The 57,671-nt window shown below is 46.4% G+C and carries 61 protein-coding genes and 2 tRNA genes (2 of these 63 running past the window's edge); 14 read left to right on the top strand and 49 right to left on the bottom strand.

What is annotated here, in order from left to right:
- The 4 genes in view from tilS to cysS are tightly spaced (at most 9 nt apart) and all read right to left on the bottom strand, a layout consistent with a single transcriptional unit that may run on beyond the window.
- Positions 1–964, bottom strand: partial view of a tRNA lysidine(34) synthetase TilS gene (gene tilS, locus AOC07_RS04155; protein ID WP_215358274.1) — the 5' portion only. The gene continues 329 nt to the left of window position 1, outside the view; 964 of the gene's 1,293 nt are visible here — the first part of the coding sequence; the start codon lies at positions 962–964; its stop codon lies off the left edge, out of view.
- On the bottom strand, positions 930–1,901 hold the full coding sequence (locus tag AOC07_RS04150) for an acetyl-CoA carboxylase carboxyltransferase subunit alpha (protein WP_215358453.1): 972 nt from the start codon (positions 1,899–1,901) through the stop codon (positions 930–932). The genes tilS and AOC07_RS04150 overlap by 35 nt, the downstream gene beginning before the upstream one ends.
- 9 nt (positions 1,902–1,910) lie before the next feature.
- Complete coding sequence (locus AOC07_RS04145; RefSeq protein ID WP_215358272.1) at positions 1,911–2,582, bottom strand: DNA-3-methyladenine glycosylase; 672 nt, start codon at positions 2,580–2,582, stop codon at positions 1,911–1,913.
- Positions 2,567–3,985, bottom strand: coding sequence for a cysteine--tRNA ligase (gene cysS, locus AOC07_RS04140; RefSeq protein WP_215358270.1), 1,419 nt, complete (start codon positions 3,983–3,985; stop codon positions 2,567–2,569). Before cysS ends, AOC07_RS04145 begins: the two co-directional genes overlap by 16 nt.
- Before the next feature lie 60 nt (positions 3,986–4,045).
- Between cysS and AOC07_RS04135 the strand changes: the two genes are divergently transcribed.
- Genes AOC07_RS04135 through AOC07_RS04125 form a run of 3 tightly spaced genes read left to right on the top strand, consistent with a single transcriptional unit; the run spans position 4,046 to position 6,164 of the window.
- Entirely contained in the window at positions 4,046–4,876 is an 831-nt protein-coding gene (locus AOC07_RS04135; RefSeq protein ID WP_251369696.1) for a M48 family metallopeptidase, read from the top strand.
- Positions 4,876–5,379 (top strand): peptidylprolyl isomerase, encoded by a 504-nt coding sequence (locus tag AOC07_RS04130; RefSeq protein WP_215294120.1) that lies wholly within the window; start codon positions 4,876–4,878, stop codon positions 5,377–5,379. Before AOC07_RS04135 ends, AOC07_RS04130 begins: the two co-directional genes overlap by 1 nt.
- Entirely contained in the window at positions 5,376–6,164 is a 789-nt protein-coding gene (locus tag AOC07_RS04125) for a UDP-2,3-diacylglucosamine diphosphatase (RefSeq protein WP_215358268.1), read from the top strand. The genes AOC07_RS04130 and AOC07_RS04125 overlap by 4 nt, the downstream gene beginning before the upstream one ends.
- Before the next feature lie 20 nt (positions 6,165–6,184).
- On the opposite strand, the gene AOC07_RS04120 is transcribed toward AOC07_RS04125, so the two are convergent.
- Positions 6,185–6,973 (bottom strand): inositol monophosphatase family protein, encoded by a 789-nt coding sequence (locus AOC07_RS04120; protein ID WP_215294118.1) that lies wholly within the window; start codon positions 6,971–6,973, stop codon positions 6,185–6,187.
- 129 nt (positions 6,974–7,102) lie between these two features.
- Between AOC07_RS04120 and AOC07_RS04115 the strand changes: the two genes are divergently transcribed.
- Positions 7,103–7,852 carry an RNA methyltransferase gene (locus AOC07_RS04115; protein WP_215358266.1) on the top strand — a complete coding sequence of 250 codons (750 nt, stop codon included), beginning with the start codon at positions 7,103–7,105 and terminating at the stop codon, positions 7,850–7,852.
- Between the two features lie 23 nt (positions 7,853–7,875).
- Positions 7,876–8,634 (top strand): serine O-acetyltransferase, encoded by a 759-nt coding sequence (cysE, locus tag AOC07_RS04110; RefSeq protein WP_215294301.1) that lies wholly within the window; start codon positions 7,876–7,878, stop codon positions 8,632–8,634.
- 6 nt (positions 8,635–8,640) lie between these two features.
- Here the strand turns inward: cysE and AOC07_RS04105 are convergent, their stop codons facing one another.
- Positions 8,641–9,249, bottom strand: coding sequence for a peptidylprolyl isomerase (locus tag AOC07_RS04105; RefSeq protein ID WP_251371729.1), 609 nt, complete (start codon positions 9,247–9,249; stop codon positions 8,641–8,643).
- Between the two features lie 249 nt (positions 9,250–9,498).
- On the opposite strand from AOC07_RS04105, the gene AOC07_RS04100 reads away from it, so the two are divergent.
- Both AOC07_RS04100 and AOC07_RS04095 read left to right on the top strand, forming a co-directional pair.
- Positions 9,499–10,536, top strand: a complete 1,038-nt coding sequence (locus tag AOC07_RS04100; RefSeq protein WP_371816727.1) for a cupin domain-containing protein — start codon at positions 9,499–9,501, stop codon at positions 10,534–10,536.
- Positions 10,537–10,645: 109 nt separating this feature from the next.
- Complete coding sequence (locus AOC07_RS04095; protein ID WP_215294114.1) at positions 10,646–10,831, top strand: hypothetical protein; 186 nt, start codon at positions 10,646–10,648, stop codon at positions 10,829–10,831.
- A gap of 72 nt (positions 10,832–10,903) precedes the next feature.
- On the opposite strand, the gene bamC is transcribed toward AOC07_RS04095, so the two are convergent.
- The 9 genes from bamC to AOC07_RS04050 all read right to left on the bottom strand — a co-directional run bounded on the left by bamC (position 10,904) and on the right by AOC07_RS04050 (position 22,317).
- The gene (bamC, locus tag AOC07_RS04090; protein WP_215358260.1) at positions 10,904–12,055 is read right to left on the bottom strand and encodes an outer membrane protein assembly factor BamC; all 1,152 of its coding nucleotides are present in this window, start codon (positions 12,053–12,055) and stop codon (positions 10,904–10,906) included.
- Positions 12,052–12,924, bottom strand: a complete 873-nt coding sequence (dapA, locus tag AOC07_RS04085; RefSeq protein WP_215358451.1) for a 4-hydroxy-tetrahydrodipicolinate synthase — start codon at positions 12,922–12,924, stop codon at positions 12,052–12,054. The genes bamC and dapA overlap by 4 nt, the downstream gene beginning before the upstream one ends.
- A 76-nt stretch (positions 12,925–13,000) precedes the next feature.
- On the bottom strand, positions 13,001–13,564 hold the full coding sequence (locus tag AOC07_RS04080; RefSeq protein WP_251371728.1) for a bifunctional 2-polyprenyl-6-hydroxyphenol methylase/3-demethylubiquinol 3-O-methyltransferase UbiG: 564 nt from the start codon (positions 13,562–13,564) through the stop codon (positions 13,001–13,003).
- A gap of 8 nt (positions 13,565–13,572) precedes the next feature.
- Positions 13,573–14,775 (bottom strand): tryptophan--tRNA ligase, encoded by a 1,203-nt coding sequence (locus tag AOC07_RS04075; RefSeq protein ID WP_215358259.1) that lies wholly within the window; start codon positions 14,773–14,775, stop codon positions 13,573–13,575.
- Positions 14,776–14,804: 29 nt separating this feature from the next.
- Positions 14,805–15,656, bottom strand: a complete 852-nt coding sequence (locus AOC07_RS04070; RefSeq protein WP_215294109.1) for a 3',5'-nucleoside bisphosphate phosphatase — start codon at positions 15,654–15,656, stop codon at positions 14,805–14,807.
- A 9-nt stretch (positions 15,657–15,665) separates the two neighbouring features.
- Entirely contained in the window at positions 15,666–16,769 is a 1,104-nt protein-coding gene (gene zapE / locus AOC07_RS04065; protein WP_215294108.1) for a cell division protein ZapE, read from the bottom strand.
- Entirely contained in the window at positions 16,770–18,206 is a 1,437-nt protein-coding gene (gene lpdA / locus AOC07_RS04060) for a dihydrolipoyl dehydrogenase (RefSeq protein WP_215358258.1), read from the bottom strand. It abuts the gene before it with no gap.
- A 12-nt stretch (positions 18,207–18,218) separates the two neighbouring features.
- Complete coding sequence (odhB, locus tag AOC07_RS04055; protein WP_215358257.1) at positions 18,219–19,421, bottom strand: 2-oxoglutarate dehydrogenase complex dihydrolipoyllysine-residue succinyltransferase; 1,203 nt, start codon at positions 19,419–19,421, stop codon at positions 18,219–18,221.
- 40 nt (positions 19,422–19,461) lie between these two features.
- The gene (locus tag AOC07_RS04050; RefSeq protein WP_215358256.1) at positions 19,462–22,317 is read right to left on the bottom strand and encodes a 2-oxoglutarate dehydrogenase E1 component; all 2,856 of its coding nucleotides are present in this window, start codon (positions 22,315–22,317) and stop codon (positions 19,462–19,464) included.
- Between the two features lie 357 nt (positions 22,318–22,674).
- Here AOC07_RS04050 and AOC07_RS04045 point away from each other — a divergent pair, with 357 nt between their 5' ends.
- Entirely contained in the window at positions 22,675–23,316 is a 642-nt protein-coding gene (locus AOC07_RS04045) for a DNA-binding protein (RefSeq protein ID WP_251371727.1), read from the top strand.
- Between the two features lie 65 nt (positions 23,317–23,381).
- Here the strand turns inward: AOC07_RS04045 and AOC07_RS04040 are convergent, their stop codons facing one another.
- The 16 genes from AOC07_RS04040 to AOC07_RS03965 all read right to left on the bottom strand — a co-directional run bounded on the left by AOC07_RS04040 (position 23,382) and on the right by AOC07_RS03965 (position 37,456).
- Positions 23,382–23,666, bottom strand: coding sequence for an H-NS family nucleoid-associated regulatory protein (locus tag AOC07_RS04040; RefSeq protein WP_215294103.1), 285 nt, complete (start codon positions 23,664–23,666; stop codon positions 23,382–23,384).
- Positions 23,667–23,868: 202 nt separating this feature from the next.
- Entirely contained in the window at positions 23,869–24,288 is a 420-nt protein-coding gene (locus AOC07_RS04035) for a PaaI family thioesterase (RefSeq protein ID WP_215358253.1), read from the bottom strand.
- Positions 24,289–24,317: 29 nt separating this feature from the next.
- Positions 24,318–24,394 (bottom strand) — tRNA-Pro (locus AOC07_RS04030).
- A gap of 25 nt (positions 24,395–24,419) precedes the next feature.
- Positions 24,420–24,770, bottom strand: a complete 351-nt coding sequence (locus AOC07_RS04025) for a MerR family transcriptional regulator (protein ID WP_215294101.1) — start codon at positions 24,768–24,770, stop codon at positions 24,420–24,422.
- Positions 24,748–25,071, bottom strand: coding sequence for an integration host factor subunit alpha (locus AOC07_RS04020; RefSeq protein WP_215294100.1), 324 nt, complete (start codon positions 25,069–25,071; stop codon positions 24,748–24,750). Before AOC07_RS04020 ends, AOC07_RS04025 begins: the two co-directional genes overlap by 23 nt.
- Positions 25,072–25,116: 45 nt before the next feature.
- Complete coding sequence (pheT, locus tag AOC07_RS04015; RefSeq protein WP_215358252.1) at positions 25,117–27,573, bottom strand: phenylalanine--tRNA ligase subunit beta; 2,457 nt, start codon at positions 27,571–27,573, stop codon at positions 25,117–25,119.
- 33 nt (positions 27,574–27,606) lie between these two features.
- Positions 27,607–28,653, bottom strand: coding sequence for a phenylalanine--tRNA ligase subunit alpha (gene pheS, locus AOC07_RS04010; RefSeq protein ID WP_215358251.1), 1,047 nt, complete (start codon positions 28,651–28,653; stop codon positions 27,607–27,609).
- A 25-nt stretch (positions 28,654–28,678) separates the two neighbouring features.
- Positions 28,679–29,044: a 50S ribosomal protein L20 gene (rplT, locus tag AOC07_RS04005; RefSeq protein WP_215294097.1), complete on the bottom strand. Its 366-nt coding sequence runs from the start codon at positions 29,042–29,044 to the stop codon at positions 28,679–28,681.
- Positions 29,045–29,069: 25 nt separating this feature from the next.
- Positions 29,070–29,267, bottom strand: coding sequence for a 50S ribosomal protein L35 (rpmI, locus tag AOC07_RS04000; protein ID WP_011902674.1), 198 nt, complete (start codon positions 29,265–29,267; stop codon positions 29,070–29,072).
- Positions 29,268–29,417: 150 nt separating this feature from the next.
- Positions 29,418–29,942: a translation initiation factor IF-3 gene (gene infC / locus AOC07_RS03995; protein ID WP_201721516.1), complete on the bottom strand. Its 525-nt coding sequence runs from the start codon at positions 29,940–29,942 to the stop codon at positions 29,418–29,420.
- Between the two features lie 42 nt (positions 29,943–29,984).
- Entirely contained in the window at positions 29,985–31,907 is a 1,923-nt protein-coding gene (gene thrS / locus AOC07_RS03990; RefSeq protein ID WP_215358250.1) for a threonine--tRNA ligase, read from the bottom strand.
- A 111-nt stretch (positions 31,908–32,018) separates the two neighbouring features.
- A tRNA-Val gene (locus AOC07_RS03985) sits at positions 32,019–32,095 on the bottom strand.
- An 18-nt stretch (positions 32,096–32,113) separates the two neighbouring features.
- Entirely contained in the window at positions 32,114–34,138 is a 2,025-nt protein-coding gene (locus AOC07_RS03980; RefSeq protein WP_215358249.1) for a bifunctional (p)ppGpp synthetase/guanosine-3',5'-bis(diphosphate) 3'-pyrophosphohydrolase, read from the bottom strand.
- 13 nt (positions 34,139–34,151) lie between these two features.
- Complete coding sequence (locus AOC07_RS09460; RefSeq protein WP_215358247.1) at positions 34,152–35,975, bottom strand: alpha/beta fold hydrolase; 1,824 nt, start codon at positions 35,973–35,975, stop codon at positions 34,152–34,154.
- An 80-nt stretch (positions 35,976–36,055) separates the two neighbouring features.
- Entirely contained in the window at positions 36,056–36,706 is a 651-nt protein-coding gene (locus AOC07_RS03970) for a CoA transferase subunit B (protein WP_215294093.1), read from the bottom strand.
- A gap of 48 nt (positions 36,707–36,754) precedes the next feature.
- Complete coding sequence (locus AOC07_RS03965; RefSeq protein ID WP_215294092.1) at positions 36,755–37,456, bottom strand: CoA transferase subunit A; 702 nt, start codon at positions 37,454–37,456, stop codon at positions 36,755–36,757.
- A 157-nt stretch (positions 37,457–37,613) separates the two neighbouring features.
- Here AOC07_RS03965 and AOC07_RS03960 point away from each other — a divergent pair, with 157 nt between their 5' ends.
- Genes AOC07_RS03960 through AOC07_RS03945 form a run of 4 tightly spaced genes read left to right on the top strand, consistent with a single transcriptional unit; the run spans position 37,614 to position 41,108 of the window.
- Positions 37,614–39,284 (top strand): electron transfer flavoprotein-ubiquinone oxidoreductase, encoded by a 1,671-nt coding sequence (locus AOC07_RS03960; RefSeq protein WP_215358245.1) that lies wholly within the window; start codon positions 37,614–37,616, stop codon positions 39,282–39,284.
- 2 nt (positions 39,285–39,286) lie between these two features.
- A complete protein-coding gene (gloA, locus tag AOC07_RS03955) occupies positions 39,287–39,673 on the top strand; it encodes a lactoylglutathione lyase (RefSeq protein ID WP_215294090.1) in 387 nt (128 codons plus the stop codon).
- A gap of 2 nt (positions 39,674–39,675) precedes the next feature.
- Complete coding sequence (locus AOC07_RS03950) at positions 39,676–40,848, top strand: GNAT family N-acetyltransferase (protein WP_215358243.1); 1,173 nt, start codon at positions 39,676–39,678, stop codon at positions 40,846–40,848.
- Positions 40,845–41,108: a DUF1289 domain-containing protein gene (locus AOC07_RS03945; RefSeq protein ID WP_215358241.1), complete on the top strand. Its 264-nt coding sequence runs from the start codon at positions 40,845–40,847 to the stop codon at positions 41,106–41,108. Before AOC07_RS03950 ends, AOC07_RS03945 begins: the two co-directional genes overlap by 4 nt.
- 39 nt (positions 41,109–41,147) lie before the next feature.
- Here the strand turns inward: AOC07_RS03945 and AOC07_RS03940 are convergent, their stop codons facing one another.
- Positions 41,148–42,755, bottom strand: a complete 1,608-nt coding sequence (locus AOC07_RS03940; protein ID WP_215294087.1) for an ABC-F family ATPase — start codon at positions 42,753–42,755, stop codon at positions 41,148–41,150.
- Positions 42,756–42,853: 98 nt separating this feature from the next.
- Complete coding sequence (locus AOC07_RS03935; protein WP_215358239.1) at positions 42,854–43,564, bottom strand: queuosine precursor transporter; 711 nt, start codon at positions 43,562–43,564, stop codon at positions 42,854–42,856.
- 93 nt (positions 43,565–43,657) lie between these two features.
- Here AOC07_RS03935 and AOC07_RS03930 point away from each other — a divergent pair, with 93 nt between their 5' ends.
- On the top strand, positions 43,658–44,836 hold the full coding sequence (locus tag AOC07_RS03930) for an acyl-CoA dehydrogenase (RefSeq protein WP_215294085.1): 1,179 nt from the start codon (positions 43,658–43,660) through the stop codon (positions 44,834–44,836).
- 4 nt (positions 44,837–44,840) lie between these two features.
- On the opposite strand, the gene mnmH is transcribed toward AOC07_RS03930, so the two are convergent.
- From mnmH to AOC07_RS03850, 16 genes are all read right to left on the bottom strand, one after another.
- On the bottom strand, positions 44,841–45,914 hold the full coding sequence (gene mnmH, locus AOC07_RS03925; RefSeq protein WP_215358237.1) for a tRNA 2-selenouridine(34) synthase MnmH: 1,074 nt from the start codon (positions 45,912–45,914) through the stop codon (positions 44,841–44,843).
- Between the two features lie 31 nt (positions 45,915–45,945).
- Positions 45,946–46,290: a TIGR01244 family sulfur transferase gene (locus AOC07_RS03920; protein ID WP_215294083.1), complete on the bottom strand. Its 345-nt coding sequence runs from the start codon at positions 46,288–46,290 to the stop codon at positions 45,946–45,948.
- Positions 46,291–46,342: 52 nt separating this feature from the next.
- Entirely contained in the window at positions 46,343–46,786 is a 444-nt protein-coding gene (locus tag AOC07_RS03915; protein WP_215358235.1) for a YeeE/YedE family protein, read from the bottom strand.
- 1 nt (position 46,787) lies between these two features.
- Positions 46,788–47,225: a YeeE/YedE family protein gene (locus AOC07_RS03910; protein WP_215294081.1), complete on the bottom strand. Its 438-nt coding sequence runs from the start codon at positions 47,223–47,225 to the stop codon at positions 46,788–46,790.
- 24 nt (positions 47,226–47,249) lie between these two features.
- Positions 47,250–48,371: a YeeE/YedE family protein gene (locus AOC07_RS03905; protein WP_215358232.1), complete on the bottom strand. Its 1,122-nt coding sequence runs from the start codon at positions 48,369–48,371 to the stop codon at positions 47,250–47,252.
- 19 nt (positions 48,372–48,390) lie between these two features.
- A complete protein-coding gene (locus tag AOC07_RS03900; RefSeq protein WP_251369693.1) occupies positions 48,391–48,702 on the bottom strand; it encodes a hypothetical protein in 312 nt (103 codons plus the stop codon).
- A 64-nt stretch (positions 48,703–48,766) separates the two neighbouring features.
- Positions 48,767–49,705: an MBL fold metallo-hydrolase gene (locus AOC07_RS03895; protein WP_251371726.1), complete on the bottom strand. Its 939-nt coding sequence runs from the start codon at positions 49,703–49,705 to the stop codon at positions 48,767–48,769.
- Positions 49,706–49,755: 50 nt separating this feature from the next.
- Positions 49,756–50,193 carry a DsrE family protein gene (locus AOC07_RS03890; RefSeq protein ID WP_215294299.1) on the bottom strand — a complete coding sequence of 146 codons (438 nt, stop codon included), beginning with the start codon at positions 50,191–50,193 and terminating at the stop codon, positions 49,756–49,758.
- A 20-nt stretch (positions 50,194–50,213) separates the two neighbouring features.
- Positions 50,214–51,944, bottom strand: coding sequence for a thiosulfohydrolase SoxB (soxB, locus tag AOC07_RS03885; protein ID WP_215358228.1), 1,731 nt, complete (start codon positions 51,942–51,944; stop codon positions 50,214–50,216).
- Positions 51,945–52,002: 58 nt separating this feature from the next.
- Complete coding sequence (gene soxX, locus AOC07_RS03880) at positions 52,003–52,641, bottom strand: sulfur oxidation c-type cytochrome SoxX (RefSeq protein WP_215294077.1); 639 nt, start codon at positions 52,639–52,641, stop codon at positions 52,003–52,005.
- A 19-nt stretch (positions 52,642–52,660) separates the two neighbouring features.
- Positions 52,661–53,473 carry a sulfur oxidation c-type cytochrome SoxA gene (gene soxA / locus AOC07_RS03875; RefSeq protein ID WP_215358226.1) on the bottom strand — a complete coding sequence of 271 codons (813 nt, stop codon included), beginning with the start codon at positions 53,471–53,473 and terminating at the stop codon, positions 52,661–52,663.
- Between the two features lie 44 nt (positions 53,474–53,517).
- Positions 53,518–53,826 carry a thiosulfate oxidation carrier complex protein SoxZ gene (gene soxZ, locus AOC07_RS03870; RefSeq protein ID WP_215294075.1) on the bottom strand — a complete coding sequence of 103 codons (309 nt, stop codon included), beginning with the start codon at positions 53,824–53,826 and terminating at the stop codon, positions 53,518–53,520.
- Positions 53,827–53,882: 56 nt separating this feature from the next.
- A complete protein-coding gene (gene soxY / locus AOC07_RS03865; protein WP_215358224.1) occupies positions 53,883–54,335 on the bottom strand; it encodes a thiosulfate oxidation carrier protein SoxY in 453 nt (150 codons plus the stop codon).
- Between the two features lie 67 nt (positions 54,336–54,402).
- Entirely contained in the window at positions 54,403–55,491 is a 1,089-nt protein-coding gene (locus AOC07_RS03860; protein ID WP_215358223.1) for a c-type cytochrome, read from the bottom strand.
- A complete protein-coding gene (soxC, locus tag AOC07_RS03855) occupies positions 55,475–56,875 on the bottom strand; it encodes a sulfite dehydrogenase (RefSeq protein ID WP_215358222.1) in 1,401 nt (466 codons plus the stop codon). Before soxC ends, AOC07_RS03860 begins: the two co-directional genes overlap by 17 nt.
- A 28-nt stretch (positions 56,876–56,903) precedes the next feature.
- Entirely contained in the window at positions 56,904–57,239 is a 336-nt protein-coding gene (locus AOC07_RS03850; protein ID WP_215294071.1) for a helix-turn-helix transcriptional regulator, read from the bottom strand.
- A gap of 105 nt (positions 57,240–57,344) precedes the next feature.
- Between AOC07_RS03850 and modB the strand changes: the two genes are divergently transcribed.
- A protein-coding gene (gene modB / locus AOC07_RS03845; RefSeq protein WP_215358221.1) for a molybdate ABC transporter permease subunit crosses the window boundary here: on the top strand, positions 57,345–57,671 show its beginning. Its footprint extends 327 nt past the window's final position; 327 of the gene's 654 nt are visible here — the first part of the coding sequence; the start codon lies at positions 57,345–57,347; its stop codon lies beyond the right edge, outside the window.

Raw genomic sequence — 57,671 nt, 5'->3', positions numbered from 1 at the left:
CGTCTACGACTTGCAAAGTCCCTCGCCAAAGCCGAATGACTCTCTCATCATGCACCCACTCTAGCTGAGCATCAGCCTTTACTGCCTCAAGATCGCGCCACCATCCAGCAAGGCGCTCTTGCGAAGGCATCGTCAGCCCGCTTGCCTTCAACCAATATCTCAAAACATTATTGGCAGCAGGTAAATCCTTTTTTGCTAATTCAAGTACTTGCTTTAGCTGAACCCCATTCTTCAGAAGAATAGTTTTACCGTCTTGGGTTGCTAATCGGTCAAGCAAACCCTGCGCTTCACCAAGCAATGCTGCGCTACGCGCCAGATTAGCAATGGCTTCGGGCTGAATTTTTTCTAGTGCTGTAATGACTGTTTTACGAATGGCATTGCGACGGTATTTAGAATCTTGATTGCTCGGATCTTCAACCCACTTGAGCTTATGTTTTTTGGCATAAGCCTCAAGTTGTTTTTTACTTTGATCCAGTAAAGGGCGCCAGAGTGTAATCTTGCCATCTGTAGTCTTGAGTTTACGGCTGGCGGGCATGGCTGCCAGGCCTGCAACACCAGCACCACGCAGCAGCTGCAACAGCACTGTTTCTGCCTGATCATTTTGGTGATGCGCCAAGAAAATGTCGTTAATGTCATATTCCGCGCAGAGATCTTCAAGGGCTTCATAGCGCCCCGCTCTTGCATTCGCTTCGATATTACCCTCTTCTTTACTGAAGTGGAGTAAGCGAAAATCAAAATGGATTTGATATTTTTTGGCGAGCTTCTCGCAAAAGATCAACCAGTCATCAGCCTGTTTTTGTAAACCGTGATGAATATGAAAAGCATAGATTTCAGCAGATTTGCTTTTTGCGTGCGCTTTGCAAACGGTATCGAGCAGCACAACCGAATCGAGGCCGCCACTCAAGGCAACCGCAATTCGATTACCCGGCTTAAGGCTTGGCTGTGATTTCCTTGAACTTGCCATAACTCATTAGGCGTTCATGACGACGTTCAAGCAATGACTCTACTTCCATGCCATCAAAGGTCTTCATCGACTCACTAAGAGATTTACGCATATTGACCATCATGGTGTCATAGTCACGATGAGCGCCGCCCACAGGTTCAGCTACGATCTTATCGATTAGACCTAAGGCTTTTAATCTTTGGGCAGTCAAGCCTAGTTGTTCTGCAGCCTCGGGAGCTTTATCCGCAGTTTTCCACAGAATCGAAGCACATCCCTCTGGGGAGATCACCGAATAGGTAGAGTTTTGCAGCATCAGCACCACATCACCCATGGCAATTGCTAGAGCACCACCCGAGCCACCTTCGCCAATAATCGTAGCGATGATTGGCACTTCTAATTCGGCCTGAACATAGAGATTGCGACCAATCGCCTCAGATTGATTACGCTCTTCTGCATCAATACCAGGAAATGCTCCCGGTGTATCCACAAACGTAAAAACAGGAATGCCAAACTTTTCCGCAAGACGCATGAGGCGCATCGCTTTACGATATCCCTCAGGGCGACTCATGCCGAAGTTGCGCAGTGCACGCTCTTTGGTATCGCGGCCTTTTTGATGGCCAATCACCATACACGGCTGGTTATCAAGACGCGCCAAACCGCCAATGATGGATTGATCATCAGCAAATGTACGATCGCCATGCAGTTCATGAAAATCAGTGAATAGTGCGTTGACGTAATCCAAGGTGTAAGGACGCTGAGGATGACGAGCTACTTGGGATACCTGCCATGGTGTTAGTGCAGCATAGACATCTTTGGTGAGTTGCTGACTTTTTTCGGAAAGCGTTTTGATCTCATCGGAAATATCCACCGATGACTCATCTTGTACAAAACGCAGCTCTTCGATCTTTGTTTCTAATTCGGCGATTTGCTGCTCAAAATCCAGGAAAGTCGTTTTCATCATCTGATTTTAATATTCAACGGGGATGGGGTCGATACTTCTCCACATATACCAAGTGGCAACCGTACGCCACGGGGCCCAATTGGCTGCAACTTTCCTGGCCTCATGGCGGCTGACAGGCTCACCGCTGAAGTAATTCAGGGAAATAGCCTTAATTAAGCCAACATCATCTAGGGGCAGGATATTTGGGCGAACCATGTTAAAAATCAAGAACATTTCCGCTGTCCAACGGCCGATTCCCCGAATGGCGCTCAATTCTTTAATGACGCTCTCATCGTCCATCTCTTTCCATTGATTGGCATGCAGGCGCCCTGAGTCGAAGTGATCGGCCAAATCACGGATGTACTCAACTTTACGCCCCGATAAACCTGCTGCCCGCAATTCTTCTACGGTGAGTGCCAAAATATTTTTGGGGTTCACTTTCTTCTTGCTGGCAATCACCACTCTGTCCCAAACAGCTTGCGCAGCAGCTACCGAAATTTGTTGTCCTACGATTGCTCTAGCTAGAGTTGTGAATGCATCACCGCGAGTAACTAAAAAACCAGATCCATATTTGGGAATGAGTTTTTTGAGAATGCGATCCTGTTTCATGAGCTCGCGACAAGCTTGCTCCCAATACTCTGGAGCAACTTCTTGCAAAATGGATTTTTCTTTTACTGCAGTCACTAAGCTCTTCGCCATTCTGTCAAGCCGCCTGGCTTGTCTTCTAGAACTACGCCTTGATCTAATAGCGTCTTACGAATCAAATCTGCTTTAGCAAAATCTTTTGCTTGCTTGGATGCAACTCGCTCAGCAATTTTTTCTTGAATCTGAGCAGCGCTCAAGCCACCCTCTTGTTTTGAGTCTGCCTGCAAAAATGCCGTTGGGTCACGTTGCAAGAAATTGAGTGAAGCACCAAGCGACTTTAAGGTGCCAGCCAGCATTTGCTTCTCAGCGCCCTGTGCACGATTGACCTCAGTGGCCAAATCAAACAACACGGCAATCGCCTCGGGGGTATTGAAGTCATCATTCATCGCTTGCGCAAAGCGCTGTACCCATGAATTCTGCGGATCAAGGGTACTAGTTTGAGTTTCTGCTTGTGCCAATGCCGTATACAGCCTGCCCAAGCCAGCACGAGCCTCTTCGAGTTGAGCATCGCTGTAATTGATTGGGCTGCGGTAATGGGCCTTGAGCATAAAAAAACGCAATACTTCGGGGTCAAAGCTTTTGAGAACATCCCGAATCAAGAAAAAATTGCCTAATGACTTTGACATCTTCTCTTCGTTTACCCGAATATGGCCGTTATGCATCCAATAATTGACGAAGGGGGCATCGTCATCTTTGCGATTTTTTCCATACAAGGCCCCTTCACTCTGGGCAATTTCATTCTCATGATGAGGAAACTGCAAGTCAGCGCCACCGCCATGAATATCAAAATGTTCGCCAAGCAAGTCACAAGACATGGCAGAACACTCAATGTGCCAACCTGGGCGGCCCTCACCCCATGGAGATGCCCAGCGAGTATCTGCAGGCTCTTCGGCTTTCGTACTTTTCCAAAGGACAAAATCTAATGGATCCCGTTTACCGCCCACAATCGCAACACGTTCACCGGCATTCAGATCATCCAAGGATTTACCAGAGAGCTGACCGTATCTGGGAAGCAAGCGCACTGCAAAATTCACATCGCCATCATCTACCGAATATGCCAATTCATTTTCAATGAGCTTGCCAATCATGCCCTGCATCTGCTCAATGTAATCGGTTGCTCGTGGCTCTTGATCGGGGTGCATGAGGCCCAACTCATCAGAGTCAGCATGCATAGCATCGATAAAACGATTGGTGAGGGCGGCTATGGGCTCGCCGTTTTCAATCGCACGATTAATAATCTTGTCATCAATGTCGGTGATGTTGCGGACATACTGAACTTCATAGCCGCTGGCCCGCAACCAGCGAACCACCATATCAAACACAATCATGACTCTGGCGTGGCCAATATGGCAAAAGTCATAAACCGTCATGCCGCAGACATACATCTTCACCTTGCCCGGCACAATGGGCTTAAATACCTCTTTTGAACGACTAAGGGTGTTATAGATTTGCAGCATAGGGCTATAAAGGTGGGGCAAGTAGCGCCAATTTGTTAGACTGAGCGCTGAGTATATCGAATGAGCCAGTTTCACACCCTTTCCCCTATGCCCTTAACCATCCAAGCACCATACCCTGTTCTGATAAAGATCCTTGCTGCCATATTTACTGCTGCGTTGATCGCGGGCTGTAGCACCCCCGCCCAACAGCTTGCAGATACAGAAATGAAGGCAGCAAGCACCCAAGAATTGAAATGTGGGCCCAATACCCCCTATTTGGGCGGATACAGCCCCAATGATCCCCCCAGGACATCGGTAGATACACCTTACGACCCGCTCAATCCAGAGCTATCTGAGACTGTGGCATTGCCATTCTTATCATTCCTGATCATTGAGCCAGATCCTGTAAGTAAAAATGCAGTGCCCTCAGATATTGAAAAGTTAGTCAAAGCACGCCAATTTCCGGAGGCCATCAAACTGATTGATGCGTATTTAAAAAAATCGCCAAAAAATGTGCAGCTACGTTTTTTAAGAGCCCGCCTGCAACTTGAAATGCGCGAGCTTGAGCAAGCAAAAAAAACTTTGATTCAAATAACCCAACAATTCCCAGAGTTGCCTGAGCCCTACAACAATCTGGCGGCCATAGCAGCAAGTCAAGACAAATGGATTGAGGCAAGAGACTATTTAGAACTTGCCCTCAAATTGCGGCCAAGTTACGCGATCGCCTCGGCCAACTTAGGTGAACTCTATGTGCGACTTGGCGCGCAAGCCTATGAAGAGGCCGCCTTATCAGCACAACTCAATCAACGCCAATACTCCAATCGGGCTAAAGCATTAATGAAGCTCATTAGTCAGCCCAATAAAGCAACAACAATTCCATCCACTAACCCCCCAGAAAGTCGATCTAAATAATGTCTAAAGTACTGTTAAAAACGAATCAGGGTGACATCACCCTCAGCCTTGACTCTGCCAAGGCACCGAAGAGTGTTGCCAATTTTTTGGAATACGTGAAGAGCGGTCACTACGATGGCACCATCTTTCACCGCGTGATTAATAACTTCATGATTCAAGGCGGCGGCATGACTGCTGGCATGAAAGAGAAGTCCTCTGGCAAACAAATTGAAAATGAAGCGAACAATGGTCTGAAGAATGATCGCTACACCGTAGCGATGGCACGCACCAGCGATCCACACTCTGCTACAGCACAATTCTTTATCAACGTTAATGACAATGATTTTTTAAATCACACTGCACAGAATGCCCAAGGCTGGGGCTATGCTGTCTTTGGCAAAGTCACCGATGGCATGGATGTCGTTGATACTATTCGTAAAGTAAAGACCGCAAGCTCTGGCTTTCATCAAGATGTTCCAACTGAAGATGTGGTGATTGAAAAGGCAACCGTTCTCGAGGAATGATCCCGCAATACTCGAGTGCACTGCTCATCTCCGATATACACCTGACGCCGTCAATGCCCTTGACGGCGCAGCGTTTTTTTGACTTCTGTGAAAAAGATGCTCCCAAGGCACAGGCTGTGTTTATTCTGGGTGATTTATTTGAGTATTGGGTGGGTGATGACACTTCCCCAAGCTCACCCTTCCAGCAAGAGGTTCAACGCGCCCTTGCCAATTTATCCACCAAAACCAAAACCTATTATGTTCACGGCAATCGTGATTTCTTAATAGGGCCCGCCTTCCTGAAAAAGACAGGAATGTCCTTACTAACAGATCCTTCTTGCATTGAAATCGCCCATGAGCAATATGTTGTGTGTCACGGCGACTCACTCTGTACAGCAGATGTTGGCTATCAAATGTTTCGCAAGCTAGTGAGAAAGCCGTGGATGCAAAGAGTATTCTTGAACATGCCGCTTCACTGGCGACGCTCCATTGCCAATCGCCTTCGTAGCAATAGCTACAGTCAATACCAACGCGGAGCGAGGAAGTCATCCCAACAAAATAATGCGAGAACCAATGTCACCTTGGAGGCTTGTGCTGCATTGGCGCGGGATCGATTTGTGGATAAATTAATCCACGGCCACACTCATTTACCAGCCCATCACCAAGAGCAATTAGGTGAGCAAACCTGGCAACGTTGGGTACTTTCTGACTGGGATTTAGATCACCCTGAAAGCACTGCTCCAAGGGCTAGCGCACTATCGATCGATAGTCAGGGTGTGCGCTATCTTGATCTAGTAAAAACCTAAATAGCCGGTTTCTTGCCCTTTTACTGATGAGAGTATTTAGATAAACATTGCACCATCTGTGCAAAGATTCTTGGATTAGCAGCCATGACTTCACCGCTCTTCAGGAAACCTTCTTCCCCACGATAGTTACCAATCAAGCCACCTGACTCCGTAATCAATAAGGCGCCTGCCGCCATATCCCAAGGCTTGAGATCACTTTCAAAGAAGCCATCGTAACGACCAGCAGCAACATAAGCTAAGTCCAAAGACGCAGCACCTGGGCGACGCAAACCAGCGCACTGACGTGTCATCTCCGCAAAGATTTTGAGATATTTTTCAAGATCTTGGTCTTCACGATAGGGAAAGCCCGTGCCAAGCAAAGAATTTGCCAGGCGATCTTGAGTGGCCACGCGCAAGCGGCGGCGATCTAAATACGCGCCCGCTCCACGGGTTGCGGTAAATAGCTCATCACGCGTTGGGTCATAGACAACCGCTTGTTGTGTTGTGCCATTGACGGCCAATGCGATAGATACCGCATATTGCGGAAAGCCATGAATAAAATTGGTAGTGCCATCTAATGGATCGATGATCCAGACGTTCTCAGCATCGATATTATGTTCGCCAGTTTCTTCAGCCAAAAATCCATGTGTTGGATAGGCTTCACTCAGCGTTTCGATGATGGCCGCTTCTGCGGCCTTGTCCACCTCGGTTACGAAATCATTATGTTGTTTACGATCAACCTGCAAGCGCTCTAGATTCAGAGAAGCTCGGTTAATCACGGTTCCAGCACGACGGGCAGCTTTAACGGCCACATTTAACATGGGATGCATAAGTATTGATGGACAAATTAAATAAGAACGAGCCTGTAATATTGCCTAAACTGCAGGACAATACGAAGCTAATACCTTGATTCTAAACGATTAGCGCTTTGCACCTTCCTGGACCCTTCTAAACCCCCCATGAATACCGAGAAATACCAATTGCTACGCTGGGTTCTGGTGGAAACTAGCCACCCAGGAAATGTAGGCTCAGCGGCCCGCGCGCTCAAAACAATGGGGTTTAGTGATCTGCGCCTGATAAATCCTAAGACCAAGGATATTGCCAAAGAATCAGAGGCTATTGCCTTAGCCAGTGGTGCACTCAATGTCTTAGAGTCCTCCCAGGAATCAGAATCTTTAGCATCGACAGTTCAGGGTTGCTCGCTTGTCCTTGGCCTAACCAGTCGGGATCGAGAATTTGGTCCGCCAGCCCTAGACTGGGTAGCAGCCCGCGCGCTCATTCGCAATACAACAGCCCAGCATGGGCGGGTTGCCATGGTCTTTGGGCCCGAAAGAACGGGTCTTGATAACGAACATCTGGCCTTATGTACCCATAGGGTCTGGCTTGACGCCAATCCTGACTACCCATCACTTAATCTAGCCCAAGCACTCATGGTCTGCGCCTACACACTGAGAGAGAGCTTCGCGGAGGCTGGTGACCTAGAGATGATGGTGAATCGCGAGGAGTTAGCCGAGTTGGCCGATCCAGCAGCCATTGCGGCCATGTTGGATCATTGGCGCAAAGGTCTTGAGGCCATTGGCTACCTAGACCCCAGCAATCCCAAAAAGCTCATGCCTCGCTTACAAGCCTTATTCGCTCGGAGCAGCTTGCATAAGGAAGAAATTGATCTCTTACGTGGCATCGCCAAACAGATGCTCCTGAGAAAATAGGCGTATCCCGTTAAAATCAAATGATGTTTAATTCATTATTCGACCAAGTCGACTCCATCATTGCAAGAGACCCTGCAGCCAGAAATCGCCTTGAGGTCATTACGTGCTACCAGGGCTTGCATGCGGTTTTCTTTCACCGTGTCTCCCATTTTTTATGGAATCTTGGACTCAAGTGGATAGCCCGGGTGCTATCGATGTTTGCCCGTTTTTTTACTGGTATTGAAATACATCCTGGCGCCAAGATTGGTCGCAGAGTATTTTTAGATCACGGTCTGGGCATCGTCATTGGTGAAACCACAGAAATCGGCGATGACTGCACGATCTATCAGGGCGTTACTTTGGGTGGCACTTCACTATACAAAGGCGTTAAACGTCATCCCACTCTTGGCAAAGGCGTGGTTGTCAGCGCAGGCGCAAAAGTACTAGGTGGTTTTACGGTTGGCGATGGCGCACGCATTGGCTCAAACGCAGTTGTTCTCAAAGAAATCCCAGCAGGTGCTACTGCCGTTGGTATACCGGCACGCATCTTGCATCCAGATTTACCGCAAAGCGCGGACAGTAAAACAAAAGAATATTTTTCTGCTTATGGCGTTACACCCAATGTAGATGATCCTGTATCCATGGCGCTCAAGGGTTTAATTGATGCAACGATTGAGCAAGAAGCCAAAATTGCTGCACTAGAAAAGGCGCTAGCTAAACTGGGTAATACGCCAACTGATGCTCCAGGCTCAAGCGATACCAAGCGAGACCTAGATGCCATTAAAGAATGGCTTAAAGAGTAGCGCTGTTTAGTGAAGCGTGCGCGGGTTCGAAGTGCGCAAGCCCAAAGTACTACTCAGGAACTCTTCCTCTTCAGCATCTTCCCCATCGTCGTTTGGCATTCCAAAGGTAAAGCTCTCGCCACCTTCTGGATGGCGGTTTTGAATTTCATCTTCTGTAGCTGCACGCACATCTTCCACTTGAACCCAGAAACGCAATGCCATGCCTGCTAGGGGATGGTTGCCATCTAATACCACCTGACTATCTGCAACATCAGTCACTGTGTAGATGAGTGGCTCGTCATCTGAATCTGATTCATCGGCTACTTCCAATTCTTCATCAGCATCAGGCACACCTTCAAATTGCATCCCAATTTCAAGCGGCTCTGGAAAACGAGTACGGGGCTCAATCTTTAAAAGTTCAGGGTCATATTCCCCGAAAGCCTCGCTAGGTTCCAACTGAACCGTTGTCTCGTAGCCAATATCTTGACCATCCAAGAGACTTTCAATTTTTGGGAAAGTGCCCTCGTAACCACCATGCAGGTATACCATCGGAGAATCTGGTTCTTCGATAACATTATTTTGCGCATCGGTTAACTTGTAGCGAAGGGATACGATGGTATTTTTTTCAATCTTCATGCGAAATCTATCGAACATTTGTTTTTAATGAGTTTTTGCTAAGCTTTTTACTTTATGACTCCATTTTACTTGAGCAAACCCTATCAGCCGCCCCAGGCACCGCAAAACCTGCCTCTAAATGAGTCCTGGGCCTTATTTGGGGGGATTAGCCCAGATTTATTCATGAAGCGGTATTGGCATAAAAAGCCCTTACTAGTCCGCGGGGCCATCCCTGCATTTGCGCTAGCATCACAAGATCAGGAAAGCCTGGTGAGCCCTATTTCAGCTGATGAATTAGTCGAATTTGCAGCTCAAGATACCGTTGAATCTCGACTCATTAAAGCTGGGCCATGGAGCTTTAATACCGGTCCGTTTTCAAAAAAAATGATTCCAGCATTCAGTAAACCCAATTGGACACTTCTACTTCAAGGCATGGAAGCACACCACCCTGCTGCTGCAAAAATTCTTTCTTGGTTTCGTTTTATTCCAGACGCTCGTCTCGATGACTTAATGATCAGCGTTGCCGGGATTGGTGGCGGCGTTGGACCTCATTTTGATTCCTATGATGTCTTTTTAATCCAAATGTCTGGTCGTAGACGCTGGCAGATTTCAGAGCAGGAAGATTTAAGTCTGACCCCAAATTTACCGCTCAAGATTTTGCAACACTTTAAGCCTGAGCAGGAATGGGTATTGGAGCCAGGGGATATGCTTTACTTACCGCCCCACGTTGCTCACGATGGCATCGCTCTGGATGCAGGCTGTCAAACTTGGTCGGTTGGCTTTCGCTCTCCTAGCTTCAAAGAGTTATTACAAGAAGGACTGTGGCGACTCGCTGAATCATTGGAAGATATTCCAGAGCTTGAGAAAAAATTTGCTGACCCGAAACAAAAGGCAGCCACTCATGCGGAACAGCTGCCCGAAGAGCTGATTGAGCAAATTACACAAAAACTGCGTCATCTGAAATTGGATCGTGTTGACCGTTTTTTACCTGGAATTACAGCCTACTTATCCGAACCCAAACAACAGGCATTTTTTGATAGCCCAATAAATCCATTAAATCCCACCCTGTTTACCAAGAATCTTGCTACTAAAAGACTGCTTCTCAACCCCCAAACACGCATCCTTAGTCTGGGTAAAGCAGTTTTTTGTAACGGGGAGAATATGAGCCAGGGGCAGACAAAGGATATTGCCCAAGCTTGGCGATCCCTAGCTGCCAAGAAAAGCCTTTTATCCAAAAAACTTCCAGTGAGCGGCCAGAGCAGTCTTTATGAGGCCTACCTCGCTGGCTGGCTGGTTTTTGAGGTCTAAATTCAAGGATGGATATAATAAATACTGGAAATCACCTAGGGATAATCCCTTGGAATTTTCAACACAATTACCGGTAATTGTTGTTACATTTTTTAAGAGGAAATTACAAATGAAGAAGTCACTCGTATTCGTTGCAATGTTAGCTATCGCTTTGGCCGCTTGCGGTAAAAAAGAAGAAGCAAAACCTGCTGAAGCTCCTGCTGCCGCTCCTGCTGCTCCTGCTGCTGAAGCTCCTGCTGCTGCTCCTGCCGCTCCAGCTGCACCTGCTGCTCCTGCTGCTGATGCTAAGAAGTAATCTTCTTCATGAAGAAAAAAAGCCGCTGAAGAGCGGCTTTTTTATTGCTTAAAGTTACTCTAACTTTCTAGCTTATTTGGTTAACTGATCAGTTAGCAAAGTGAGCAGTTGAATACCAGCTGGGCTGTTCTCCGGCTTACCCTCAGCATCCTGCACATAGACATTCGCTGAATTTTCACCAGTGCTCTTCACAATCACTTGATATTTCTTAGCCTGCAACTTTGAATCATCTTTGCTACTAAAAAGGTTGGTGAAGAAACCTTTTTTCTCGCCGACATCCTTAGCGTTGATGTAACGCACGTAGTAAACACCGTTAGAACGATTACGATCCTCAACAGTAAAGTTAGAGCGATCTAGAGCCAATCCAATATCGCGCCATGATCGATCAAAGCCAGCGCTCAACTCGATATAACCCTGATTGTTAGCCTCTTGCACTAATTTTGCCTTAGGGGTCTTTGGGCCCAAAGGTACGGCAACCATTGCCTTGGCTTGCTCTTGAGTCATGCCAAGACGCTCCATTAAGCGCGCCAAGAATACCGCCTCTAATTCTGGGTCATTCGGGCGGCTTGTCCAAATAGTATAAAGACAAGCATCACCAGCCGTATCGGTTACGCATTTTTCAAGTGCGCCCTTTTGAGTAATATAAATCTCAGTCTCATCAGGTTTAGGTGCCTCCAAGCGGGTTTTGTACTTATCACGTTCACCGGTATCGTAAACTGAATTGAGAACGCTACCGAGTGCTGAGCGGATAAAGTCTTGCGGAATCTTGCCGCGGTTTTCTGCCCAATCCGTTTCCATAATGCCAGTTGAAGGTGAATCAATGGTCAATAAGAAGCCATTCTCTTGCCAGAAATCTTTTACTTGTGGATATAACTCAGTAGCAGGTTTTTCAACTACTAACCAACGACGCTCACCATCACGTGCAATACGCATACCCGGAATGCCAGTCATCACGTTGTTACGCATCTGCACTGATTTTTTCATGGCTGCGTTGTATTCAGACATGGTTGCAGTACCGTCTTGCACAATGTAGCGACGATCCGCTTGAGCAGTAATCAAATCAGGGGGATAAGACAAATTAGGACCACGCACTGCCCCGGTCGCTTTGTAATCTACCGTATCGCTACTGGTAACAGATTTACACGCTGTTAGTCCGGAGACCAATGTAATAACCAAACCCAAAATTGCGATGTAGCGGCGAAGTATTTGCATCAAATTCATCATATCAAGTTAGCCTGTTTTAATGCTGCCTTTAAGGGCTCACGTAAGGAAGCGCTTAAAGGGGTTAACGGCAAGCGAATGCCCGCAGTGATCTTACCCATTTCATGGAGGGCCCATTTCACTGGGATTGGGTTTGCCTCTGTAAACATTGCTTTATGTACCGCTAGTAATTGGTATTGAATCTCACGGGTTTTTTTCACATCATCTGACATCGCTGCAACACACAGCTCATGCATTAAGCGTGGTGCAACATTCGCTGTTACAGAAATATTCCCTTTGCCACCCATGAGCATCAACATTGCTGCAGTTAAATCATCGCCAGAGAAGACTGAGAAATTGCCATGACCCGTACGCTTCAAATCAGCCATTAATAATGTGCCACGCTCTAAGCTACCAGTGGCATCTTTAATCGCGATGATTCCAGGTACACCTGCAAGACGCACCACGGTATCGCCCGCTAAATCAGCCACAGTGCGGCCCGGAACGTTATACAAAATGACCGGTAGATCAACAGACTCTGCAATTTTTTTGAAGTGGGCATACATACCCTCTTGCGTTGGCTTGTTGTAATAAGGAACTACCTGCAAACTGGCATCTGCACCAACTTTTTTAGCAAACTCAGTTAATTCAATTGCCTCAATTGTGGAGTTACCACCAGTACCGGCAATTACAGGAATGCGGCCAGCGATGTGCTCTACCGCTACACGAATGAGTTCACAGTGCTCTTGGACAGAGACCGTAGGAGACTCGCCGCTTGTACCCACAATCACGATGCCATCAGAGCCTTCGGCTACATGCCAATCTAATAAAGATCGTAGGCTGGCGTAGTCCAAACTACCATCTTCATGCATTGGCGTAACAATAGCTGGCATGCTGCCAGAAATGGTCTTTTTGCCGCCTGTAGATTGAGCTGTATTTGTCACCGAATATGTACCGATATTGACTGTCTTAACCTTGAAATTGTAACGGAATGCGGCTTTTTAACGCGTCTTTTACAGCGCAAAGGCGCTGAACCATAGCTGGTTTGGGCTGATCCACATAAATATCCTCGTACGCCACTACTTGGAGGCCATGACGGGCTGCAAAAGCCAACAATTCCCCAGGATTTAAAAGGAAATTGGGGTTGGATGGTTTCCCAAACTCCGCATTTCCCTGGGCGAAAGTTTCATAGATCAAAATCCCCTGTTTTTTTAGAAGCTCAGGCAAACGATCAAGATGAGGACGAAACAGGTAATTAGTCACTACGATGCCGTCAAAGCAAGTCCCGAGCAAAGGCCAAACATCTTGTTCAAGATTGAGGCATTTTGGGGTGATGGCGGGAGAGTTTAACTGCTCTACTCCTGAGATATCTCGGTCAACTGCCAAAACAGAGTGCCCCAGATTAGCTAATAACTGAGCATGACGGCCCGACCCACAGGCCAGATCCAGAACTGCCCCACCCTGAGGAATGAGTGGCGCAAAGCGCCTCACCCAAGGGGACGCACTCACAATCACATCATGCGCACTAGACAAGTTTTGACTCAGTCGTAAGCAAGGCCCATTGCTTCACGGACCTCGCGCATCGTTTCTTGCGCAACCTTACGAGCCTGATCGCAACCATCAGCAATAATCGAACGCAACAAACTGGGATCATCTAAATATTTCTGAGCACGCTCGAACATAGGTTGCTGCTCTGCCAGAATGGCATCAATCACCGGCTGCTTACACTCAAGGCAGCCAATACCTGCAGATTTACAAGCTTTATCAACCCACTGCTTCGTCTCTTCGCTAGAGTACACGGTATGCAATTGCCATACTGGGCAACGCGCGGGATCGCCGGGATCTGTTCTGCGGACGCGAGCCGGATCCGTTGGCATCGTCCTAATTTTCTTGATCACCTCTTCGGGTTGCTCACGAATGCTAATGGTGTTGCCATAAGACTTCGACATTTTTTGACCATCAATCCCCGGCATACGTGACGCAGCGGTTAATAACGCCTGCGGCTCCGGAAGAATAATTTTGCGAGAACCCTCTAAGAAACCAAATAACCGCTCACGATCAGCCATCGATAAACTTTGCGCTTCCTGTAACAATGCCTTGGCTTGCTCTAATGCTTCATCATCACCGCGCTCCTGAAATGCCACGCGTAGCTCCGCATACATCTTGGCGCGTTTGCTGCCAAGCTTCTTGACCGCCTCCAACGCCTTTTCCTCAAAGCCAGGTTCACGACCATACAAATAATTAAAGCGACGCGCTACTTCACGCGTCATCTCTACGTGAGGTACTTGATCTTCACCAACGGGCACAAACTGTGCGCGGTAAATCAAAATATCAGCAGCCTGAAGTAATGGGTAACCTAAGAAGCCATAGGTTTGTAGATCTTTTTCTTTTAACTTTTCAATCTGGTCTTTATAGGTTGGCACTCGCTCAAGCCAGCCCAATGGAGTTCCCATGGACAACAGCAAGAAAAGTTCTGCGTGCTCGGGTACCTTGCTCTGAATAAACAAGGTTGCTTGATTTGGGTCGACACCTGCTGCCAACCAATCAATCACCATATCCCAAACGGATTGTTCAATCACATCGGGAGTTTCATAATGAGTGGTTAAAGCGTGCCAGTCAGCCACAAAGAAAAAGCATGGATACTCAGACTGCAAGCGCACCCAATTCTTCAGGACGCCATGGTAGTGGCCAAGATGCAAGTTACCCGTAGGTCGCATACCAGAGAGAACGCGTTCAGCAAACATCTTTATTCTTTATCTTTGTCGTTAATGAATCAATGAAATACAGACCATACTGGTGTGAGGTGGTCCGGTAAATGTGGCAAGTTCCCTAAGTCAATATGGCTCTCCCTAGGATCATGAAAATCTGATCCACGTGAGGCCAAGAAACCATATTGTTGCGCAATTTTTCCAAAGGTTTGGTACTGATCTGGGCTATGACTTCCCGTAATCACTTCAATCGCCAAGCCGCCAATATCTTTGAAGTGCTTATAGAGCTCATCCATCTGCATCGCATTCAGTCTGCTGTAGCGCCCTGGATGGGCAATCACAGCCACTCCGCCAGCCGCCTTGATCCAGGAAACCGCATCATCCAAGGTTGCCCACATATGTGGAACAAAGCCGGGCTTATCTTCCACTAAGTAATTTTTGAATACATGCTCAGTATCTCGACAAACTCCCTGCTCTACTAAAAAGCGTGCAAAGTGTGTGCGCGAAATCAACTCATGATTACCGGCGTAATGTAAGGCGCCTTCATAGGCCCCCGGAATACCTACTTTAGTCAATTGTTCCGCCATGAGCTGCGCTCGATTACTACGACCATCACGCGTGCGTCTTAGGCCCTCTAAAATTCCAACGTGGTCAGCATCAATACCAAGCCCAACGATATGAATGGTTTGCCCCATCCAAGTCACCGAAATCTCAACACCGGCGAGGTAATCCATCTTTAAGGCACTAGCTGCATCTTTTGCACGCTGCTGCCCACCCAGCTCATCATGATCAGTTAATGCCCATAAATGCACGCCGTTAGCCTTCGCCCGCTCTGCCAGTGCTTCAGGCGTCAAAGTGCCATCAGAAACTACTGAATGACAATGTAAGTCGGCGTTAATGGGGGAAAGGCTGCTCATGACCCTATTTTAGGTCAAGCTTGTGTCAATTACCCGGCGTGGCGCATCCAGGTAGTCACGGGACTGCATCTCAATCAGGCGGGACACGGTTCTGGAGAATTCCGCGGTAATTTGACCCTCGGTATACAGATCTGGGGCTGGAACATCAGCCGAGATGATTAATTTGATCTTATGGTCGTATAAAACGTCTATGAGCCAGATAAACCGACGGGCTTCATTCGTCATTCTTGGAGGCATATACGGCACTCCAGAAAGAATCACTGTATGAAACTGCTTGGCAATCTCTAAGTAGTCATTTTGAGAGCGCGGGCCACAACACAGCGTTTGAAAATCAAACCAAACTACTCCCTCAGCCATGTGCAAGGGACGCAGTTCGCGAGACTCGATATATAAGACCGGCATTTGCGTCTCTTTTTTCTTACCAATCAAAGTCTGAAACATTTGGCCAAGTTTGACTTGGGTTTCTGCATTAGCCGGAGATAGGTAAGCCTCTACTTGAGCCATTTGCACACGACGATAGTCGTTACCTGCATCGACATTCAGAACATCTAACTTTTCTTCAAGTAATTTGATGGCTGGCAATAAGCGATCGCGATGCAGGCCATTGGGGTACAGCTGATCCGGGCGATAGTTTGATGTCATCACAAATTGCACGCGATCCTCAAATAGCGCACTTAATAGGCGATACAGCATCATGGCATCAGCAATGTCATTAATATGGAACTCATCAAAGCAAATCAGGCGATAGCGCTTTGATATCCTCTTAGCAAGCTCATCTAGCGGATCTGACATGCCTGAAAGCTCATGCAATTCGCGGTGTACTTCCCGCATGAACTCATGAAAATGAATGCGAATCTTTTTTTCTAATGGTGAAGCTGCATAAAAGCAATCCATCAAAAAGGATTTACCACGACCTACCCCGCCCCATAAATACAAACCGCGGGGGAGTGCCGGCTTAAAGAGCGCCTTCTTGAGATTGTTGCTACGGATTTCTTTATAGGCAATCCACTCGTCTTCGCACTGCTGTAGACGCTCTACAGCACGAAGCTGCGCGGGGTCACTTTGATACCCGCGCGTCTTTAACTCTTGCTGGTAAAACTCAATGGTTTTCAATTACATATTTAATGCGCGTTGATCCGTCGCTAATGCTGCTTCGCGCATCACTTCTGACAAGCTGGGATGCGGATGACAGATGCGTGCAATATCTTCAGCTGCTGCCTTAAATTCCATCGCTACAGCTGCTTCTGCAATTAAATCAGATGCATTTGGTCCAATGATGTGAACTCCCAGGATTTCATCAGTCTTGGCATCGGCCAAGATTTTGACAAAACCATCAGCGCGACCCATACCCAATGCGCGACCGTTAGCTCCAAATGGAAATTGACCTGCCTTGTATGCAATTCCAGCCTCTTTGAGTGCTTGCTCAGTCTTACCAACCCAAGCAATTTCAGGATCGGTATAGATCACCCAAGGAATGCAGTTGTAATCAATGTGTGGTTTTTGACCAGCGATTACTTCCGCCGCGAGAACGCCTTCGTCTTCTGCTTTATGGGCCAACATGGGGCCGCGCACTACGTCACCAACCGCATAAACACCAGGAGCAGCAGTTGCGCAAGTATGGTCATCAATTGGAATAAAGCCACGCTCGTCTACCTTAAGGCCAATCTTGTCTAAGCCTAACTGATCAGTATTGGGTACACGCCCAACAGATACTATCAGGCGATCGCATTCCAACTTAGCAGCTTTACCAGCACTATCGGTGTAATTCACAACAACACCTTTTTTATCTGCCTTCACTTCACCAATCTTCACACCCATATTGATGTTCAAGCCCTGCTTCACAAAAAGCTTGTGAGCTTCTTTGGCGATACCGATATCACAAGCCGCCAAAAATGTAGGTAGCGCCTCGAGCACAGTCACCTCAGAACCCAGGCGACGCCATACGGAACCGAGCTCCAAACCAATCACGCCGGCGCCAATCACGCCAAGCTTCTTGGGCACTGAATCAAACTTTAAGGCACCCTCGTTATCGCAGATCAAAACGTTATCTACTGGCAAACCAGGCAAATGACGTGCTTTTGAACCGGTTGCAATAATCACATTCTTGGCACTTACAGTTTCTTTGTCTTTACCGTCAATCTTGACTTGATAGCCATCAGCACCCTTAGCTTCAAAAGAGGCATGTCCCTTTAGCAAAGTGATCTTGTTCTTGCGGAACAAATATTGAATACCACCAGTCATCTTCGTAACGATGTCATCTTTACGAGCAACCATCTTTTTGGAATCAATGCTGACAGCGCCAACTTTAATGCCATGATCAGCAGCATGATGCCCAATCTTCTCAAATTCCTCAGAAGAAGCCAATAAAGCCTTGGATGGAATACAGCCGACGTTTAAGCAAGTACCACCTAAGCGTGGTTCACCTTTAGGATCATCATAAGAACTAGATTCAGCACAGGCAACTTTAAAACCAAGTTGCGCAGCACGAATGGCGGCGATGTAGCCACCAGGGCCACCACCAATTACGAGTACATCAAAAGCTTGGCTCATGATCTTCCCTTCTTACAAATCAAGGAGAAGACGTGATGGATCTTCTAAAGCATCCTTCATCGCAACTAAACCAAGCACCGCCTCGCGGCCGTCAATAATGCGGTGATCATATGACAAAGCCAAATAATTGATTGGGCGAACGACTACTTGACCGTTTTCAACAACAGCACGGTCCTTAGTGGCATGGATGCCCAAAATTGCAGATTGTGGTGGGTTAATGATTGGGGTTGAAAGCATGGAACCAAATACTCCACCATTAGAGATGGAGAATGTACCGCCAGTGAGCTCTTCAATCGACAGCTTGCCTTCACGCGCTTTAACACCAAACTCAGCAATCTTCTTCTCAATATCAGCCAAATTCATTTGGTCAACATCACGCAGAATTGGAACAACCAAACCACGTGGCGAGCTTACAGCGATACCGATATCAAAGTAGCCGTGGTAAACGATATCGTTTCCATCAACCGAGGCATTGAGCAATGGAAATTTTTTCAAGGCGTGTGTGGCTGCTTTCACGAAAAAGGACATAAAGCCCAACTTCACACCATGAACTTTTTCAAATTGATCTTTGTACTTGTTACGCATTGCAATCACTGGAGCCATATTGACTTCATTGAACGTGGTCAAAATTGCATTATTTGCTTGTGACTCAAGTAAGCGCTCTGCAATACGGGCACGCAAGCGGCTCATTGGAACGCGCTCTTCTGGGCGATCGCCCATCGGCATTGGTGCACTTGGAATAGCGGCAGATTTTGCACCACCAGCAGCAGCACTTAATGCATCCCCCTTAGTGATGCGGCCATCACGACCAGAGCCAGCAACTTGGCCAGCGTTGATATTGTTTTCAGCAAGAATCTTCGCGGCCGAAGGAGCAGCAGCTGCGCCGGCTTTGGCAGCAGGAGCTACTGCTTTTGCAGGCGCTGGAGCGGCGACTGGGGCAGGTGCGGCAGCTGCAGGAGCCGCAGTAGCTACTGCAGTGCTGTCAATCTTAGCAATCAACTGCTCTGCAATAACAGTGCCACCATCGGCAACCACGATTTCAGTTAAAACACCAGCAGACGGGGCTGGTACCTCAAGAACAACCTTATCAGTTTCGATTTCAATCAAGATCTCGTCTTGACCAACGGCATCGCCGACTTTCTTTTTCCATTGCAACAATGTTGCTTCAGCAACTGATTCAGAGAGTTGTGGAACTTTAACTTCAAAAATAGCCATGATTAATCCTAGTTATATGTATGTTGAGTTGTGACGACGGTTATTTCGTAATCACGTAACCTTTTAGTTTGGCAAATGCCGCATTCAGTAAAGACTTCTGCTGTTCTTGATGGAGATGTGCATAACCGCAAGCAGGCGAAGCAGATGCGGGACGACCTGCATAAGCCAACTTCATACCATCAGACATGTTTTCCAAAATGTTGTGTTGGACAAAGAACCAAGCACCTTGGTTTTGTGGTTCATCCTGACACCAAATCACCTCTTCTAGTTTTGGATATTTCTTGAGTTCAGCGGTCAATGCTTTATGTGGAAACGGATAGAGCTGCTCTAGACGAATGATGGCGACATCAGCAATCTTATTCTCAGTACGCTGCTTCACCAAATCGTAATAAACCTTACCCGAACACATAATCAAACGCGTGACCTGTTTAGCATCGATCGCGTCATCGCGCTCGCCAATAATGGTCTGAAATCCACCCTTTGTAAATTCTGACAAAGGAGAGGCAGCCTCTTTATTACGAAGTAATGATTTTGGCGTCATCAAGATCAGCGGCTTGCGGAACTGACGAATCATTTGACGGCGCAATACGTGGAAGATCTGTGATGCAGTAGTCGGTTGAATCACCTGCATATTTGTATCGGCGCATAATTGCATGAAGCGCTCTAAACGTGCGGATGAATGCTCTGGACCTTGACCTTCGTAACCATGAGGCAGCATCATGACAAGGCCATTAGCACGACCCCACTTCACCTCACCAGAAGCGATGAACTGGTCAATCACCACTTGTGCACCGTTAGCAAAGTCGCCGAACTGGGCTTCCCAAATGGTTAGGGTGTTCGGTTCTGCTGCTGCATAACCATATTCAAAGCCGAGAACCGCCTCCTCAGAAAGAATCGAGTCAATCACCACAAACGGCGCCTGATCTTTAGCAACGTGTTGAAGAGCAATATGCGTGCCGGTATCCCACTTTTCACGATCCTGTTCATGCAATACCGCATGACGATGTGTAAAGGTACCGCGACCGCTATCTTCTCCGGATAAACGCACTGGGTAGCCACTGGCAACCAAGGAGGCAAAAGCCATATGTTCACCCATACCCCAGTCAACATTTACCTCACCTCGCCCCATTGCTGCGCGATCGTTATAGACCTTCGCAACTAATGGATGGGCTTTGAAATTTTGAGGAATGGTCGAAATCTTCTCAGCCAAACGCTTCCATTCTGTCAATGGAATGGCGGTGTCAGATTCATCGGTCCATTTCTTATTCAAGAAAGGAATCCAATCGACTGCGAACTTACCTTTGAAGTTGCTCAATACCGGATCAGAAGTCTGTTTACCTTCGTCCATTGCAGCACGGTACTCTTTCACCATCAAATCGCCGGTACCGACTGGCAAGACGCCTTGGGCTTCTAGCTTATCGGCATACACCTTACGCGTACCAGGGTGAGCAGCAATAATTTTGTACATCAAGGGCTGCGTCATTGCTGGTGTATCTTGCTCGTTGTGACCAAGCTTACGGAAGCATACGATATCAATCGCTACATCCTTGTGAAACTTCATGCGGAACTCGAGTGCTAATTTGGTAGCCAAAACTACCGCCTCAGGATCATCACCATTCACATGTAATACAGGTGCATCCACAATCTTCATGATGTCGGTGCAATACAAGCTTGAACGCAAGTCACGTGGATCAGACGTTGTAAAGCCAATTTGATTGTTGATCACAATGTGGACTGTGCCGCCCGTGGAATAACCTCGAACCTCTGACATTGCCAAAGTCTCTTGCATCACGCCCTGCCCTGCAATCGCAGCATCGCCGTGCACCAAGACTGGCATCACTTGTTCACCCAACATATCGCCACGACGCTCCATACGAGCACGTGCAGAACCTTCAACTACCGGGTTCACGATTTCCAAATGGGATGGGTTAAAGGCTAAGGATAAGTGAACTGGACCTCCTGGCGTGGAGATGTCGCTTGAGAAACCTTGGTGGTACTTCACATCACCCGCAGGCAATGTTTCTGGACCCTTGTGTTCAAACTCCGCAAACAATTCTTTTGGCATCTTGCCCAAAGTGTTGATCAGAACATTAAGACGGCCACGGTGAGCCATGCCAATCACAATCTCTTGAACACCTTTAGAGCCGGCATCACGAATAAGTTCGTCCATACAGGCGATGAAGCTTTCTCCACCCTCAAGGGAGAAGCGCTTTTGACCAACATATTTAGCCTGCAGATAACGCTCCAAGCCTTCTGCCGCTGTTACGCGATCCAGAATTTGGCGCATCTCATCCACATTAAATTGGGGGGTTGAGCGAATAGACTCTAACTTCTCTTGCCACCACTTCTTAATCTTTTGATCGGCAATATACATAAACTCGGCACCGATCGTGCCGCAGTAGGTTTCCCGCAATGCTTGCAATAAATCACGCAAGGACATATCGGATTTGCCGAAGAAGGTATTGCTTGTGTTGAAGACGATATCCATATCGCCATCAGTGAATCCATAAAAAGCGGGATCTAATTCAGGAATGTCTTGGCGCTCAGTGCGCTTCAATGGGTCAATATTCGCCCAGCGGTTACCCACGTTACGATACGCGGCAATTAATTGCTGAACGGCAACGCGTTTACGTCCGAGCTCAGAGTCAGCCGAATCAGAAATCGTTCTGATAGGCCCTTGCTTAGCGCGCTCTGCAAAAGAGGCAACGATAGGCGCATGTGCAATGTCGGTTCGAGATGAACCATCGACCGCAGGGACTTGTTTCACGTTATCAAAATAAGCTCGCCAATGATCAGCAACAGAAGCCGGATCGTGCAAGTAAGATTCGTAGAGTTCCTCTACGTAGGGTGCGTTACCGCCAAAGAGATAAGAGTTATCTCTTGATTCCTGCATCATGATGCTCACCTTTCATCGGGTTTCCCGATTAAAAACTGTGGTTATAACCATCCGTTACGCGGCTGTACCGTCTCACGAATTGATCTGTGCAAATACTGTTACTACCTTAGTAATTTAACACGATTGACCATTGCTAGATAAAGGGCTTTCCCTGATTGATCCGGGTTTTGGGGTATTTCCCCATGTAAAGCGAATTAATAAGAACTTTCCTACTTGGCTTTCAAGATTGACTGACAGATTCCCTGGAGTTTGATTTTTATTCTCTAAATCTTCAAATGAATTAATGAAATTAAGGGAAATATGAAAACCGTTACTCCGGATATGGAATATCTCAGTACCAGACAAAGCGCCAAGATTTTGCAGGTATCGCTTGGAACCGTTCAAAAAATGGTGGAATTAGGTGAATTAATTGCCTGGAAGACGCGCGGGGGGCACAGAAGAATATTGGCTAGCTCACTAGAGCAGCAACTCCAACGTAGAAAAAGAGCTATGCGACAAAAGACCAGTCAAAACTGTATTGCCATGGGCATATTTCGTAGGGCTGAAAATAGCCAAACCCTCCTCGAATCAATTAGAGATTGGCAATTAAAGGTAGAGATGGAGGTGGCTATTGATAGCTTGGAAGGCTTAATGAAGGCAGTATCCATTGCGCCTGATTTGATCTTTTTAGATGCATTAATACCACCAGTTGAACAGGTCCATCTAATCCATTATCTGAGTAAAAACAAGGACACACAGGGGATTCCTATACTTGTAGATGAAGGTTTTATCAAGCTGCACCCGGGCGTCCTAGCCCTTGCAGATGAAAACAATAGTAATCGAGCCCAATTCACAGAAAATATCCAACAAGAGCTCGAAAATGGTCTCATTGACCATAATCCGCTTATTTTTGGCTACCCTGCAACCAATATCGAGGTGGATCAATCATGGCCCCAAGGCAGCCGGCATGAATTATTGGAGCCCATTTTTATAGAGGCACTGGCCAAGAAATGCGCCTAATAGGCTATTGACCTTAAAAAGGCCGCATGAGCGGCCTTTTTAGATGTAGCAGTTAAATCATGGAATTAAATCAGGTAGTTAGCACGATCTTTGCCATCAATCCACTTCGGAGCCTTGCCACGACCGGTCCAGGTTTCGCCTGTTGATGGGTTGCGGTATTTAGGGGCCACCTTGCCGCCAGCACTCTTTGTGCCCGCTTTACGACTAAATAAGTCCGAAGCATTAAGTCCATATTGCTCAATAATCACTTTAGCCTTAGCAATTCCATCGGCTTTTTCTAGAGCGATTGCCTCTTTAATCTGTTTATCCAACTGCTCACGCTGAGCTAATAAGTCTTTATAAGAAGACATGTATATTTTTCTCCAAATAGGGTGATTTTGAATAGCTAAATTAAAATCTATTAAGCTATTTATGGATTAATTATATATGAATTAATCATTTAAGCAATATGTTAATAACCTAAAATTTGAAGGTTAATAAAATCAACTATTATATTAATCAATATAATAGTTATAAATATTATTATCGATTATAAAGAATCTACTAGAGATGCTACTTTCTCAATATGAATGTACCGCTCGCCTTCGCAGTGATCTCACCGGCATCATTTAATACCACCGCTTCACAATAATTCACGGTCTTACCAGCCTTTAATACACTCCCCTCCACCACGATACTGCCAACGCTCGGTCGCAAGAAGCTAGTCGTCATATCAATAGTGATAACCCCCAAAGGATGTTTAGCGGCACTTCGCGCGGCAGCCGCCATCGCAAAATCGAGCAAAGTCATGACTAGGCCTCCATGAGCAACTTGAAAGCTATTGGTAAATTCGGGTTTGAGCACAAGGCTAATCCGTGACTTGCCATTCTCCGCATATTCGGGAACAACGCCCAAATGGTCAAGAAAAGGAATATCTAAGCCAAAGAAGCTAGTTCTATCTTGTATTTTTGGAGTGGGGTTTGATGAGCTCATTTGGGGTCAATAAAAAGGCTAGAGATAGGTGGTCGGGGCGAGAGGATTTGAACCTCCGACCACATGCACCCCATGCATGTACGCTACCAGGCTGCGCTACGCCCCGACAAGAGACAAAATTGTATCAGTAACTATTTGGACAGAATTTGCAAAACCGCCTGCAACTCATCGCGGAGGCGTAGTTCGCCGCGCACTTCATCCAGGCGATTTCTGGCGCCACTAATAGTAAAACCTTCTTCATAAAGCAGTGCTCTGATTTTACGAATCAACACTACTTCATGGTGCTGGTAATAGCGGCGATTGCCCCGTCGTTTCTGTGGGCTTAGCTGTGAGAACTCCTGCTCCCAATAACGCAATACGTGGGAGCGGACGCCGCACAATTCTGCAACTTCACCAATAGTGAAATATCGCTTGGCCGGGATCGGGGGAAGTTGAGAGCTCGGTAACGCCGAGCTAGCATCAAACTCGGATTTCTCGAGCATGTGACTCCACTACATCTTTAAGCTTTTGACTTGCATGAAAAGTAACTACACGTCTTGCCGCTATCGGAATCATTTGTCCTGTCTTTGGGTTTCGGCCAGGACGAGCCGATTTATTGCGCAACTGGAAATTACCAAAGCCGGAGATCTTCACTTCAACGCCAGACTCAAGAGATTGACCAATGCGATCAAAAAAAGCGTCAATCATATCTTTTGCTTCACGCTTATTGAGACCAACCTGATCGAAGAGTGCTTCGGATAGTTCGTTCTTGGTAACGGTGTCGTTGATATTGATTTCACTCATTGCTAGTCTCTTCAAAAGCTTTTTGATATTTACCTAATACTAAACCTAGCGCAGACGAGCCGCGCACTTTTTTTCTACGGCATCCAATAAAGCTGCCATAACTGCATCAATTTGGGGATCCTGTAATGTTTCCTGCGTATTTAGAAGGGTTACGCGGAAAGCTAAACTCTTTTCATCATCAGCCATACTGCTGGATCCTGACTTTGGCTTGAACTCATCAAACAGCTCAATGGTACGTACGAATTTCTGCTTACTGGCTGCCATTGCATCCAGTAAAGATTGCGCAGAAACATTTTGTTTAACTACCAAAGCCAAATCACGTTGCACTGCTGGGAACTTGCTGAGCTCCTCTGGCTGAGGCAAGCCTAAGTCTCTAATGAGGTCCAAATCTAACTCAAATAGAACTGGTGCTTGCGGCAACTCATAGCTTTGCTGTAAACCGGGGTGTAATTCACCAATCCAACCAACTACAGTCTTTCCTGAGATTGTTTTTAAGAATATCTGTGCTGAGCGGCCCGGATGCAAAGCGGGGTGTTGGCCGGCCTCAGTTACAAACTGCAGAGGATCTAAAGCCCTCTCAAGATCGCCCTTCACATCAAAGAAATCCACAACTCGATTAGCGCTTGCCCACTGCTCTGGCACGAAAGAGCCATAAGCCAAGCCGCCCACCTTCTGTGGCTGATTAAAGCCGGCCACCTTACCAGGCTCCTCTTGGACGCTAGAATCACGCATAAATACCCGGCCAGCCTCGAACAAGCGCACACGACCTGCACCACGGTTCAAATTGGCTTTGAGGTTATTTAACAATCCACCCCATAGGGTGCTACGCATTACCCCATATTGGCTGGCAATTGGATTGAGAACGGCAATGACATCTTTCTGGGCAACACCAGTCAGTCGTTTTTCACTTTCAAGATCAGTAAATCCAAAATTCACAGCTTCTTGATAGCCTTGCAAAGCAAAACGCTGGCGCAATAAATGAATCCCGCGCTTTGCCTCTGCCTTAGCACTCATTTTCAAAGAGGCAACTGGAGGAATATCAGGAATATTTTCAAAGCCGTACATACGTGCGACTTCTTCAATCAAATCTTCTTCGATTTCAATATCAAACCGATAGCTTGGAGGCATGACTACAAATGCATCGCTATCTTGCTTAAAATCGAAACCTAAACGCTGAAAGACATCGCCAACAATTGTATTTGTGAGCGGAATGCCGATCACTTTTTGAGCGCGGGCCAGCCGCATTTTCACAGCTTTACGCTCTGGTAGGTTTAAAACCTGGTCATCTACTGGGCCCGCTTGGCCACCGCACACCTCTAAAATTAAAGAGGAAAGATATTCAAGGCAATTGACAGTATTTTGCGGGTCTACGCCACGCTCAAAGCGATGAGCAGCATCGGTACTAAAATTAAAGCGACGCGCGCGTCCCTGAATAGCCGAAGGAAGCCAATAGGCTGCTTCTACATAGATATTCTTGGTGACATCAGATACAGCGCAATGATTACCGCCCATGATCCCTGCAAGAGCCACTGGACCCGATTGGTCAGCAACTACACCAGCATCCTGCATCTTGCCTGCAGAGTCTGGGCCTTGTAAAGTCACCGTCTGACCATTTAATAGTTCAAGAATTTCCCCTGCTTTAGCCCAACGCACTGTGATATCGCCATTCAATTTATCAATATCAAATACATGTGTAGGCTGACCCATTTCTAACATCACATAGTTAGATAGATCCACTAATGCAGAAATACTTCTTTGGCCGGCACGTACAAGACGTTGCACAATCCAATCCGGTGTTTTTGCCTGTGGGTTCACGCCGCGAATTACTCGACCTGCAAAACGTCCGCAGAGTTCTTTATTTTCTACTATGACCTTACGCTTCTCATCGAATGATACTGCTGGCACATTCCATTTAGGAGCACAAAGTGCTGCACCAGTAATTGCAGATACTTCTCGCGCTATTCCCATAAGAGAAAGGCAATCCGCCTTATTGGGCGTTAACTTAATCACAAAAATTTGATCATCTAGATCTAGGTACTCGCGAATGTCTTTACCAATCGGTGCATCTGCCGGTAACTCTAAGATACCTTCATGATCATCACCTAGACCAAGCTCGCGACCAGAGCACAACATGCCCTGACTTTCTACACCACGTAACTTACCTACTTTGATCATGAATGGCTTTCCGCCTACTTCTGCCGGAGGAAGTTCAGCGCCAACCATGGCAGAAGGAATCTTGATACCAGCGCGGGCATTGGGTGCACCGCAAACAATTTGTAATTCTTGACCAGTCCCAGCATCGACTTTACAGACACGCAAACGGTCTGCGTCGGGATGCTGCTCAGCAGACAAAATCTGCGCAATCACGATTTTGGTAAATACAGGCGCAACCGAATGTTGCTCTTCCACCTCTAAACCGGCCATTGTCATTGCATGACCCAATGCATCACTATCGAGTGAGGGGTTCACATACTGACGGAGCCAAGATTCAGAAAATTGCATAGCGCGATCTAAGATTTCTTAATGAATAATTTGTTATGCAGGGAACTGCGCCAAGAAACGGAGATCGTTTTCGAAGAAGAGGCGCAAATCATCTACTCCGTAACGCAACATCGTTAAGCGCTCCAAGCCAGACCCAAATGCAAAACCGGTGTAACGCTCTGGATCAATACCCATATTGCGTAATACATTGGGATGAACCTGCCCTGCTCCAGAGATTTCCAACCAGCGACCAGCAAGTTTTCCATTGCCAAAAGCCATATCAATTTCAGCAGAAGGTTCTGTAAAAGGAAAATAGGATGGACGGAAGCGCACTTGTAATTCGTTTGTTTCAAAGAAGGTTCTCAAGAAGTCGGTATAGACGCCCTTGAGATCTGCAAAGGAAACATTCTCTGCTATCCACAAACCCTCAACCTGATGAAACATTGGTGAATGGGTGGCATCACTATCCACACGGTAGGTTCTTCCGGGGGCGATTACTTTAATTGGAGGCATCACATTTGCATGGGCATATTTCTTCACATGCTCACTGGCATAACGAACTTGGATTGGGCTGGTATGGGTACGCAACAACAAAGGTTTTCCACTGCTATCTTTGCCGTCAATATAAAAAGTATCCTGCATTGAACGGGCAGGATGATTCTCAGGACTATTTAAGGCGGTGAAATTAAACCAATCGGTTTCAATCTCAGGGCCATCAGCTACATCAAAACCAATTGAGCGAAAGATCTCTTCAACACGTTCCCAGGTACGCATCACAGGATGCAAGCTACCAACTGCTTGGCCACGACCAGGCATGGAAACATCAATAGACTCCGCAGCTAGGCGTTGCATCAACACTGCATCAGCCAACGCTTGGCGACGCTCTTGCAATGCAGCTTCTACCTGGGTTTTGATTTGATTAATGTGGGCGCCAGCACTCTTACGCTCCTCAGGCGACATTCCACCAAGCGCTTTTAGACGCTCAGTGAGAACACCTGATTTACCGAGATACTTGGCTTTCGCGTCCTCAAGAGCTGCCGCATCGGCAGCTCCGAGGAAATCACGTTTAGCATCCTCGACAATGTGGTCGAGAGAAACCATTGCAGCTTAGTTTAAAAAACTAAGATTAAGCTGCAGCGTTTACTACGGATTTGATCCGAGTAACCAAAGCAGCAAAAGCCGCTTTGTCAGCAATGGCCATATCAGAAAGCACTTTACGATCGAGATCGATTGACGCTTTCTTCATACCATTCATGAATACGCTATAGGTCATGTCATGCTGACGAACTGCCGCGTTGATACGAGCAATCCACAAAGCGCGGAATACACGTTTCTTGTTGCGACGGTCACGATATGCATATTGACCAGCACGCATAACCGCTTGCTTAGCAATACGGAATACGTTTTTACGACGACCGCGATAACCTGTTGCGGCATCAGTGATTTTTTTATGACGGGCTCTTGCTGTAACCCCACGTTTGACTCTTGGCATTTAATTCTCCTAATCTAGTCTGAGGTTAAGCGTAAGGAAGCATGGAGCGAATTGACTTAACGTCAGCTTTCGCAACTTCGGTGGAACCACGCAAATGACGCTTATTCTTTGTGGTCTTCTTGGTGAGGATATGGCGTTTGAAAGCCTGACCTCGTTTAATCGTTCCGCCTGCGCGAACCGTGAAGCGCTTTTTAGCGCTACTCTTGCTCTTCATCTTGGGCATAAAGCACCCCTTCATTCACTTGTGCAACATAGGTGGTAACCGACGGTTACTCTTCCTGTACCCAGAAGCACTTCAAACTGCCAGCATCTTAGTTATTCACTAAGAATGCCTCCCTACATAAGAAAAAGAGAACTCCTAAGAATTTTCTTTTTACTTAGCCTTACGAATGGGGGCCAGTACCATCACCATCTGACGGCCTTCCATTTTTGGAAACTGTTCAACTTGGCCATGCTCTTGCAGATCCAACTTCAAACGTTCCAACATTCTTGCTCCGATTTCTTGGTGGGCCATTTCGCGACCCCGAAACCGCAGCGTAATCTTTGTCTTATCGCCATCTTCCAAAAAGCGGATTAGATTGCGTAGCTTCACACCATAATCACCATCATCTGTGCCAGGACGGAATTTAACTTCCTTCACTTGAATCACCTTTTGCTTCAGCTTTGCTTCATGCTGACGCTTGGCTTCTTGGTACTTGAATTTGCCGAAGTCCATAATCCGGACTACAGGTGGTTCGGCTGTCGGAGCAATTTCAACCAAATCGGTCTCTTTCTCTTCTGCTGCCGCCAAGGCTTCACTCAACTTAACTACACCGATGGGCTCTCCATCAATTCCAATCAAACGCACTTCAGGAGCAGTAATTTCCCGGTTAATGCGCTGCAATTTTTCAGTAGCGATCTTCTTAATTCCTTTAAAAAAACAATAAAAACCGTTCTAACCCTAGCTAGGCTCGGGTCCGACTTTCTGGGATATATCCTGCTGGAGTCGGGCAACGAAGGCATCAAGAGGCATTACACCTAAATCCACTCCGCCACGGGCACGAACGGCCACCGTATTACTTTCAGACTCTTTATCCCCTACAACCAGCAAAAATGGGGTCTTCTGTAATGCGTGCTCGCGTATTTTATACGTAATTTTCTCATTCCGCAAATCCGATTCGACTCTAAACCCTTGTTTTTTCAGCAATTGCTGCACTTGTTGTGCATATGCAGCAGAATTTCCGGAGATATTCAGGACTACCGCCTGGGTCGGAGCAAGCCAAACTGGCATGTTTCCTGCGTGGTTTTCAATCAATATACCGATAAAACGCTCCAAAGAGCCCACAATTGCTCTATGAAGCATTACTGGGGTCTTGCGACTATTGTCTTCAGCCACATATTCAGCTCCTAAACGGGCTGGCATTGAAAAATCTACCTGAATCGTGCCACACTGCCAAGTACGCCCAATTGAGTCCTTGAGGTGATATTCGATCTTCGGGCCGTAAAAAGCACCCTCGCCTGGTAACTCTTCCCATTCTTGGCCAGAAGCCTTTAAGGCGCCACGCAGGGCCTCTTCCGCTTTATCCCAAATAGCATCATCACCAACGCGCTTTGCCGGACGCAAAGCCAGCTTCACAGCAACTTCAGTAAAGCCAAAATCTTGGTAAACAGCGCGCACCGCTTTGTCAAACTGGGCAACCTCTGACTGAATCTGATCTTCGGTACAGAAAATATGGCCATCATCTTGAGTAAAACCGCGAACGCGCATCAAACCATGCAATGCACCGGATGGTTCATTGCGGTGACACTGACCAAACTCACCAAAACGAAGTGGCAACTCACGATAGCTATGCAAGCCAGAGTTATAAATCTGTACATGGCCAGGGCAGTTCATCGGCTTTAATGCATAAGCGCGATTTTCCGACTCAGTAGTGAACATGTTTTCTTTATAGTTTTCCCAGTGCCCAGATTTTTCCCAAAGACCACGATCCAGAATCTGCGGCGCCTTTACTTCCTGATAGCCTTCTTGCTGATACACACGTCGCATGTATTGCTCAACTTCTTGCCAAATTGACCAACCTTTTGGATGCCAGAAAATGAGTCCGGGAGCTTCCGATTGAAAATGAAAGAGGTCAAGTAACTTGCCAAGACGTCGGTGATCACGCTTCTCAGCTTCTTCTAACATATGCAAGTAAGCATCTTGATCTTCTTTGTGCAGCCAGGCAGTACCATAAATACGCTGCAACATCTCATTCTTGCTATCACCACGCCAGTAAGCGCCAGCAACGCTTTGCAGCTTAAATACTTTTAGTTTACCGGTCGATGGCACATGAGGTCCTCGACATAGATCGGTGAACTTACCTTCGGCATACAAGGAAACATCCTCGCCTTGCGGAATAGCGGCAATCAATTCTGCCTTGTAATTCTCACCTTGATCTTTGAAAAACTTTACCGCATCGTCGCGCGGCATCACCGTGCGAATGACTGGTTCATCTTTTTTAGCGAGCTCAGTCATTTTTTTCTCAAGCGCAACCAAATCATCTGGAGTAAACGGGCGATGATAAGAGAAGTCGTAATAGAAACCATTCTCTATCACTGGACCAATGGTCACTTGCGCTTCTGGAAATAATTCTTTAACAGCGTATGCCAATAAGTGAGCGGTTGAGTGACGAACAATCTCAAGTGCTTCAGGACTCTTGTCGGTGATGATGGCGAGCTGACTATCTTTATCGATTACAAAACTGGTATCAACCATCTTGCCATCAACAATGCCGCCAAGGGCTGCTTTTGCAAGACCGCTACCAATGCTTTGAGCAACATCCGCTACGCGGACTGGGTCCTCAAACTCACGTTTTGATCCATCGGGCAGAGTAACTACAAGCATGACGACTCCATCTTATTGACTGAACTTCTGTTTTACTACTATGACCTAAAAATAAAGCGCGGCAGCTTATGGGCATCCGCGCCTTGGGTTTCCCCTTTGGGTCTTATTCGTTGGTAGGCTCGATTGGACTCGAACCAACGACCCCCACCATGTCAAGGTGGTGCTCTAACCAGCTGAGCTACGAGCCTATACAGCCATAGAGTTTATCACCGGCGACGCACTTGGGTGACCCCTTTAACCTCCTCTAGGCTATTTTGAACTGAGCGTAGTACCTCAGAATCCTTTACCTCTAGCGTTAAAAGGATCTGGGCGAGGCCTTTTTTAGCAGATTTGCGCAAATCAATCACATGGACACCTTGCCGAGTCAGAATTTCAAAGAGCTCGCGCATCAAATCTTGGCGATCCAAACCAGTTACTACTAAATCAGCCGGGAACACCCTCTTTTGATCATTCTCCGCAGTTTTGTTGGTAGCGGCAGTCCAGGCAGTTTGAATAACCCGCTCTGGTGCTCGCTCCAAAAGCCCTCTAAAGGTTTTGCAAGAGCGCCGATGAATCGAGACCCCTCGACCCTGAGTCACAAAACCTGCAATTGCATCTGGAGGCACTGGCCTGCAGCAACGCGCTAATTGCGTCAGCAAAGAATCCACGCCGACAACTAAGACATCGCCGCTTTGTCCAGCTTTGCGAGTGCTATTGCGCAAAATAATTTCTGGTGTAGGCGTCTTTTCTTCTGCGCTAACTTCAACTTTATTTTCTGGAGGTTTTGTTGAAAGGCCTGCTTCCTCATCATCAAGGGCATTAAACCAAGCGCGTACTCTAGAGCGTGCTCTATGCGAGCGTAAATAGTGCTTATCTGGGCTAATCCAATCTCGTGATGGACCCCCATGCTTGACTGCAACGATCTCAATAGTTTGACCATTTTGCAATGCCGTCTCCAGGGGAACCATTGCACCATCTACTCGCGCACCTCTACAACGATGCCCCAGGCTGGTATGTACTGCATAAGCAAAATCAACTGGCGTAGATCCTTTCTCCAGAGAAATCACTTTACCTAAAGGGGTTAGCACATAAATATGATGATCTATCTCATGATGCTTGAGTTGCTCCCATGCATCTTCTTTCCAGGAGATAAGCTGTCTCGCCCAGGCGATTTGTCTTTCATAAGCCACCTCTGCGCTATGAGTACCCTGCTGATGGTTGATGCTGGGTTTATTTGCCTTCCCTGAATTGGGCGGCGTAGCCATTCCAATGTAGGCACCTTCTTTGTAGCGCCAATGGGCTGCTAAACCATACTCTGCCTGCTGATGCATTTCTTGGGTGCGCACCTGAATCTCAAAGGCAGTGCCATCTTCATTCATCACCACTGTGTGTAGAGATTGATATCCATTCGGCTTGGGCCTTGCAATGTAATCATCAAACTCACGAGGTACTGGCTGCCATACGTTATGCACAATACCTAATACTGTGTAGCAAGATTTCACATCCGCAACCAAGACACGAAATGCTCTGACATCATAAAGATCAGCAAAGTCGAGTGACTTACCTTGCATCTTTTTCCAGATGCTGTAGATGTGTTTTGGCCTACCTAACACCTCACCATCAATCTGTGCCAACTTTAATTCATCTTGAAGCTGCAAAACAATGCGATCGATAAAGGTTTGACGTTCAATTCTTTTGGCATCGAGCATCTTGGCAATATCGCGATAAATATCTGGCGACATGACTCTAAATGCCAAGTCCTCCATCTCCCACTTCATTTGCCAGATACCCAATCGATTAGCCAGCGAAGCATCGATATTGAGAATCTCTTGTGCCCAAGCTGCAGGCATAGACATTTTTTCTTGCGCAACCCAGCGCAGAGTCTGTAAGCGTGAGGCCAAATAAATCAGGACAACACGAAGATCATCGCCAAATGCTAGAAGCATCTTCCGCAGCATCTCCTCTTGACCTGTGACACTGAGACCACCATCATCACGAACTAACTTTGCTTGAGCCTGGCGTAAGCCGCGATAACCAATCAATAACTTTGCCGGCTCTTCACCAATCAGTTTGATGAGGGCATCTTTGCCATGCGTACGCGCAATGTTGCTAGCTGCAGTTAATGTAGCCTCATCTAGGTTGAGGGCTTGCAGTATTTGGGTTACGCCAGTGGTATGAGATTCTGCTGGCTCGCCATACCAAGCATCGGTAAATATGCTTACTTTTTCTGATTTACTAGAGGCGTTTGCCATTGGCAACCAAAGCTTAACTAAAGAATTCTTTTGCTAGCGCAATTTGTTCTTTTTTCACAAATGCTGGTGCATGACCCACGTTCGGAATCTCAATGCTACGAGCGTATGGATTGACTTTGCACATCTGGGAAACTGTAGCTGCCGAAAGTAAGTCAGAATCAGCACCACGCACGATCAACATCGGAATATGAATTTGCTTAAAGGCATGCCACATTGCCATCTCACCTGCCTTGGCCATAATGGGGTTCACAGAAGCAAACGGCACGGAAATATCAGGATCGTAGTGCATGATCCATAAGCCATTACGCTCGATCAGCATTGGGCCGTTGTAGGTTTCCCACTCATCAGGAGTGTGCTCACCAAATGTAGCGCAAATTTCGTTCAGCCGATTTAAAGCATCAGTACGGTTAGCAAATGAAAATGGCTGACCAACATACGAACCTAGGCGTTTGATCGCTTCAGCTTCAATTTTTGGCCCGACATCATTGATTAACATTCTACGAATTGGGGAGTTTGGCATTGCTGCATAAACCATGCCAATTAGGCCGCCCATCGAAGTTCCAATCCAATCGACTTGGGATACCCCCAGTGTTTTAACGAGTTGGGCAATATCGGCAACATACTGGGGAACAGCATATTGCATTGGGTTACTGAGACGATCTGAGTCTCCCCTGCCAACAACATCTGGGCAGACTACGTAATAATCGCGGCACATTGCCTCAGCTAGAGTCTTAAAATCGCTACCGCGTCTTGTTAAGCCGTGAACGCAGAGCAAGACTCTTGGATTTCTCGGATTGCCCCAAGCGTGATAGGCCATGCGATGATTGCTGTCGCCATCCATGCACTGCACATAAAAGGTGTCGCCCTGGTGAATCACTGGGGCTGAATACGCTTCATCCTGAGCGCTCTCATCTGGAACATACTCATCGGTTCCGCCAAATACTTCGGGCTGCAAGGTCACATGGTCAATACCATGCTTGTCAAGCAGCATTGCATTGATGCGCGACATAATTTCCGGCCACTCTTGCATTTCAGCGATTTCAATATGGCCAATTAATGCAGGAAAGCTTGGTGTCATCTCCCAAACATGAAGATCATGAACAGCCAATACGCCGGGCACACCCCTCAAGTCTTTGCCCACCTGCAAATAATCAATATGCAGAGGAACACCCTCCATTAGGAAGTGATATGACTCACCCAAAATAGAAATCGTTGATTTGAGAATTAAAAGGGAAACCAGGATTGAGAGGATGGCATCAATTGGCATCCAGCCAGTTAACTGAATAACAACACCAGCAATCAAGGCAGCAACTGATCCGAGCAAGTCACCCATGACATGAACAAGTGCAGCACGTGTATTAACGCTCTTCTTGTCACGTGACAACACCCAGGCCACGACGATATTCATGAGAAGGCCGATCGCAGCAACCACCGTAACAGTGAGGCCGTCTACTTTATGCGGGTCATAGAAACGACTAATAGCTTCAAACACAATCCATACGACTAAAGCTAACATCACAATACTATTTACGAACGCTGCTAGTGCTTCAGCCCTTCCGAAGCCGAAAGAATGTTTTGGCGATGGCGGGCGACGAGAAATAATTTGGGCCAAGAGCGCCAAACCTAAAGCTGCGGCATCGGTCACCATATGACCAGCATCAGAGATCAACGCCAAGGAATTTGCGAAGTACGCGGCGGCACCCTCTACGCCTGAAAAACCCAAAGTTAGTACGAGGGCTATTAAAAGCAGATTTTGGTTTGAGACTTGCTTGCTGTGGGTGTGCCTTGCGTCACCCTTTTTATGGGCGTGCAGCGAAGGATCTACTTCTGAGCTCATCTGAACTCTAGACTTTACTGAATGTGAATGATGGGATCCCGACATGGTGATCCCATTATTTCATTAAATAATGACGGTAGTTAGAAACCCGCTGTATCAACAGGGGCACCCGTCTTAGCAATTACCTCTTCTTTGGTGACACCAGGAGCTAATTCGGTCAATTTCAGACCTTTTGGAGTGATATCCAACACGCAAAGATCAGTAATAATCTGGCTGATCACGCCCACGCCCGTTAATGGCAATGTGCATTTAGGCAGAATCTTGAGCTCTTCTGTGCCGTCTTTCTTTTTGGCAACGTGCTCCATCAAGACAACCACATGCTTTACACCAGCAACCAAATCCATTGCACCGCCCATGCCTTTGACCATTTTTCCTGGAATCATCCAGTTAGCTAAGTCACCGTGCTCACTGACTTGCATCGCACCCAGAATAGCAATGTTAATTTTTCCGCCACGAATCATGCCGAAAGAGTCAGCAGAAGAAAAAATGGATGAGCCAGGGAGGGTGGTAATTGTTTGCTTACCTGCATTAATTAAATCTGCATCAATGGTTTCTTCCGTTGGAAATGGGCCAATACCCAACAATCCATTTTCTGACTGGAGCCACACTTCCATGTCCTTTGGAACATGGTTTGCCACCAAAGTTGGCATCCCGATTCCCAGGTTTACGTAATAACCGTCTTTTAGTTCTTTGGCAGCACGTGCTGCCATCTCATCTCTAGTCCAAGGCATATCAATCTTCCTAAATATTCTGTTCTGTTGCTCTTCTGTTTTGGGTAATTAAGCTTTTGCAGTCAAGGTACGTTGCTCAATTCGCTTCTCAGGTGTTTTGTGCAGCACTAAACGGTGCACATAAATTCCTGGGGTATGAATTTCATCGGGGTGAAGTTGGCCGTTCTCAACAATCTCTTCAACCTCAGCAACCGTTATCTTTCCAGCCATCGCTACTACTGGATTGAAGTTACGAGCGGTATACCGATAAACCAAATTTCCAGACTTATCTGCCTTCCATGCCTTCACTAAAGAAATATCTGAAACGATGGAACGCTCCATGATGTATTTCTCGCCATCAAATTCTTTTACTTCCTTACCCTCAGCAACCAATGTACCAACACCAGTCTTTGTATAAAAAGCAGGAATACCACAACCACCGGCACGTAATTTTTCTGCTAAGGTGCCCTGAGGGGTGAATTCAAGCTCTAACTCACCAGCTAAAAACTGACGCTCAAATTCCTTATTCTCGCCAACATAAGATGCAACCATCTTTTTTACTTGGCGAGAGTTCAATAGCAGACCTAAACCAAAACCATCCACGCCTGCGTTATTTGCAATCGCTGTCAAATTCTGTGCACCCAAATCCTTTACTGCCTGAATGAGGGCCTCTGGAATGCCGCATAGACCAAAGCCGCCAACAGCCAGTTTTTGTCCGTCATTCAAGATATCTCGCAAAGCATCTACTGCCGATGGGTAGGTTTTATTCATCGCTTTTGTCCTAATATTGCCGAAATGGGTAAAAAAGTAATCATAACGCCTCAGCTCTCCAAGCCCAGCCAGTCTCAGCACCGATTTGGTTTTTAGCTATTCGAACTAAACTAATGGGGCTGAAAAGCCTATTTTTAAGAAATTCCGGAGAATTTGCATGAACGCAGCACAATTACTAGAGCAATTTGGGCCCAGGGAATCCATGGACTATGACCTAGTCATCGTTGGCGGCGGCCCGGCTGGTCTATCAGCAGCAATTAAAGCCAAACAATTGGCCAACTCCTCCGGCAAAGAGATTAGTGTCTGCGTTCTAGAAAAAGGCTCGGAGATTGGCGCGCATATTCTGTCAGGCGCCGTCATGGATCCAAAAGCCCTCACCGAACTCTTTCCTGACTGGAAAGCAATGGGTGCGCCACTCGACACTGAAGTGACGCAAGATCAATTTCTATTCCTCACCACCGATAACGCGTTTCAAGTTCCCAATTGGATGCTGCCCCGCTGCTTTAAAAATGAAGGTAACTATATAGTTAGCCTCGCAAACGTAACACGTTGGTTAGGACAGCAAGCTGAGAATCTGGATGTCGAAATTTTCCCGGGCTTTCCAGCGGCAGAGATTCTGTACAACGAGCAAGGCGCAGTCTGCGGCGTGATTACTGGTGTAATGGGTTTAGACAAAGAAGGCAATCCTACAGATCAGTTTCAGCTTGGGATGGAATTACGTGCTAAGTACACACTCTTCGCTGAAGGTGCGCGTGGCCACCTAGGCAAGCAATTAATTTCTAAATTTGCCTTAGATAAAGACGCCGATCCACAAAGTTATGGCATTGGCATTAAGGAGCTCTGGGAGGTTGAGCCCTCTAAGAGCAAGCCTGGGCTGGTGGTTCATACTGCTGGCTGGCCACTGGAAAGCGATACCTATGGTGGGTCATTTCTCTATCACTTGGATGACAACAAAGTTGCTGTTGGCTTGGTTGTAGGTCTCTCTTACAAAAATCCTTACCTTTCTCCTTTTGAAGAGTTCCAGCGCTATAAATTGCATCCTAAGATTCGGGAAACATTTGAGGGTGGCAAGCGGATTGCTTACGGTGCGCGTGCACTGACTGCAGGCGGATTAAACAGTCTACCGAAGACAGTCTTTCCAGGTGGTGCATTAATTGGTTGTGATGCAGGCTTCTTAAATGCGTCGCGTATTAAAGGTAGTCATGCCGCAATTAAGACCGGCATGCTTGCTGCTGAAGCTGCCGTTTCTGCTATTCAAGAAAATCGCTCTGCCGATGTGTTATCCGCCTACCCAACAGCTTTCCTAAATAGCTGGCTTCATACCGAACTCAATCAAGCGCGTAACTTTAAGCCTTGGATGTCTAAGGGCCTTTACCTTGGCACCATCATGGTTGGCCTAGAGCAAAAACTCCTGGGCGGCAATATGCCTTGGACCGTACATCTCAAGCATGCAGATCATGAATGCTTAGAGCCCGCAGCACAACATAAGCCAATTGACTATCCGAAACCTGACGGCAAGATTACCTTTGATCGCCTCTCCTCGGTATTTATCTCCAACACCAATCATGCAGAGAATCAGCCGGCTCACTTAACCCTTAAGAATAATTCCGTACCGGTAGACATCAACCTGAAGACTTATGCCGGTCCAGAGCAACGCTATTGCCCTGCCGGTGTCTATGAGTATGTAGAGGTTGATGGTAAAGCCAGATTGCAAATTAATGCGCAGAACTGCGTCCATTGCAAAACCTGTGACATTAAAGACCCAAGCCAAAATATCATCTGGATTACTCCAGAAGGTGGTGGTGGCCCTAACTACGCGTCAATGTAACCATGATGATCCTACACACAATGCTTCGCATCGGCGATTTAAATCGCTCGATTAATTTCTATACCAAAGTGCTGGGTATGAATTTGCTCCGCACAACCGAGCGCCCAGAGCAAAAATATTCCCTAGCCTTCGTTGGCTACGGCAAAGGTAATGCTGATGGCCAAGCTGAGATTGAGCTAACCTATAACCATGGAGTCTCTTCTTATGATCTGGGGGATGCCTATGGACATATCGCCATTGGCGTTCCAGATGCTTATGCTGCTTGCGACAAAATTAAAGCTGCTGGTGGCAAAGTCACTCGTGAGGCTGGTCCTGTAGCAGGTGGCGACACCATCATTGCCTTTGTGACCGATCCTGATGGATACAAGATTGAATTAATCCAGCGCTAATAGTGACAGGCTCTGACAAGCTCCATTTAGAAATCCTAGATCGTCTATCCGACGTATCTGCTGCAGATTGGAATGCGCTTCTCAGCCCTAATGACGGCCCCTTTCTAAAGCATGAATTTTTAAGCGCGCTTGAAGAAACAGGCTGCGTAGGTGGTAATACTGGATGGCAAGTTGCCCACCTGACTCTCAAACAAGATGGCCGATTAGTCGGCGCCATGCCTTTATACCTAAAGCAACACTCCTATGGTGAATTTGTCTTTGACTGGTCTTGGGCGCAGGCTTATGAACAGCAGGGTTTGAACTACTACCCCAAAATACTTTGTGCCATTCCATTTACCCCCGTGCAGGGTTCACGCATCTTATGCGGGTCTGAGTCGAACCAGACTAGAATTCAGGAGGCATTAATTGATGGCCTCAAGTCTTTGTTGGCAGAAAACGATCTATCTTCTGCACACATTCTGTTTCCAATGAATTCTCAAGCAGAGTATCTAAGGGAACAAGGTTTCCTGTTGCGAGACTCAGTGCAGTTTCACTGGCAAAACCAAAACTTTCAAAGTTTTGAGCAATTTTTATCTGCGTTAACAATGAAGCGTCGAAAAAATATTCGTCGCGAACGAGAGCAAGTGGTAAGAGAGGCTATTTCGTTTCAACATGTACCCGGCGAAGATTCAAACGACCAAGATTGGGAATTCTTTTTTGATTGCTATCAAAATACTTATCTAGAGCATCAATCAAGCCCTTACTTAAATGAATCATTCTTTAAGTTATGGGCAAAGCGAATGCCAGACAATCTTCATTTAATTTTTGCCCAGCGAAACGGAAGCCCAATTGCGGCTTCCTTGCTAGTAGTTGATCGACCATCATCCAAGGTCTTCGGAAGATATTGGGGTGCACTAGAACATATTCCTTGTCTGCATTTTGAGACTGCCTATTACCAGGCCATTGAGTACTGTATCGCTGAAGGTATTCAGACATTTGAAGGTGGCGCACAAGGTGAACATAAAATGGCGCGAGGCTTTTTACCAACTACGATCCAATCCGCTCATTTCATTAAAGACCCCAGATTTGCAAAGGCGATTGGACATTTTCTTGATCGTGAGCACCAAGGGATTGGCGCGTATGTAGATGAGCTTGCCGAGCATAGTCCGCTGAAATCGACTAAAGTACTTCCATGAATTCTGATACCGCCAACTCCCAAGCCCAAGACGGCTCACATTCACTCTCTACGGGAGATGATGCTTCCGACTCTCCTTGCATTGGCGTCTGCACAACGCTTTATGACGAGATCTGCCAAGGCTGTGGTCGCACTCTAAGTGAAGTCAGCAATTGGGTATTTCTCTCGGATGAAGAGAAACTCTCAGTTTGGAAACGTATTCGTGAAGATGGCACTGCCATGCGCTTTCAGAGGCAGGCCAAAGAAAATAAGCCTGCGTAGTTACTCGCAGGCTTACTGTTTGTCATTCTAGATAACACTTTAGCCAGCCAGTTCCTGACTGCGCAAATACTCTTCGTATGTACCTGAGTAATCCACCACCGTACCATCCATCTTCACCTCTAAGATGCGATTAGCCAATGCCGATACAAACTCACGGTCATGGGATACGAAAATAAGAGTGCCATCAAATTTCTCTAAGGCAATCTGCAAACTTTCAATCGACTCCATATCCATGTGATTGGTTGGCTCGTCCATTGCTAAAACGTTATATTTTTGGAGCATCAGCTTGCCCCAAATCATTCTGCCCTTTTCACCACCAGATAGCACCTTGACGGATTTACCAATGTCATCACCAGAGAAGAGTAAACGCCCTAAGGTGCCACGAATTACTTGATCGTCATCACCGGTATTGCGCCACTCATTCATCCAGTCCATGAGTAATTCGTCTTTAGCGAACATCTCAGTATTGTCTTGCGGCATTACGCCAACGTTGGCATTCTCGGCCCACTTCACATCACCACTATCTGCTGCTATGCCATCAAAGCGCTTGCTGAGAATAGTTTTTAGGAGCGTTGTTTTGCCAGCGCCGTTTTGACCAATAATGGCAATCTTTTCACCAGCACGAACACCCAGCTTAAAGTTTTTGAAAATGGTTCGGTCGTAGGCTTTAGTAAGCGCGTTGCACTCAACGGCCATATTGTGTAGTTTTTTCTCAGTATCAAAACGAATAAACGGATTTTGACGTGAAGAAGGCTTGACTTCAACAATCTCAATTTTTTCCAACTGACGCTGACGTGAAGTTGCCTGGCGAGCCTTAGAAGCATTTGCAGAGAAGCGGGCCACGAAAGCTGCTAATTCAGCAATTTTTTCTTTGGCTTTCACGTTAGAGCTGAGTTGTTGTGTTCGCGCCTGAACAGATGCCAACATATAGGAGTCGTAGTTTCCTGGATAGACCTTCAAAGTTCCATAGTCCATATCGGCCATATGCGTGCAGACCTCATTGAGGAAGTGACGATCATGGGAAATGATGACGATGGTGCTCTTAATTTGATTGAGGATATCTTCAAGCCAATGAATCGAGTGAATATCCAAGTTATTAGTTGGCTCATCTAACAGCAAAACATCTGGGTCAGAGAACAATGCTTGCGCTAGCAATACACGTAGTTTCCAACCCGGGGCAACGTTACTCATTAGACCAGTATGCTGTTCTATCGGAATGCCGATGCCCAATAACAACTCACCTGCTTTTGCTTCTGCGGTATAGCCACCGTACTCAGCATACTTACCTTCAAGTTCAGCAGCCTTCATGTAATCTTCATCGGTCGCTTCTGGATTGGCGTAAATCGCATCGCGCTCCGCAGCGGCTTTCCACATCTCTTCGTGACCCATCATTACTACATCGAGCACACGCACATCTTCATAGGCGAATTGATCTTGGCGCAATTTACCCAAACGAATACCCGGGTCTAAGCTGACATTACCACTGGTGGGCTCAAGCTCGCCACCGAGAATTTTCATGAAAGTAGATTTACCGCAACCGTTTGCGCCAATAAGGCCATAGCGATTGCCACCGCCAAACTTCACGGAAATGTTTTCAAACAGGGGTTTCGCCCCAAACTGCATGGTGATATTAGATGCGGACAACACGGATGGTTTCTAGCTTTCTGAAATTGAATTCAACAGATACCCCCATATTTGGGGGCAAAGACCGTTATTTTAACGGGTTAAGGCCGCAAAGGTCTAATTCAGACTTTGACCCTAAATGGGGTGAAATTTGTATGGGTATCGTAATAATCCTCATTTTCCTTGCGCTTGAGGAAATTCACGACCCAATAGGTCATTGGTGTTGCCAGCACTTCCCAGGAAGTTTTCAGTACATACTGCGCCAGCGCCACCTGAATCACTTCATGGGTAGGCCATATGCCATAAAAGGCCAACATATAAAAGAAAGAGGAATCTACTAACTCGCCTACTGCTGTTGAACCGATAGTGCGCGTCCACAAAAAACGGCCCGTAGTCCAAATTTTCATTTTGGCAAGAACAAAGCCATTAGTAAGACTGCCGCACCAGAAAGAAAACATCGAAGCCAAAGCAATGCGCCAGGAATTGCCAAAGACCGTTTCTAGGCCATTTTGATAATTGTCCATATAAGCACCAGGCCCAACTGGCAAGGCAATCACAATCTGCGCCATTACCGCTGCAAACGCTAAAGCTGCAAAGCCCGCCCAAACTGCACGACGATCATAGGCATAACCATAAACCTCAGTCAGGATGTCGCCAAAAAAGTAGGCAATGGGAAAAAACAGAATTCCAGCGCCAAAATGGACTGTTCCGAAAAATGGAAGATCAACAACCGCCGCTTTCCCGGCACCAATAAAGTTGGAGCAAAGCAATACGACTACAAAGGCCGCCAATATTAAGTCGTAATAGCGATGGTGTCGTCTAGGTGAGTCCATAAGTTTGGAAAAAATGGATAATAGAAAGAAGAATATCTGCATTCCTGAAAATTCGCAGGAAGCAAGAAAAACCAACAATAGGATGATCAAGCAATGAGTAAAGCCAGCTTTAACTGGGCCGACCCCCTTCTCCTCGATACTCAATTAAGCGAAGAAGAGCGCATGATCCGCGATGCGGCAGCTGAGTATGCTCAAGGACGCCTCATGCCACGCATTCATGATGCATTCCGCAATGAGACAACCGATCCTGCAATCTTCCGAGAAATGGGAGAGTTAGGTCTTTTAGGCATCACTATTCCTGAGGAATACGGCGGCGCCAACTTGAATTATGTTTCTTATGGGCTAATCGCTCGCGAGATTGAGCGCGTGGATTCCGGTTATCGCTCGATGATGAGCGTGCAGTCATCTTTAGTCATGGTTCCTATCAATGAATTTGGTAGCGAAGCACAAAAACAAAAATATCTTCCTAAGCTAGCTACTGGCGAATGGATTGGTTGCTTTGGTTTAACTGAACCAAACTACGGATCTGATGCTGGCGGCATGATCACTCGTGCCAAGAAAGTGCCAGGAGGATTTTCTTTAACGGGATCCAAGATGTGGATCTCCAACTCTCCGATTGCTGATGTATTCGTGGTGTGGGCCAAGAACGATGAAGGCATTATTCGTGGCTTTATCCTTGAAAAAGGGATGAAGGGCTTAAGCGCCCCCAAGATCAGTGGCAAGATGGGTCTTCGCGCCTCTATCACTGGTGAAATCGTGATGGATGAAGTATTTGTCCCGGCTGAAAATGAATTTCCAGAAGTTAGCGGCCTGAAAGGTCCATTTACTTGCTTGAACTCCGCTCGTTATGGCATTGCTTGGGGAACTCTAGGTGCCGCTGAATGGTGTTGGTATGCTGCTCGCCAATACACTCTAGATCGCAAGCAATTTGATAGACCTCTCGCTGCCAATCAGTTGATACAGAAAAAACTGGCTGACATGCAAACTGAAATTACGCTGGGCCTCCAGGGTTGCTTACGCTTAGGTCGCATGAAAGATGAAGGTATTGCTGCCCCAGAAATTACCTCCATCATGAAACGCAACTCTTGCGGCAAGTCTTTAGATGTTGCACGTTTAGCGCGCGATATGCATGGTGGCAATGGTATCTCTGATGAATACGGGGTCATACGTCACATGCTGAACTTAGAAGTAGTGAATACATACGAAGGCACGCACGATATTCATGCTCTAATCCTGGGCCGTGCACAAACTGGTATTCAGGCATTTAGCTAGTCAGCTAAGAACCCAGTTTTGTGACGATGGCCTTTGCCGCTTTGGCGAAGGCCTCATCACTGTCATTCTCTAGCTGTACAAAATTTTCGATCTTGTATTGCGGAAAATTACGCACGATCGATGATTGGTAAGATGGGTCATAGTGCTTTACCAATAGCTCTTCAACTAAGTCTGCAAAGTTACCCGCATCAATAGCCTCATTCCATTTGGCAATCTGAACTTTTCCATAATGCGTAGTAAGCAAACCAAGCTTTTGCTTAAAGTTATCTGTATCAGTTAAGAAGTGATGATACTCACGAATTAACCAAGAGACGCGTGTCTGGGCGCTAGAGCGTAACTCGATGCAAATACCATTGCGAATCTTTTCCATTAAAGCATCTGGCACATGTAAGCCACCAACCTTTTTACTCTCCGACTCTACAAAGACTGGCTTTGATGGATCAAGATTACGCAACGCATTCCAGAGGGCTGTTTCAAAACCCTTTTGCGAGGGTTGTTCGGCATTGGGCTCATTTCCTAGAACAGATCCACGGTGAACTGCTAAGCCCTCTAGATCCAGGATCTGTGCGCCTAGTGCGCCAATCTCTTGTAATACTCTTGTCTTGCCGCTTCCTGTCATGCCGCAGATCACTTGGAATGTGAAAGCATTTGCAAATTGCTCGAGGCCATCAATCACAGTCCGCCTAAAGCCTTGATAACCACTCTCCAGTTGCATGGCTTTCCAGCCAATGCGATTCAGAATGTGGGTAAATGCCCCACTACGTTCACCACCGCGCCAACAATAGATTAGTGGGCGCCATTCACGCGGCAATTCTAGTAGATGCGACTCTATGTGTTCGGCAATATTTTTCGATACTAAGGCTGCGCCGAGTTTCTTGGCGGCAAAGGGAGAAACTTGATTATATAGAGTGCCGATCTGCGCACGCTCTTCATTATTCAGAACTGGATAATTCACTGCCCCGGGAATGTGGTCCAAAGCAAATTCAGCGGGTGACCTCACATCAATGATCAGATCAAACCCATTCAACTCAGAAAGAAATGTATCTAACTTAAGGATGTGCGGATTACTAGGTTGCATACCATTTGCTAGCTCAGTTAACTTGTATCAGTTAACTGACTTGCAATGCAAGTTGATACAGATTGGTTGAGCGGGCTCCAGAACGACAAAAGGCCAAAATAGGACCAGGCATTGTTTTAAGAAGGCGGGCCATCTCTTGCACCTGAGCTGGAGTGAGCGCACCAGGTATGACAGGCAAATAGGCGTAATTGAGACCAAGCTTTTCAGCTTCCATCTGAATGGATGCATTGCTTGGCTGATCAGGTCCGCCCTCACCATCAGGACGATTATTAATCACACTTTTGTACCCTTGCTGGGCGATTTCCGCTAAATGACTGGGGTCAATCTGACCAAGAGTACCGAACTGAGCGGTATGGCAACTAATAGGAAGACTCATGAAACCCTCTACAAAGAATATAGGCAATAGGGTTGATTCTAAATCAGGCTTCTCAGATGCTGGGCTTGTTTCTATGGGCTGTAAAGAAACGCTCGCAAAATTCCATACCGGCCAGCATTGCCAGCACAAATACTAGAGCCTTCAGATGCCCTGCCCCAAGCGCAACCAGTGCTGGACCAGGACAAAAACCAGCAATGCCCCAGCCCGCCCCAAAGATAAGACTGCCAATGATCAAAGGCTTGGTGATGTCTCGTCTTGTTGGAATATGCAGAGCGCCCCCAAAAAAGGCTTCAGTTCGTTTGCTAGCAATATAAAAGCCGCCAAGACCAACAATGACTGCGCCCAACATTACAAACATCAGGGATGGATCCCAGTTTCCAGCGAGGTCCAGAAATCCTAAAATCTTTTGCGGATTACTCATGCCAGAAATGATTAACCCCCACCCAAAGAGCGCGCCAATTGCATACTGACTAAAGAGGCCAACATGTTTTCTCATCTTAAGCGCCGATCAAGTGACGAGTCACAAAAACAATTAAGAAACCAGTACTCATAAAAACAAGTGTTGCAACTAATGAGCGTGGTGACAGGCGAGACAATCCACAAATACCGTGACCACTCGTACAGCCTGATCCATACTGAGCGCCAAAGCCAACTAAAAGACCGGCGATCACAATCGCAAACCAGCTTGAGTCAATCTCAACGATTGGAAAGATGTCAAAAATTACCGCCGCTAAAAATGGAGCCGTGACTAAACCCATAACCAAACTGAGGCGCCAGGCAGAGTCAGTCAGTTTAGGATGTAGCAATCCAGCAACGATTCCACTAATACCCAGTATGCGACCATGCAACAAAACATACAGTGCTGCGGCCACACCGAGAATCATTCCCCCTAACAGGGATGGAATGGGGGAAAAAGAGAGCCAGTCAATTTGCATTACTTCCATCCAATCAAGTGATGATTAAGCGCAAGGATTTGGGGCAAGGCGGAATTGCAAATAACGCAATCCTAGATAGGCGCCAAATATGAATCCAGGTAAAGCCAGAAGGGATCCCAGGGCCAATGTAGAAATACCACTTAAACCCTGCCCCACAGTACAACCTAGTGCAGTAACTCCGCCAAAACCCATCAAGGCAGCGCCAACGAGATGATTGGCAGTGTCTTCAGCATCGCGGAAAGATTCCCAACGAAAAGATTTTGTGACAACTGCAACAAGGGCTGAACCCAATATCATCCCGGCTACAGCAACAATCCCCACTGTCAGCACTTTAGAAGTATCGCTATACATCATGAGCCAGTCTAGTGAATATGCATAGGGGGCAACAAATGACAAACTTTCCATGCGTCCGGAATTGGTCAGCAAGAAAACTTCTTCCAAGGTATTTGGGTCTTCCGCTACGTAACCAAGATTGCCAGAGACCCACCACACAGCACAGATTGCCAAGCCAACCACAATGCCAGCAATTAGATTTTCTGCGGTCCAAAATGCTTTGCTAGCTAAGGCATAGGCAATAAATGCAAAACCAATGATTAAACCCAAAGCCAGATGCAAAGAGGAACGGGCAATGCCCAAAGGACCACTGAGAAGACTTGGCAAATCTTGCGGGGTATTAAAGGCAATAAAAAAAGTATCCAGCGTATTAATGCGAACAACACCCAAGAAGCCGCGCATAGTCATATAGGCAGTTAAACCGAGAACCATGAAAACAACAATAGACTTTAAATTGCCCCCACCGATACGTATCAACGTTTTACTGCCGCATCCTGAAGCTAGAACCATCCCAAAGCCAAACATCACACTTCCAACAATAGTAGAGAGCCATAAAAACTTATTGCCGGTATAAAAACTTTTTAATGGATCAATGAGGCCTAAGTTAGACATTAAAGAAAATCCAATAATGGCAACGCCAATCGCCAAGAACCACTGCTTCAAGCGATCCCAGCTAGACATAATGAATGCATCAGAAACGGCACCCATGCTGCAAAAACCTGTTTTCTGCATGACCGCACCAAGCACAAAGGTAATGCCTAATGTAGCCCAAAGAACTGACTTACTTAGAGAATTAATATCAACAACATCCATAGTGACTGTATTTAAAAAATTAAGGTTTAAATTTATAAAACTGCTGATTGAGATAAGCAACGACATCTGCCTCATCTTCGGGAAATAGGTCTAAACGAAGTTCGGTGTTACAAATGCCAACCATCTTCCTCAAATTGGCCACAGACTTCACCTTGCTATCGCTACGTGTGTAGATCATGTCGCCATTACCAAAGCCAGATTTCTTGGCATGGCAGCCGTAGCATTTTTGCTGATCAATGGTTTTACCGTTTGCCAAATCAGGTGTAGCAAAAGCTGAGGCACTCACCAGTGCGCTCAAGACAATTGCAGGAATAGATCGGATAAAAACCATTTTGATTACAAATCAAGGATTTAGCATTAATCTTCTATTTTAAGGCCCAACAGGCAAGATTGGCTCACTCGGCCTGGATTGATAGGTAGACGTTATAGGCATTCATGCGGTTAGCAGCCCTAAATAAAGGCATTCCTTCGTATTCAGACCAATCTGTCTGCTTGTAGGCATCTTCAAAGGGGTCCATATTGATGGCAGCTGAGGTCATCGACTCCCGCAAGTATTTAAGGTAGTTTCTAGTAAAGGCAATGTCCTCAGCAGGTTTAACGGAATAGTTACCATGCCCTGGAATCACAATATTGGGATTGAGTCTTTCGATCTCATCCAGAGCGATTAGCCAGCCTTTACTGTCAGCATTGCCAACAAATGGGATGCGGCCTCGAAATACTAGATCACCTGCAAGTAGCACCTTTTCTGATGGGACATAAACCATCAAGTCTTCCGGCGCATGTGCAGGCCCTACGCGACTAATGAAAAAATTGACGCCACCAACATTGAGATTCATTGCTTGATCAATCCAAACGTCAGCTGAAATCAGCCTTGTATTGGCATTGACCCAAGGAGCAAAATCTACTCTTGAGGCAATCAAGCGCTGCCTAGCCGTTTCTGAAGACAGATAGTTTCTACCTTCACCTTGCGCATAAATTTTGGCGCCGATCTTTTGAAATTCTTGCAGGCCATAAATGTGATCGGCATGATAATGGCTAACAATAAGAGCAACTATCTTTTGATTTGTTATCTTCTTGATTTCAGCAATCAATTTTTGCGCCAATATTGGCGATCCCAAGGCGTCAACCACTACGACACCCGCAGGAGTAACAACAAAGCCAGCATTAGAAATAAAGTTTTGATTAACGCTGCTCCCCAACTCCGGAAATCCCCGCACGAAATAAGTATGCGGGGCAACCTGAACTGGCTTTAATTGAATAGTGTCGGCAGGTTTAATGGTCTGCCCATGAGTGCCGCCAAAAAAGATAAAAGATCCCATCAGGATCCACATCATGCACTTTAAGAAAGCAATAGCAGTCTTACAAAGATTCATTTGAATATAGATTAAGGCTTGATGTAAGCGAAGCCGTCTTTGTATTGGAGATCGGCAACACGCACCACACCAGATGGCGTGAAATCCGCATCAAGGGTGAATTGATCTTTTTTGAGATTACGATTTTTTAAAGTAATTTCGCAAACCTCAAACTTCACGCCACGTGACTTGAGAGCCCCAACTAATGGCGCATATTCCACATTATTTTTCTTATCCCTAGCACCTTCCATCAACATATCAACACCATTAGCATGAGTCACAACGATGATGATGGTATTGGGAGAAGTATCCAAATGGTTGCGAATATTGCGTAGCCCTTTCAAGCCTTGGGTTTCAGCTTCATCAATGTGATAAACCACTTTAGTAGGCCCTGATGATTGTGCGTTGGCAATAGACCCAAAACCAAGAGCAATCATTGCTATCAATATAAGGTGAATCAGTTTATTCATGGACATTACTTTCATACTATTTAAATTGGAGCCATGCCAGGATTATTGCTAACGCCTTTGATGATTGGCTCATTCAACTTTACAGCCTTCACAACTTTGACATCTCTTAAATGCCTCTCCATTACATCCCAAATTGCTTCTCCACCAGCATTTTTAGCCTCTTCGCTTACCGGCGCCCAACCAGCGACCTTATAAGTCTTACTAGCTTCAATTGCTTTGCCGTTTAGGCGCATATCGGTAATGCGCTTACCAGCAGTTTGTGCTGGGTCGATAGCGTATTGCATACCGCCAACGCGCACCATATCTCCACCTTGCTGGTAATAAGGATCAGGATTAAATAAATTGTCTGCGACATCTTCCAGGATCGTCTTAATGGTGTCACCAGTCATATTGGTGACAGTGGTATATGGATAGGTGATGGCCGTTTGATCTAAGAGATTTTCACGGGTGATAGCTTGGCCAGGCAAGAGACTGGTGCCCCACCGGAAGCCTGGTGAAAAAGCGATCTCCGCATTTTTCTGCGCCATCAAGCCATCAAGAATGAGCTGATCAAAACTACCATTGAAGTTGCCGCGACGATACAAGAGCCCCTCAGTAGTTGCTAATTTCTCACTAAGTTTTGTCTCATACGGAGCCCTGATCTTAGTAATGAGCTTACTCATGGTTGGATCAGCCGGAATCATATTTGAGAAAATGGGGAAAAGCTTATAGCGGAAGTCAACCGCTTTACCACCCTTCACATCAAAGTCCAATACACCTAAAAACTTGCTATTGGAACCAGCGTTGGTCACGAGGGTGACGCCACCAGGATTTTTGACTTTGACTGGTATAGGAACGCCGTCATGGGTATGGCCACCCAAGATCGCATCCAAACCACGCACCCGAGATGCCATCTTTAAATCCACGTCCATGCCATTATGAGATAAGAGAACGACAACCTTTGCGCCCTTTGATCTGACTTCATCAATGGTCTTTTGCATATTCTCCTCTTGAATACCAAATGTCCAGTCAGGAGTGAAGTAGCGAGGATTGGCAATTGGCGTGTAAGGGAAGGCTTGGCCAATGATTGCTACTTGAATGCCATTCTGCACTTTCATAACGTAAGGATTAAATACGATGTCACCAAAGTCAGCTGTCCTAATATTTTGCGCGATGAAAGAGACCTTACCCTTGAAATCGCCGTTCACAATTTCCATCACGCGCTTCTCACCCAAAGTCATTTCCCAGTGAGGCGTCATTACATCAACACCTAAAGCAAGAGCAGCATCAACCATGTCTTGACCATTGGTCCACAAGGCAGTGCCAGAGCCCTGCCAAGTGTCGCCACCATCAAGCAATAAGGCTCCAGGGCGATTTGTTTTCATTTGCTTAATCAAGCTAGCCATATGGGCAAATCCACCCATCTTGCCGTAGTTTTGAGCTGCTGCTACATAATCCAAATAGGTAAATGCATGAGCATCACGAGTGCCAGGTGCAATACCATTCGCTTTCAAGAAGTATTCCCCAACTAAGTGCGGCGTTTTACCCTCTTGCGCGCCAATGCCTAAATTGACATTAGGCTCGCGGAAATAAATAGGCAATAACTGTGCATGACAGTCTGTGAAATGCAAGAAATGCACATTGCCAAACTTAGGTAAATCATAGAATTTTTGGGCTGCGCTTTGCGCGTTGGAAAAATTTGATTGCAAACTCATTCCGCCTGCAGATGCAATAGCCAAAGCTTGCAAGAAATCGCGACGACTTAAAGACATAGTATTCCCCTTAAGAAAACAGGCCTGTCGGCCTGTTCTTTATATTTTGTTACTCTATTTACTGATTCACTGGAGAAGCAGGATCCAACAGTAATGCCATGACATCCTGAATCTGCTGCTCATTTAAGAGCTTGAAGTGAGCAAACCTTGGCATATTGCTGCAGGCGTTATAAGCCTTGGAGTTATTGATTCGGTTCCAGGTATAGGTGACGACTTCTTGAGAATAGCCGCGTGCCTTGCCATAGTTCCACAATGTTGGGCCAATCGTTCCATAAGAAATCTCCTTCTTATCGATTTGGTGACAGTTGTAGCAGCCACCACCAATTGGAGTATCTGCTTTATCAGTCCAGGTTGCACCACGACCACTTTGTGCAATCGCTTCGCCTTTCTTCCAGTCACCAATATATTTACCGTCTGAGGGTTGCTTGATGCTATCCATATTCATTTTCTGAATCTTCTCGCGCATCTTTTCACCCTGCTTGCTATTTGCAAATACAGGATCAGAGCAAAACTTTTGAGTTGCGTCCTGATCAATACGGTCTAGGCCAGCAATACCATCAGCCCTAAATCCATCCTTCATCATTTTGTTGAACTTAGGATTGTTGGCTTGTTGAGCGCTTGCAGAGCCATGGATAGCAACAGCAGCTAAGGCAAATACTGCGATGGCTAAGAGGGATTTAAGGTTCTTCATATTCATATTCTCTGTCTCTTATCCATTAACGCTTCAAACCAGGGGTTTCAACTGTGCCGCCATTGGCATTCTTTGCCATATACATCGACACAGCGACAGTTAGGTCGGAGCCATAAATTGGGAACGGGAAACGTTGCTGACGATAGCAGTCATTTAAACGCTGCTGCATTGTCCAGAACTGTCCGCTAGAGACGCGATACGCAGGCCAATAACCCCAACCTAAAGCGGCACCCTTTTGGGTGGTGATATTAGGCAAATCTTGCAAACGAATACGTTTGCCATCTTCACCGTGGCAAGAAGCGCAGGAGAAATCCATTGGTCCACCTTGAAAAAAGAATGCGCGCTTACCAAGCTCATACATTTCTTTTTCTTTTGGATGACTAGTGCTGACCTTAATCTTGTCGCCTTTAGATAAAGTCACTACGTAAGCAACAATCGCCTCCATATCCTTTTTTGGGCCTTTTTGGAAAGGGGCATCAATCATTTCTTGCGGGTCACGACCTTGTAACTTTTGCATACAAGTCATCAAACGTGACTCAAGGTCTTGCACCTTGTTGGTATCTTTAAAGTATCGCGGCAACTGGGCTGCGGCACCCTTCACAACGCCTGGCCCTAAGCCTAAATCACACTTTTCTAGCGTTGCGTTCTTCGGTCCGGCTGGTTTCTTCCAAAGCTCTTCACCAGCGGCCTCATAGAGTTCGGAAGGGTTTCCATCTGCAATCATCTCGCGATACTTTGCGATGTCGTCTGTCGCACTTTGTGCATATGACGTTGATGAAATTGACAACATCGTTGCCAGTAATCCTGAGGCTAAGCCTAAGGTGTATTTACGCTGCATTTGTTACCCTTTCAGAACTATTGAGACAGTGAAGAAGATTCACATCAAGAAGCAGTGGCTTCGTCAGTGCGCTTATCGCCTTTGCTATCTACCCAGCTCACAACAATCTTGTCGCCTTTAGCGCCTTTGTATTTGAAGTTCAAAAATGGGTCCTTAGAAACTGCCGGACCAAATTGACCATTCAGTACATCTTTGCCATTGGCTTTGACATTGATACTGCTAATGAACCATGCGGGAATCGTTTTACCGGCAGCATCTTTACGCTGACCAGATTCCATGTCGTGCTTCATCAAAATTTTTACATCCACAATTCCACCGTTCTCAGCAGCTCTTACGCGCATTGGATCAGCCATGTTTTCCTCTTGTAATCTAGTAATTAATTAATGGTATTTATTAGGACTGGGGGCAATTAACCGCCGCAACCACCCAAAGTCACTTTCACTTCTTTAACCGCCATACTCCACTTGCCATCGGCTTTTACCAAGGCATATACATTGGAGGTTTGGCCCATCTTGATGCGAGTAGTCACGAATGGCTCGGTACCAGCTGGGATAAAGAATTGGGCAGCTAAGGCGCTTGGATTTTTCTCAACCAAGATAGCCATTTGCTCTGCCTTGAGAGTTGTGACAATGCCAACTGGAACTACCGCACCATTTTCTGCAATATCTGGGGCGTTCAAAGTAACAGCGCCAGACTTATCTGGACTACCTGCACCTAAGATTTTGAATACATCCTCAAGGCTCTTGCCTTCAAAGGCGGCTTTATTCCACTCTTGAGCTTGGGCTACGCTAATAAGACCCGCAGAAGCCATCAAGCCAAAAACGGCTGAATATTTCAATAAACTGCGTCGCTGCTGATTCATAAAAACTCCTTTAATAATCTACTCTTAGTATCAAATATAGCGGTATTTCAAAAAACCCTCTGTAAATCTATTGCCCTGTCAGAACCCAGCGTACAAGAGTCGCCCTGTCCTCATCGGATAACTGCGACTGTGGCGGCATTGGAATGGCCCCCCATACTCCTGAACCCCCATTTTTGACCTTAGCCATGAGCTTTTCTTGAGCCCCGCTTTGACCTTTATATTTCGCTGCAATATCGGCAATCGATGGCCCCACTAGCTTCGCGTTGGGTGCATGGCAAGCAGAGCAATTCTCATTCTTAAATAATGCTGCAGAACCTTTTACTGCGGCAGCATGGGTATCAGCAGCATGCGCCAAACCCTCACCCGAAGATCCGGGCAGTCTGTCAATTGGTGGCTTAGTCGAATCCGAACCACGATATGGGCCATAAAGACGATTTTGCTCAGCAATATTGCCATGCGCATTTCTGGCAAAGTCCGGCAATGTAGAACCAATCTGCACAAACTTCACGCAATTGCTCATGCAAGAAGAACCGTTTACATCCGGCTTGCCGCTCACACTCCAAAAGCCATGATGACGAGTCATGCCATTCCGGTTAGGCATCTTCTTTTGTACTTCCGCAATATTGGTATTGCTTAGGACAAAATCATCTGGAACGATTTCGCCCAAGCTCAAAATAAATGCCACAAGAGCATAAGTGTCATCCGGCGTTAGTGATCGTGGTGCATTCCAAGGCATGGCACGATAGATGTAGTCCCACAAAGTAGAGACAGTGGGCACCTTCATTAAAGTGGTCCGCTGTGGTTGCTTGCGATCAACCAAAGAAGCAACTTTTCCAGTCTTTATGTCATCAACAGTCGTTCCACCTGCGATTGGCGTGAAGATTTCATTAGATTCACCAAAAACACCGTGACAACTAGCGCATTTGGATTCCCAAATCGCTTGGCCCTTTTCTACGGAGCCAGACCCTTTTGGTAGACCCTTGAAGTCGGGTCGCACATCAATGTCCCAAGCAATCACTTCTGCCGGTGTTGCATTGCGACCAATCCCAGGAAACTGAGTAGAACCTTGAACGCCTTGGGCATGGGCAAGCTGAGCAGAAAATACTGCCAGGCCTAAAAATACTAAGCGAGCAAATAATTTATCCAACCTGTACATTGCTCACCTCGCCATTTGAATCCAACTTCCAAGACTGAATTGCATTGTTGTGATAAATCGAGCGATTGCCACGAACATCGCGCAACATCTTGATGGATGGCTGTATATAACCAGTGTCATCTACCGCTCTAGACTGCAGTATTGCCGGTGATCCATCCCATACCCAATCAATATTGAACCGGGTAATGGACTTTGTAAGAACTGGCGTTTCTAGGCGTGCAGAACGCCAGTTGTTACCACCGTCAAATGACACGTCAACGCGTTTAATCTTGCCGCGGCCTGACCAAGCCATACCGCTGACATTATAAAAACCTTTATCTAACAATTGCTGACCACCAGAGGGTGTGGTGATGACGGATTTACATTCTTGTATGGATGCATATTGACGATGCATTCCATCAGGCATCAATTCAATATAGTGAACGGCTTCGTCTTTTGTATGCCAAGGCATATCGCCCACTTCAAGGCGACGCAACCACTTCACCCAACTGACACCCTGCACTCCTGGTACCACCAAGCGCAATGGGAAGCCGTTTTCTGGGCGCAGCATCTCCCCATTCATACTCCAGGCAACGATCGTATCCTCAAGACAAGAGTCAAGATTAATCGTACGAGTCATACCCGAGCCATCGCCACCCTCAGCAAGAAGAAACTTGCCTTTTTTCAGATCCGCTCCGCACTCCTCTAGCAATACTTTAAGCGGCACACCTGTAAATTCGCAACAAGACAGCATGCCATGGGTGTATTGCACTGTTGGCACTGCAACGTTGCCCCACTCTAGGCCGGTATTTGCGCCACACTCAATAAAGTGTGTACGAGAGACTGATGGCAAACGCATTAAGTCATTCATCGTAAAGACGCGGGCATTCTTCACCATGCCATTGATCATCAAACGATGTGTTTCAGGATTTAAGTTGTACCAACCCTGATGATGGCGTTCAAAGTGAAGGCCGTTTGGAGTAATCGTTCCAAACAAACCTTGCAGAGGTGTGAAAGCAACAGAAGCTGCGGATACACGTGTCAAGCCAGGTGATTCACGACGAATCAAATTGGCTTCATAAATGGATGGCACGCCATATGGCATCGTCGCTACGTTCTTACCAAGAGTAGTCTGCCACTCCTGCTTTTCTAGAATCGCTGGGTCACCCTCACCAGCAGCAAATGCCATTGGGGCTGCTAAGCCAGCTGCTGCACCACCTAAAGCAGAAAAGAATCCTTTGCGCAAAAAGCCGCGGCGTGTTTCATCTAGACCATTGGCGTTGATATCAGCAATTAATTCCTGAGAAATAAAGTGCTCTGGCGCCTTAACAAGCCTAGCCCTACTAGCAGGCTTCTCAACCACCGAAATCTCTTCAGCGCTCAATTCAATTTGCTTCTTCGTCATTTGACCTCTGCTTGATAAATACTTTGTATTAATGAATGCTTTCAGCAATCTTTGCGCAGACTGTCTGGCACATCTCTACGGTTGCGTTATCTGCAATTGAGTAATAAACCGTTACACCGTCCTTACGTCTGAGTAAAATTCCAGCCTTATGCAGTGCTAAAAGGTGCCGAGATACATTTGCTTGGCTTGTGCCACACATCACCACTACCTCTGAAACTGATTTTTCACCTGTACATACTGCATACATGATGCGCAAACGTGCTGGTTCAGATAAAACATTGAAATAGGCCGCTACTTGTGCAAATACCTTCTCCATCTGCTTTGGTGACAAACTCTTGGTTGCTTTTTGAACCTTAGATTTCATGTAGGTTATCTATGAATATATACGTATAAACGCATATTTAACCCATATCTAAGGCCACTGAATATAGAGACATACCCTGACGATATCAACGGATACAATAAATACATGGACATAAATGCCATTCTTCTCTCGTTAAAGCTTGCTTTGTGGACCCTTGTTCTCATTCTGCCTTTTGGAGTCTGGGTTGCCCACTCGCTACAAAAACTCGGTAAAAGTAAATCTTGGATAGAGGCCGCCTTAGCATTGCCATTAGTGCTCCCCCCCACCGTATTGGGCTATTACCTGCTGGTCGGCCTCAGCGGCAAAAGCTTATTTGGTATTCCGATGGTATTTTCATTCACCGGAATATTAATAGCCTCCCTAATTGTGAATCTGCCCTTTGCAATTCAGCCAATACAGCGGGCTTTTGAATCCATCAACCCTGAAATTATT

It is taken from the genome of Polynucleobacter sp. UB-Raua-W9 (assembly GCF_018687435.1).
In the GTDB taxonomy this organism is placed as follows: Bacteria; Pseudomonadota; Gammaproteobacteria; order Burkholderiales; family Burkholderiaceae; genus Polynucleobacter.
This window is presented reverse-complemented; position numbering and strand designations above follow the sequence as displayed.

Coding starts and splice junctions, on each gene's coding strand:
- soxX (WP_215294077.1), bottom strand. CDS start 52,641: ATGAATATGAAGAACCTTAAATCCCTCTTAGCCATCGCAGTATTTGCC.
- AOC07_RS04125 (WP_215358268.1), top strand. CDS start 5,376: ATGATCCCGCAATACTCGAGTGCACTGCTCATCTCCGATATACACCTG.
- AOC07_RS04050 (WP_215358256.1), bottom strand. CDS start 22,317: ATGATGCAGGAATCAAGAGATAACTCTTATCTCTTTGGCGGTAACGCA.
- AOC07_RS04095 (WP_215294114.1), top strand. CDS start 10,646: ATGAAGAAGTCACTCGTATTCGTTGCAATGTTAGCTATCGCTTTGGCC.
- AOC07_RS03910 (WP_215294081.1), bottom strand. CDS start 47,225: ATGCAAATTGACTGGCTCTCTTTTTCCCCCATTCCATCCCTGTTAGGG.
- soxA (WP_215358226.1), bottom strand. CDS start 53,473: ATGCAGCGTAAATACACCTTAGGCTTAGCCTCAGGATTACTGGCAACG.
- AOC07_RS04130 (WP_215294120.1), top strand. CDS start 4,876: ATGTCTAAAGTACTGTTAAAAACGAATCAGGGTGACATCACCCTCAGC.
- AOC07_RS03980 (WP_215358249.1), bottom strand. CDS start 34,138: ATGGCAAACGCCTCTAGTAAATCAGAAAAAGTAAGCATATTTACCGAT.
- cysS (WP_215358270.1), bottom strand. CDS start 3,985: ATGCTGCAAATCTATAACACCCTTAGTCGTTCAAAAGAGGTATTTAAG.
- AOC07_RS04040 (WP_215294103.1), bottom strand. CDS start 23,666: ATGTCTTCTTATAAAGACTTATTAGCTCAGCGTGAGCAGTTGGATAAA.
- AOC07_RS09460 (WP_215358247.1), bottom strand. CDS start 35,975: ATGAGCTCAGAAGTAGATCCTTCGCTGCACGCCCATAAAAAGGGTGAC.
- AOC07_RS04070 (WP_215294109.1), bottom strand. CDS start 15,656: ATGAGCAGCCTTTCCCCCATTAACGCCGACTTACATTGTCATTCAGTA.
- AOC07_RS03900 (WP_251369693.1), bottom strand. CDS start 48,702: ATGGTTTTTATCCGATCTATTCCTGCAATTGTCTTGAGCGCACTGGTG.
- rplT (WP_215294097.1), bottom strand. CDS start 29,044: ATGCCAAGAGTCAAACGTGGGGTTACAGCAAGAGCCCGTCATAAAAAA.
- AOC07_RS04135 (WP_251369696.1), top strand. CDS start 4,046: ATGAGCCAGTTTCACACCCTTTCCCCTATGCCCTTAACCATCCAAGCA.
- AOC07_RS03920 (WP_215294083.1), bottom strand. CDS start 46,290: ATGAGTCTTCCTATTAGTTGCCATACCGCTCAGTTCGGTACTCTTGGT.
- AOC07_RS03895 (WP_251371726.1), bottom strand. CDS start 49,705: ATGATGTGGATCCTGATGGGATCTTTTATCTTTTTTGGCGGCACTCAT.
- pheS (WP_215358251.1), bottom strand. CDS start 28,653: ATGGTTTCTCTCGACCACATTGTCGAGGATGCTAAACGTGATTTCCTC.
- bamC (WP_215358260.1), bottom strand. CDS start 12,055: ATGATGAATTTGATGCAAATACTTCGCCGCTACATCGCAATTTTGGGT.
- AOC07_RS03935 (WP_215358239.1), bottom strand. CDS start 43,564: ATGGACTCACCTAGACGACACCATCGCTATTACGACTTAATATTGGCG.
- AOC07_RS03890 (WP_215294299.1), bottom strand. CDS start 50,193: ATGAATAAACTGATTCACCTTATATTGATAGCAATGATTGCTCTTGGT.
- AOC07_RS03960 (WP_215358245.1), top strand. CDS start 37,614: ATGAACGCAGCACAATTACTAGAGCAATTTGGGCCCAGGGAATCCATG.
- pheT (WP_215358252.1), bottom strand. CDS start 27,573: ATGCAATTTTCTGAATCTTGGCTCCGTCAGTATGTGAACCCCTCACTC.
- AOC07_RS03930 (WP_215294085.1), top strand. CDS start 43,658: ATGAGTAAAGCCAGCTTTAACTGGGCCGACCCCCTTCTCCTCGATACT.
- AOC07_RS04075 (WP_215358259.1), bottom strand. CDS start 14,775: ATGTTTGCTGAACGCGTTCTCTCTGGTATGCGACCTACGGGTAACTTG.
- AOC07_RS03970 (WP_215294093.1), bottom strand. CDS start 36,706: ATGCCTTGGACTAGAGATGAGATGGCAGCACGTGCTGCCAAAGAACTA.
- AOC07_RS03905 (WP_215358232.1), bottom strand. CDS start 48,371: ATGGATGTTGTTGATATTAATTCTCTAAGTAAGTCAGTTCTTTGGGCT.
- gloA (WP_215294090.1), top strand. CDS start 39,287: ATGATGATCCTACACACAATGCTTCGCATCGGCGATTTAAATCGCTCG.
- AOC07_RS04025 (WP_215294101.1), bottom strand. CDS start 24,770: ATGCTCGAGAAATCCGAGTTTGATGCTAGCTCGGCGTTACCGAGCTCT.
- AOC07_RS04145 (WP_215358272.1), bottom strand. CDS start 2,582: ATGGCGAAGAGCTTAGTGACTGCAGTAAAAGAAAAATCCATTTTGCAA.
- AOC07_RS03965 (WP_215294092.1), bottom strand. CDS start 37,456: ATGAATAAAACCTACCCATCGGCAGTAGATGCTTTGCGAGATATCTTG.
- AOC07_RS04115 (WP_215358266.1), top strand. CDS start 7,103: ATGAATACCGAGAAATACCAATTGCTACGCTGGGTTCTGGTGGAAACT.
- soxC (WP_215358222.1), bottom strand. CDS start 56,875: ATGACGAAGAAGCAAATTGAATTGAGCGCTGAAGAGATTTCGGTGGTT.
- AOC07_RS04150 (WP_215358453.1), bottom strand. CDS start 1,901: ATGAAAACGACTTTCCTGGATTTTGAGCAGCAAATCGCCGAATTAGAA.
- thrS (WP_215358250.1), bottom strand. CDS start 31,907: ATGCTTGTAGTTACTCTGCCCGATGGATCAAAACGTGAGTTTGAGGAC.
- AOC07_RS04105 (WP_251371729.1), bottom strand. CDS start 9,249: ATGAAGATTGAAAAAAATACCATCGTATCCCTTCGCTACAAGTTAACC.
- AOC07_RS04120 (WP_215294118.1), bottom strand. CDS start 6,973: ATGCATCCCATGTTAAATGTGGCCGTTAAAGCTGCCCGTCGTGCTGGA.
- soxB (WP_215358228.1), bottom strand. CDS start 51,944: ATGTCTTTAAGTCGTCGCGATTTCTTGCAAGCTTTGGCTATTGCATCT.
- rpmI (WP_011902674.1), bottom strand. CDS start 29,267: ATGCCCAAGATGAAGAGCAAGAGTAGCGCTAAAAAGCGCTTCACGGTT.
- AOC07_RS03860 (WP_215358223.1), bottom strand. CDS start 55,491: ATGTACAGGTTGGATAAATTATTTGCTCGCTTAGTATTTTTAGGCCTG.
- AOC07_RS03945 (WP_215358241.1), top strand. CDS start 40,845: ATGAATTCTGATACCGCCAACTCCCAAGCCCAAGACGGCTCACATTCA.
- soxZ (WP_215294075.1), bottom strand. CDS start 53,826: ATGGCTGATCCAATGCGCGTAAGAGCTGCTGAGAACGGTGGAATTGTG.
- lpdA (WP_215358258.1), bottom strand. CDS start 18,206: ATGAGCCAAGCTTTTGATGTACTCGTAATTGGTGGTGGCCCTGGTGGC.
- cysE (WP_215294301.1), top strand. CDS start 7,876: ATGTTTAATTCATTATTCGACCAAGTCGACTCCATCATTGCAAGAGAC.
- soxY (WP_215358224.1), bottom strand. CDS start 54,335: ATGAATCAGCAGCGACGCAGTTTATTGAAATATTCAGCCGTTTTTGGC.
- dapA (WP_215358451.1), bottom strand. CDS start 12,924: ATGCCAGCTATTGTTACGCCAATGCATGAAGATGGTAGTTTGGACTAC.
- AOC07_RS03915 (WP_215358235.1), bottom strand. CDS start 46,786: ATGAGAAAACATGTTGGCCTCTTTAGTCAGTATGCAATTGGCGCGCTC.
- AOC07_RS04035 (WP_215358253.1), bottom strand. CDS start 24,288: ATGAGCTCATCAAACCCCACTCCAAAAATACAAGATAGAACTAGCTTC.
- odhB (WP_215358257.1), bottom strand. CDS start 19,421: ATGGCTATTTTTGAAGTTAAAGTTCCACAACTCTCTGAATCAGTTGCT.
- AOC07_RS04020 (WP_215294100.1), bottom strand. CDS start 25,071: ATGAGTGAAATCAATATCAACGACACCGTTACCAAGAACGAACTATCC.
- mnmH (WP_215358237.1), bottom strand. CDS start 45,914: ATGCAACCTAGTAATCCGCACATCCTTAAGTTAGATACATTTCTTTCT.
- AOC07_RS03850 (WP_215294071.1), bottom strand. CDS start 57,239: ATGAAATCTAAGGTTCAAAAAGCAACCAAGAGTTTGTCACCAAAGCAG.